General features: G+C 67.3%; 43 protein-coding genes. 20 read left to right on the forward strand and 23 right to left on the reverse strand.

Annotated elements, in window-relative coordinates; genetic code table 11:
• Positions 1-397: 397 nt before the first annotated feature.
• Together IEY31_RS16190 and IEY31_RS16195 are read left to right on the forward strand one after the other, a co-directional pair.
• A complete protein-coding gene (locus tag IEY31_RS16190) occupies positions 398-2,641 on the forward strand; it encodes a hypothetical protein (RefSeq protein WP_188973883.1) in 2,244 nt (747 codons plus the stop codon).
• 77 nt (positions 2,642-2,718) lie between these two features.
• The gene (locus IEY31_RS16195) at positions 2,719-3,075 is read left to right on the forward strand and encodes an antibiotic biosynthesis monooxygenase family protein (protein ID WP_188973885.1); all 357 of its coding nucleotides are present in this window, start codon (positions 2,719-2,721) and stop codon (positions 3,073-3,075) included.
• A 53-nt stretch (positions 3,076-3,128) separates the two neighbouring features.
• On the opposite strand, the gene rsgA is transcribed toward IEY31_RS16195, so the two are convergent.
• The 6 genes from rsgA to IEY31_RS16225 form a co-directional block, all read right to left on the reverse strand.
• Positions 3,129-4,142 (reverse strand): ribosome small subunit-dependent GTPase A, encoded by a 1,014-nt coding sequence (gene rsgA, locus IEY31_RS16200; RefSeq protein WP_188973887.1) that lies wholly within the window; start codon positions 4,140-4,142, stop codon positions 3,129-3,131.
• 248 nt (positions 4,143-4,390) lie between these two features.
• Positions 4,391-5,098, reverse strand: coding sequence for an ABC transporter ATP-binding protein (locus IEY31_RS16205; protein ID WP_188973889.1), 708 nt, complete (start codon positions 5,096-5,098; stop codon positions 4,391-4,393).
• A complete protein-coding gene (locus IEY31_RS16210) occupies positions 5,091-5,930 on the reverse strand; it encodes an ABC transporter ATP-binding protein (protein WP_188973891.1) in 840 nt (279 codons plus the stop codon). Before IEY31_RS16210 ends, IEY31_RS16205 begins: the two co-directional genes overlap by 8 nt.
• Entirely contained in the window at positions 5,917-6,900 is a 984-nt protein-coding gene (locus IEY31_RS16215; protein WP_188973893.1) for a branched-chain amino acid ABC transporter permease, read from the reverse strand. Before IEY31_RS16215 ends, IEY31_RS16210 begins: the two co-directional genes overlap by 14 nt.
• Entirely contained in the window at positions 6,897-7,757 is an 861-nt protein-coding gene (locus IEY31_RS16220; RefSeq protein ID WP_188973895.1) for a branched-chain amino acid ABC transporter permease, read from the reverse strand. The genes IEY31_RS16215 and IEY31_RS16220 overlap by 4 nt, the downstream gene beginning before the upstream one ends.
• Positions 7,758-8,046: 289 nt before the next feature.
• A complete protein-coding gene (locus tag IEY31_RS16225; RefSeq protein ID WP_188973897.1) occupies positions 8,047-9,186 on the reverse strand; it encodes an ABC transporter substrate-binding protein in 1,140 nt (379 codons plus the stop codon).
• 208 nt (positions 9,187-9,394) lie between these two features.
• On the opposite strand from IEY31_RS16225, the gene IEY31_RS16230 reads away from it, so the two are divergent.
• The 10 genes from IEY31_RS16230 (at position 9,395) to IEY31_RS16275 (ending at position 16,881) form a co-directional block, all read left to right on the forward strand.
• Positions 9,395-9,862, forward strand: coding sequence for an acyl-CoA thioesterase (locus tag IEY31_RS16230; RefSeq protein WP_188973899.1), 468 nt, complete (start codon positions 9,395-9,397; stop codon positions 9,860-9,862).
• A gap of 144 nt (positions 9,863-10,006) precedes the next feature.
• A complete protein-coding gene (locus IEY31_RS16235; RefSeq protein WP_188973902.1) occupies positions 10,007-10,816 on the forward strand; it encodes a response regulator transcription factor in 810 nt (269 codons plus the stop codon).
• Between the two features lie 277 nt (positions 10,817-11,093).
• On the forward strand, positions 11,094-12,347 hold the full coding sequence (locus tag IEY31_RS16240) for an argininosuccinate synthase (protein WP_188973904.1): 1,254 nt from the start codon (positions 11,094-11,096) through the stop codon (positions 12,345-12,347).
• Between the two features lie 2 nt (positions 12,348-12,349).
• Positions 12,350-12,826 (forward strand): GNAT family N-acetyltransferase, encoded by a 477-nt coding sequence (locus IEY31_RS16245; protein ID WP_229723720.1) that lies wholly within the window; start codon positions 12,350-12,352, stop codon positions 12,824-12,826.
• On the forward strand, positions 12,823-13,302 hold the full coding sequence (locus IEY31_RS16250; RefSeq protein WP_229723721.1) for a GNAT family N-acetyltransferase: 480 nt from the start codon (positions 12,823-12,825) through the stop codon (positions 13,300-13,302). The genes IEY31_RS16245 and IEY31_RS16250 overlap by 4 nt, the downstream gene beginning before the upstream one ends.
• Positions 13,299-14,708 (forward strand): argininosuccinate lyase, encoded by a 1,410-nt coding sequence (argH, locus tag IEY31_RS16255; protein WP_188973905.1) that lies wholly within the window; start codon positions 13,299-13,301, stop codon positions 14,706-14,708. Before IEY31_RS16250 ends, argH begins: the two co-directional genes overlap by 4 nt.
• A gap of 4 nt (positions 14,709-14,712) precedes the next feature.
• Complete coding sequence (locus IEY31_RS16260) at positions 14,713-15,237, forward strand: HIT family protein (protein WP_188973907.1); 525 nt, start codon at positions 14,713-14,715, stop codon at positions 15,235-15,237.
• A complete protein-coding gene (locus IEY31_RS16265) occupies positions 15,234-15,731 on the forward strand; it encodes a GNAT family N-acetyltransferase (protein ID WP_188973909.1) in 498 nt (165 codons plus the stop codon). Before IEY31_RS16260 ends, IEY31_RS16265 begins: the two co-directional genes overlap by 4 nt.
• A gap of 123 nt (positions 15,732-15,854) precedes the next feature.
• A complete protein-coding gene (locus tag IEY31_RS16270) occupies positions 15,855-16,325 on the forward strand; it encodes a GNAT family N-acetyltransferase (RefSeq protein WP_188973911.1) in 471 nt (156 codons plus the stop codon).
• 28 nt (positions 16,326-16,353) lie between these two features.
• A complete protein-coding gene (locus IEY31_RS16275) occupies positions 16,354-16,881 on the forward strand; it encodes an N-acetyltransferase (RefSeq protein ID WP_188973913.1) in 528 nt (175 codons plus the stop codon).
• Here IEY31_RS16275 and xseA read toward each other — a convergent pair.
• Together xseA and crcB are read right to left on the reverse strand one after the other, a co-directional pair.
• The gene (gene xseA, locus IEY31_RS16280; RefSeq protein ID WP_188973915.1) at positions 16,865-18,091 is read right to left on the reverse strand and encodes an exodeoxyribonuclease VII large subunit; all 1,227 of its coding nucleotides are present in this window, start codon (positions 18,089-18,091) and stop codon (positions 16,865-16,867) included. The genes IEY31_RS16275 and xseA overlap by 17 nt on opposite strands.
• Complete coding sequence (gene crcB, locus IEY31_RS16285) at positions 18,088-18,468, reverse strand: fluoride efflux transporter CrcB (RefSeq protein WP_188973918.1); 381 nt, start codon at positions 18,466-18,468, stop codon at positions 18,088-18,090. The genes xseA and crcB overlap by 4 nt, the downstream gene beginning before the upstream one ends.
• A gap of 65 nt (positions 18,469-18,533) precedes the next feature.
• Between crcB and IEY31_RS16290 the strand changes: the two genes are divergently transcribed.
• Complete coding sequence (locus IEY31_RS16290; RefSeq protein ID WP_188973920.1) at positions 18,534-19,451, forward strand: magnesium transporter CorA family protein; 918 nt, start codon at positions 18,534-18,536, stop codon at positions 19,449-19,451.
• A 66-nt stretch (positions 19,452-19,517) separates the two neighbouring features.
• Here IEY31_RS16290 and IEY31_RS16295 read toward each other — a convergent pair whose 3' ends face one another.
• The 3 genes from IEY31_RS16295 to IEY31_RS16305 form a co-directional block, all read right to left on the reverse strand.
• Entirely contained in the window at positions 19,518-20,150 is a 633-nt protein-coding gene (locus tag IEY31_RS16295; RefSeq protein WP_188973922.1) for a Crp/Fnr family transcriptional regulator, read from the reverse strand.
• A 187-nt stretch (positions 20,151-20,337) separates the two neighbouring features.
• A complete protein-coding gene (locus IEY31_RS16300; protein WP_188973924.1) occupies positions 20,338-21,258 on the reverse strand; it encodes a histone deacetylase family protein in 921 nt (306 codons plus the stop codon).
• A gap of 128 nt (positions 21,259-21,386) precedes the next feature.
• A complete protein-coding gene (locus IEY31_RS16305) occupies positions 21,387-22,298 on the reverse strand; it encodes a CBS domain-containing protein (protein ID WP_188973926.1) in 912 nt (303 codons plus the stop codon).
• A 107-nt stretch (positions 22,299-22,405) separates the two neighbouring features.
• Between IEY31_RS16305 and IEY31_RS16310 the strand changes: the two genes are divergently transcribed.
• A complete protein-coding gene (locus tag IEY31_RS16310; protein WP_188973928.1) occupies positions 22,406-22,972 on the forward strand; it encodes a chloramphenicol phosphotransferase CPT family protein in 567 nt (188 codons plus the stop codon).
• Positions 22,973-23,061: 89 nt separating this feature from the next.
• On the forward strand, positions 23,062-24,405 hold the full coding sequence (locus tag IEY31_RS16315; protein ID WP_229723722.1) for a S8 family peptidase: 1,344 nt from the start codon (positions 23,062-23,064) through the stop codon (positions 24,403-24,405).
• Positions 24,406-24,647: 242 nt separating this feature from the next.
• On the opposite strand, the gene IEY31_RS16320 is transcribed toward IEY31_RS16315, so the two are convergent.
• From IEY31_RS16320 to IEY31_RS16365, 10 genes are all read right to left on the reverse strand, one after another.
• A complete protein-coding gene (locus tag IEY31_RS16320; protein ID WP_188973932.1) occupies positions 24,648-24,914 on the reverse strand; it encodes a hypothetical protein in 267 nt (88 codons plus the stop codon).
• A gap of 123 nt (positions 24,915-25,037) precedes the next feature.
• Positions 25,038-26,147: an enolase C-terminal domain-like protein gene (locus IEY31_RS16325; protein ID WP_188973934.1), complete on the reverse strand. Its 1,110-nt coding sequence runs from the start codon at positions 26,145-26,147 to the stop codon at positions 25,038-25,040.
• A complete protein-coding gene (locus IEY31_RS16330; protein ID WP_373289189.1) occupies positions 26,144-26,923 on the reverse strand; it encodes an ATPase in 780 nt (259 codons plus the stop codon). The genes IEY31_RS16325 and IEY31_RS16330 overlap by 4 nt, the downstream gene beginning before the upstream one ends.
• 60 nt (positions 26,924-26,983) lie before the next feature.
• Positions 26,984-28,282 carry a VanW family protein gene (locus IEY31_RS16335; protein WP_229723723.1) on the reverse strand — a complete coding sequence of 433 codons (1,299 nt, stop codon included), beginning with the start codon at positions 28,280-28,282 and terminating at the stop codon, positions 26,984-26,986.
• A gap of 86 nt (positions 28,283-28,368) precedes the next feature.
• Entirely contained in the window at positions 28,369-28,848 is a 480-nt protein-coding gene (locus IEY31_RS16340) for a fasciclin domain-containing protein (RefSeq protein ID WP_188973935.1), read from the reverse strand.
• Between the two features lie 275 nt (positions 28,849-29,123).
• On the reverse strand, positions 29,124-30,377 hold the full coding sequence (locus tag IEY31_RS16345) for a glycerate kinase type-2 family protein (RefSeq protein WP_229723724.1): 1,254 nt from the start codon (positions 30,375-30,377) through the stop codon (positions 29,124-29,126).
• Between the two features lie 106 nt (positions 30,378-30,483).
• Complete coding sequence (locus IEY31_RS16350) at positions 30,484-31,371, reverse strand: 2-hydroxy-3-oxopropionate reductase (protein ID WP_188973937.1); 888 nt, start codon at positions 31,369-31,371, stop codon at positions 30,484-30,486.
• A 38-nt stretch (positions 31,372-31,409) separates the two neighbouring features.
• Positions 31,410-32,201 (reverse strand): hydroxypyruvate isomerase family protein, encoded by a 792-nt coding sequence (locus tag IEY31_RS16355; protein ID WP_188973939.1) that lies wholly within the window; start codon positions 32,199-32,201, stop codon positions 31,410-31,412.
• 98 nt (positions 32,202-32,299) lie between these two features.
• Positions 32,300-34,066 (reverse strand): glyoxylate carboligase, encoded by a 1,767-nt coding sequence (gene gcl / locus IEY31_RS16360; protein WP_229723725.1) that lies wholly within the window; start codon positions 34,064-34,066, stop codon positions 32,300-32,302.
• Positions 34,067-34,307: 241 nt separating this feature from the next.
• Positions 34,308-34,871, reverse strand: a complete 564-nt coding sequence (locus IEY31_RS16365) for a MarR family winged helix-turn-helix transcriptional regulator (RefSeq protein WP_188973943.1) — start codon at positions 34,869-34,871, stop codon at positions 34,308-34,310.
• 297 nt (positions 34,872-35,168) lie between these two features.
• On the opposite strand from IEY31_RS16365, the gene rpmH reads away from it, so the two are divergent.
• The 4 genes from rpmH (at position 35,169) to yidC (ending at position 37,827) form a co-directional block, all read left to right on the forward strand.
• Positions 35,169-35,312, forward strand: coding sequence for a 50S ribosomal protein L34 (rpmH, locus tag IEY31_RS16370; RefSeq protein WP_029479434.1), 144 nt, complete (start codon positions 35,169-35,171; stop codon positions 35,310-35,312).
• An 87-nt stretch (positions 35,313-35,399) separates the two neighbouring features.
• The gene (gene rnpA / locus IEY31_RS16375) at positions 35,400-35,831 is read left to right on the forward strand and encodes a ribonuclease P protein component (RefSeq protein WP_188973945.1); all 432 of its coding nucleotides are present in this window, start codon (positions 35,400-35,402) and stop codon (positions 35,829-35,831) included.
• On the forward strand, positions 35,828-36,157 hold the full coding sequence (gene yidD / locus IEY31_RS16380) for a membrane protein insertion efficiency factor YidD (RefSeq protein ID WP_188973947.1): 330 nt from the start codon (positions 35,828-35,830) through the stop codon (positions 36,155-36,157). The genes rnpA and yidD overlap by 4 nt, the downstream gene beginning before the upstream one ends.
• Positions 36,157-37,827, forward strand: a complete 1,671-nt coding sequence (yidC, locus tag IEY31_RS16385) for a membrane protein insertase YidC (RefSeq protein WP_188973950.1) — start codon at positions 36,157-36,159, stop codon at positions 37,825-37,827. The genes yidD and yidC overlap by 1 nt, the downstream gene beginning before the upstream one ends.
• Before the next feature lie 111 nt (positions 37,828-37,938).
• Here the strand turns inward: yidC and IEY31_RS16390 are convergent, their stop codons facing one another.
• Together IEY31_RS16390 and IEY31_RS16395 are read right to left on the reverse strand one after the other, a co-directional pair.
• Positions 37,939-38,883 (reverse strand): hypothetical protein, encoded by a 945-nt coding sequence (locus tag IEY31_RS16390; protein WP_188973952.1) that lies wholly within the window; start codon positions 38,881-38,883, stop codon positions 37,939-37,941.
• A 54-nt stretch (positions 38,884-38,937) separates the two neighbouring features.
• Positions 38,938-39,666 carry a phosphodiester glycosidase family protein gene (locus tag IEY31_RS16395; RefSeq protein ID WP_229723726.1) on the reverse strand — a complete coding sequence of 243 codons (729 nt, stop codon included), beginning with the start codon at positions 39,664-39,666 and terminating at the stop codon, positions 38,938-38,940.
• Positions 39,667-39,781: 115 nt separating this feature from the next.
• On the opposite strand from IEY31_RS16395, the gene IEY31_RS16400 reads away from it, so the two are divergent.
• Complete coding sequence (locus IEY31_RS16400) at positions 39,782-41,188, forward strand: NAD-dependent succinate-semialdehyde dehydrogenase (protein ID WP_188973954.1); 1,407 nt, start codon at positions 39,782-39,784, stop codon at positions 41,186-41,188.
• The last annotated feature ends 244 nt before the right edge of the window (positions 41,189-41,432 follow it).

Raw genomic sequence — 41,432 nt, forward strand, 5'->3', positions numbered from 1 at the left:
ACAGCCGGACCTCCTCACCCAGCACACCCTCTTCCACTGGTGGCCTCTATCAACCAACTAATCGGAGCCCGTATTAAACCCGAACTCCGCCCCAGGCCCGGTTTTCCTGGTCACTTCTGCTGTCGGTAACGTGGCCAGAGCCGAGCCGTTAATTTCGCGCCCCGAAGAATTTCACAAAGTGGTAGGATGAACAGCGCACCATTAAAGTTCTAACGTCCACGCACGTGCGGGAGAACCCCGCCGTTAAGCCGACTTATTAAGCAGATTTTGACAGCAGTAGGCACCGACTTGCTTGTCGGTATCAACGACGCGGCGCGGCCGGAGCCATCAGGATGCGAGTGTGGGTGAGTGACGCGGTGGGAAAGCTGTTCCAGCGTCAGACAGCCCTGGAGGGATGATGTTGACTTTGCACGTGTTGGGTCACGTCCATGTCAGTCGCGGGCCGCAATCTTTGCCGCTGTCCAGCAAGGCGGCCGCGCTGCTCACCTATCTGGCCCTTGAGGGGCGGCCGCACCACCGTGAGCATCTGGCCGGCCTACTGTGGGACACCTCCGATGCCCTGCGTAACCTGCGGGTGGAACTGGCCCGGCTTAAGGGCCGGGGCATTGACCCTTTTCCCGCGCGTCAGCCGATGCTGTCGCTAGGCTGCGCCACCGACCTGGACAGCTGGCTGGCCATCCCGCAGCCCACACAGGAACGTGACCTGCTGGGATGGCTCGCGCCACTGCGCGGCCCGGCACTGAGCGGTCTGGAGGACCTGGGCAGCTCAGCGTTCCGCGGCTGGGTGGACCAGCAGCGGCAGGCGATTCATGACCGCGTCGAGGAGCGGTTGCAGCTCACGTACTCGCGGCTGGAGGAGCAGGGGTTGTCGGCCAGTGCCGAACTGGTGCGTGCCCGCGCCGATCTGATGGGGCTGGCCCTCAGCGCCCGTCCAGCGTCCGCCCCCCCGGCGGCCCTGACCTTCCGGTGGCCGGCACAGGAAGAACAGTTGCGGCAGGTGCTGGCCCGGGCGGGGCGCAGCCCACAGCTGGTGCTGTTGCAGGGCCACAGCGAAACCCGGCGGGCCCTGCTGGAACGGATGGTTCAGAACACGTCCTGGTCAGCGGTGCAGCTGCGGGCCAGCACCCGGCAGCCGCTGTTGCTGGCGGCGCTGGCGCAGCACCTCTGGCAGTTCGTGCCGGTTGATCAGCGCGCGCAGACCCATCTCCCCCACGGCCAGAATCCCGAAACGGATCTGATTGAACTGGGACAGGTGATGGTGGCCCTGGGAAGGCCCCTGATGATCGCCCTGCACGACGTGGCCTATCCGGGCCAGTGGCCCGACTGGCTTGAGCCCATGCTGAGCTTCCTGTTGGACCTGCCGTTGCCGCTGGTGCTGGTGCTGAGTACCACCTGGCCAGCCCTGGCGTCCGGCCTGCGTCCAGCACTCAGTCAGCTGGTTGGACCGAGACTGCACACGGTGACGCTCCCTCCCCTGAGTGTGCATGACCTGATGCGCTCCCTGGAGGCCCAGGGATCAGCCGGGCTGGCCGGGACGCAACGTGCCCGCGCCACGCGCGTGGTGCAGTGTTCAGAGGGCCTTCCTGTATATGTCCGGGCGCTGCTGGGCGAGAAGGACACGCCCCTTCAACACGACGCCCGGGTGCCGCGGCAGGTCAGTGACTGGCTGTTGGCAGATCTGGCCGGCGTGTCCATACTGGAGCGCGAGCGGCTGGCCCGATTGGCACAGGTATACGGGCGTTTTGACGTGGTCCTGGCCAGCACCCTGCTGGGCGAGTGCGCCCCGGCAACCCTGGGTGTGGGCCTCCAAGCCGGTCTGCTGGCGCCGGCAGGCACGGCCGAGGACCTGACGCTGCCACACCTGGATTACCGCAGCAGCGACGCCGAGAACCACCTGATCTTTGCCAGCGACGTGGTTCGCAGTGCTCTGGCGGCCACCCTGCCGGCCACTGAACGCCACGCTCTGCGGGCCACGCTCGCGGCCGTGTTGGTGTCCAGCCAGCCTGCACTGGGCCTGGTCTACGCCACCCGCGCTGCGCTGCCAGAGTTGGTGCAAACGGCGCGACGCGCGCTGCCCCCCCGTTCAGCGGCCTGTGACCGGCGGGCCAGCGCGGCTCCCGCGACGCCCGCGGAGGAACCGCCTGGGCGTGCGCACCCCCGCCATGAGGTGCGCACGCCCAACGGCTACCGGGTGGGGCTGGACAGCTGTTTTCTGGAGGTAATGCGCCGGGGCCCGCCGGGCTCCCCCCCGCTGCTGACCCTGCGGCTGCCGGGGCACGGCACTGGCCGCTGGACGCTGACCGCGCGGGTGGATGTGGCCGACAGCGCCCCGCAGCACGCCGCGTTTCCGGTGCCGTTCGTGCTGGGGGTGCGCGCCGGGACGGGACCACGCGTGATCTACACCGTCGGCCCGGTGCTGGACCAACCTGCTGACAGCGATCATCAGCATTTCGGTGGGGTGGTGCCGCTGGGGCAGTGGTTTTCACTGAGCGGTCAGGGAGGCAGTGGCCCACTGGAACTCAGCGTCCGCGCCGGCGACATTGCCCTGACCGTGGGGGCGCTGCGCTGGGGAGAGCACAGTCTGCATGACCTGTGCCTGAATACCTTTCTGGGCACACCCGTCCATGGGAGCGGTGACTAATCGCCCCGGTGTGGGTGGGGTAGGCTTGCCCGGCTGGTGTCCCGTATCCCACGCCCTATTGCCCTGGAGGACTTCCCATGATCACCGTAATGAACCGCATCGCCGTCAGTCCCGAGTACGCCGGGCAGTTTGAAGAACGTTTCCGTGAGCGTGCCCGTCTGGTCGATGGAATGCCGGGGTTTGTCAGCAATCAGGTGCTGCGGCCGGTGAATCCCAGCGATCCCTACGTCGTGCTGACCCTGTGGGAGAGCCGCGCGGCCTTTGAAGCCTGGACCAGTTCCGACGCCTTCGTCCAGGGGCACGCCCGCTCCGGCTCGCTGCCGGCGGAGGCGTTCAGCGGCCCCAATAAGCTTGAGATCCACGAGGTCTTTCAGGACTCCAGCCGTCCCGATCTGACGCCCGAGCCGCGCGGGACCCAGTTCAGCCCACACTGACGGTGGCCTGGGCCGGGGGGCATGGTTGTGAGTGCTGTGCCGTGGGGGCCGTTCTAGCGCCGCCCCCGCCGGTTACCACGCTGGAACGCGGCCAGTCGCGCCGGTGACACCTCGCCGGCCTGCACGGCCGCCTGCACCGCACAGCCGGGTTCGGTGGTGTGGGTGCATTTGCGGAACCGGCACTGCGCGGCCAGCGCCTCAAGTTCCCCGAAATCGGCGGTGTCCGCGTCCCAGACGGTGATGTCGCGCAGGCCCGGATTGTCGATCAGCAGGCCGCCGCCGGGCACCAGATACAGCGTGCGGCTGGTTGTGGTGTGCCGGCCCTGCTGGTCACTCTCCCGCACCTCCCCGGTGGGCGCGGCGAGGCGGCCCAGCAGGGCATTGGTCAGCGTCGACTTGCCCACGCCGGACGACCCGATCAGCGCCAGCGTGACCCCCTCCTGCAGCAGGGCCCGCACCCCCTCCAGTCCCTCGCCACCCTCGGCATGGGTGACAAGAATCTCCAGGTCCGGTCCCAGGCCGCGCAGCCCCCCAACCCACCAGTCCGTGTCGGCGTGCAGGTCGGCCTTGTTCAGCACCAGAACCGGGCGCGCCCCGCTGTGCTGCACGGCCTGAACGTAGCGTTCCAGCCGCTCCAGATCAAAGTCCGCGTCGGGTGCCGTGACGATCAGGACAAGATCGACGTTGGCGGCGATGACCTGCTGGCGCACCGCCTGCGCCCGCCGGGTGTCCTCGGCCGCGCCCAGCGCACGGGCAAAAGTGGTGCGCCGGGGCAGCACGCCCAGCAGCCGGCCGGCTCCCTCCGGCACCGGTTCCAGCACGCACCAGTCGCCAATGGCGGGCGTGAGCGCTCCGGCGTGGCGCTGGCTGCCGGCCAGCCGCGCCTCCTGTTCCCCGTGAAGGCCGCGCACCTGAAACGTCTGGCGCTGGACCCCGACGACCCGCACCGGCGTCACCTGTTCACGTTCCCCGGCCGGCAATGCGGCGCGGAACCCCTGGTAGGCGTCCTCGAAATCGGGACCCCAGCCCAGCGCGTCTAACCCGGACGGCAAAATGGCCTCCAGCATTCGGCCCGTCCGGACGGCGGGCGCGGCACAGCACGGTTGTTGGTCAACATGTTCATCTCCACGGCAGAGGGGTGGGTGGGCACGCTGCCCTTCTGGCCCGCCCCTACCCACGCAGACTACCCGCCGGCGCGGGCAGGGGCGTGATGCGGGTGACGGTGGGGCCAGCCGGGGGAGGGCCAGCCAGTCAGAGGCAGCACAACAGGCACGTCCCACCAACGGGACGCGCCTGTTGCCGGGGACCCGGGCAGCTACACCCCCAGGTACGCGCTCCTGACCCGGTCATCTGTCATCAGTTCCTGCTGGGTGCCCTGCAGGGTCAGCACGCCGCTTTCCATCACGTAGCCCCGGTGCGCGATGTCCAGGGCGGCGTAGGCGTTCTGCTCGGCCAGCAGCACGCTGACCCCGGCCTCGTTGACGCGCCCGATGGCGGCGAAGACCTGCTCCACCACCATCGGCGCGAGGCCCAGGCTGGGTTCGTCCAGCAGCAGCAGTTCGGGGCGGGCCATCAATGAGCGGGCAATCGCCACCATCTGCTGCTGCCCGCCCGACAGACTGCCGGCAGGGGCGTGTCGCTTGCCCACCAGATCGGGAAACAGGGTGTAGACGCGCTCCAGCTCACGGGCGGTGCCCGCCGCGTCCTTGCGGTGGACAAACGCGCCCAGCCGTAGGTTCTTCTCCACACTCAGTTCGGGAAACAGCAGGCGGCCCTCGGGACACTGCGCGACGCCGTGCGCCACGTTGTGTTCGGGCTTGCCGCCGGTCAGGGACGTGGTCTTCCAGGTGGCCGTGCCGCCGCTGGGGCGCTGCAGGCCCGACAGGGTGCGGAACAGCGTGCTCTTGCCCGCGCCGTTTGCCCCCAGCAGCACCACGATCTCGCCGGGGTTGACGGTCAGGGAAATCGCGTGCAGGGCCGTGAAATGGCCGTAGTTAACGCTCAGATCGCGAACTTCAAGCATGGTTGGAATCCTTGGTCAACGGAACAGCCGCCGGGTCAGGGGCGTTCCCAGCAGTGCTCTGCCCCATCTGGCCGCCGTGGGCGTGGCTGCCCAGGTACGCCTCGATCACGGCAGGATCGCGGCTGACCTGGGCGGGCGGCCCCTCGGCGATCTTCTGGCCGTGGTGCATCACCAGAATCTCGTCGGCCAGGCCCATCACCAGGCTCATCTTGTGTTCCACCAGCGCCACGCTCAGGCCGCCCTTGACGAGGTCGCGGATCAGGGCCATCAGGTTGACGGTTTCCTCGGGGTTCATCCCGGCGGCGGGTTCATCCAGCAGCAGCAGTTTGGGGTCGCTGGACAGGGCCATCGCTATCCCGACGCGCTTCTGTCCCTCCTGCGTCAGCGCCCCGGCGGGCAGGTGCGCCTGTGCGGCCAGCCCCACCCGTTCCAGCGCGGCCATGCCTCCGGCGCGGCTTTCTGCCTCATCGCGGCGCTCGCGTCCGGTGCGCAGCAGGGCGTCCCACAGGCCAGCGCGGGTGCGGACGCGGTGGCCGATCATGGCGTTGTCCAGCACGCTCAGTTCCTTGTAGATGGTGGTGGTCTGGAAGGTGCGGGCAATGCCGCGCGCCACCACGTCGTGCGTGGGCAGGCGCGTGATGTTCTGGCCCAGAAAGTGAATGCTGCCGGTGGTCGGCTGATAGAAGCCCGAGATCAGGTTGAAAAACGTGCTCTTGCCCGCCCCGTTCGGCCCGATGATGGCGGTGATCTTGCCGGCCTCGATGCTGGCCGTTACGTCCTGCACGGCGTGGTTGCCGCCGAAGCGGATGCCCAGCCCCTTAACTTCCAGCATTCCGGGCCTCCTTCTTAGGCGTGGCCGGCACGCGCCGCGCCGTGAAGCGGCTCCACAGCCCCACCAGTCCCTGCGGCGCGAACATGACCAGCAGCACCAGCAGCGGTCCGAAGACGATGTACTGGTAATCCTGTAACCCCTTGAGGTTCTGCGCCAGGGTGTACATCAGCGCCGGTCCCAGCAGCGGCCCGGCCAGCGTGCCCAGGCCGCCCACCAGCAGGTACAGCAGGATGGTGAAGGTCTGGATTGGCCCGGTGGCCGCCGAACCCAGGAAGCCCAGGGACGTGGCGTACAGTCCGCCCGCGAAGCCCGCGATGGCGGTGGACAGCATCATGGCCCGCAGCTTGTGCGAGTACACGTCAATGCCCGCGCTGCGGGCCAGATCGTCGCCGCCGCGAATGGCGACCAGCGACCGCCCGAACACGCTGCCGCGCGCCCGCGCCACCGCGATCACGGTCAGGGCCAGACTGACCAGGGCCAGGTAGTAAAAGCCCCCGGACAGCTTGAGACCCACGCTGTTGGCCAGCGCCTCCAGTCCGGCAGGCGGCTGAATGCCGTTCAGGCCGTCATTGCCGCCGGTCAGCGCGTCCCACTTGTTGATCACCAGCATGATGATCACGCCCACGCCCAGCGTGAAGATGGCAAACGTATCGCCCTTGGTGCGGAAGGCCACCAGCCCCAGCAGCAACCCGGCCAGCGCCGTGATCACCACGGCCACCGGCCACGCCAGCCAGAAGCTCCAGCCCATCTTGAGCGTCAGGATGCCGACGGCGTACGCGCCGATGCCAAAAAAGCCCGCATGTGCCAGCGGCAACTGCCCGGTGTAGCCCAGCAGCACGTTCAGGCCGTAGGCCAGAATCGCGTAGATCATGATGTTCACGCCGATGTCCAGCACGTACCCCGATGGGCTGAACAGGGGCACCAGTGCGGCCAGAATGAAGACCGCGACCCACCACATCCAGGCTTTCATGTGCCCCTCTTGAACAGGCCCTGAGGCCGGATCGCCAGCACCAGCACCAGCATGGCGAACCCGATCACGTCGGCAAAGTCCAGGCTGATGTACGCGCCGCCGAAGGTCTCAGCGAACGACAGCAGGAACGCGCCCACGATGGCGCCCGGCACGCTGCCCATGCCGCCCAGGATGATGATGGCGAAGACCTTGAGGTTCATGACCTCGCCCATGCTGGGGCTGACCAGCAGCGTCGGGGCAATCAAGGCCGCCGCCGCCGCCGCCAGCAACCCGGAGATGGCAAAGGTCAGGGCGCCCACCCGGTTGGTGTTGATGCCCACCAGACGTGCGCCCTCGCGGTTCTGCGACATGGCCTCGATGGTAGCCCCGGTCAGGGTGCGCTTCAGGAAGTAGTTCAGGCCCACCACCACCACCACGCTCGCGGCGATGATGATCAGGCGCTGCCAGGTGATGATCACGCCTCCGATGTCGACGATGCCGTTGATGGGTGCGGGAATCTGCTTGAAGTCCGGCCCCCAGATCAGCTGCACGGCGGCCTCCAAGAAGAACAGCACGCCAATCGCCGCAATCATGGGGGACACGTGCGGCGCGTCCCTGAGCGGGTAAAAGATCACCCGTTCCATCAGGGCGGCCAGCAGCGCCACCCCGACGGCGGCCAGCAGCAGCGACGGCACGTAGCCGATGCCCAGCCCGGTCAGCGAGGCGTAGGTCAGGTACGCGCCCAGCATGTACAGCCCGCCGTGCGCGAAGTTGGGCACGCGCATCACGCCGTACACCAGCGTGAGGCCCAGCGCCACCAGGGCGTAGACCCCGCCCAGGGCCAGGGCATTGAAGAGTTGTTGCAGGAAAGTGATCAAGCGGGAATCCTCCAGAAGGCAGGGGTAAGGGACGGGGGGCTTCACGGAGAAGCAGCTCAAACGGTTGAGTGGAGGCCGGAAGCCAAGGACACGGAAGACTGGGGGGCCTGGACAGTGGCTGGAGGCTGGGGTGGGGGCGGCGGCGTTGCGGTGAGGGCCGCGCACTTCCAGGTCAGGCAACCGGCCCAGGGGGTCAGCTCAGGCAATCAAAACGCGCCCCGCATAAATGCGTCGGGGCGCGGGCAGCGGGGCGGCACTCGGGCAGAACCTGAGCGCCGCCCCACCCGCTTTACTTGAATACCTTGGTGACGCGCAGCTTGGTGTACTTGCCGTCCTTGACGCTGGCAATGATGAACTCGGCGTCGGCGTGGCCGTCGGGCGTGACGCCCAGCATCTTGTAGATGGTCTTGCTCTGGGGGAGTGCCTTGGCGGCGGCGTCCAGCTTGGCCTTGATCTTGATGGGGTCCTCGGTGGTCCCGGCCAGTTCCATGGCCTTGGCCAGCACGTTGACGCCCATGTAGTTCAGGGCCGCTTCACTGGTGGGAATCTTCTTGTAGGCGCGCTGGTACTGGGCCACGAAGACCTGGGTTCCAGCGAACTCCTTGGTGGGCAGCACGCCCACCGAGCCGTTCAGGTAGGAGACCGGAACGATCTGGTCCATCTGCTCGAACTTGGCCTGATCCATCACGATGAAGCCGCCCTTGAAGCCCTGCTCACGTGCGGCCTTGATCACCAGTGCGGTGGGCTGGCTGGGGCCGCCGACGAACAGCACGTCGGGTTTCTCGGACAGGGCCTTGGTCACGGCGGCGCTGTAGTCCACGGTGGTGCCGTAATCAACGCCGTTGTTGCTGCCCACGGTGCCGCCCTGCTTCTGCCACTCGCCGGTCACGGCCTCGCCCCACTGCTTGCCGTAGGCGCTGGTGGTGCCCACCATGCCCAGCTTCTTGCCGAACGCTTTCATCTGGGTGCTCACGAAGGGTTGCAGGTAGTTGTCGTAGCGCGGCGGCAGCATGAAGGTCAGCGGGTTCTTGGCTTCCAGAATCTTGGGTTCGCTGGAGTAGGCCACCAGCAGGAACGCAGGATCACGGGCGGTCATCGGCTGCACAGTCAGGATTCCCCCGGCGTGCGGCACAAAAATCACGTTAATGCCCTGTGAGGTCAGGCGCTTGACGTTGGTGGCCGTCTCGTTGGGCAGATAGCGGTCATCCAGGCTGACCAGCTTGAAGGTGACCTTCTCGCCGTTCACGGTCACGCCGCCCGCCTTGTTGATGTCGTTGATGCCCATCTCGATGCCACTCTGGACATCCTTGCCGTAGAAGGCCGCGCCGCCCGACAGGGGGCCGGAATAGCCGATGTTAACGACCTTATCGGCAAAGGCGGAACCGGCCAGGGTCAGAACGAGGGCAGGGAACAGAAGTCTGGTCTTCATGGGTGAACCTCCGAGATCCAGGCGCATGGGACGGAGTAGAACCGTTCCCGAACACGCTGAACGCAGTACAAGTTGTGCGTGCCGACATGCTGTCACGGGTGGGCGGGGGTGTCAAATGCCTTGCCCCCAATTGATGAAGTTCTCAGGCGAAAGGTCAGGCTGAACGCCGGGCCAAGGCGCCGTGAAGCAGCGACTAGACTTGCGGACAATGACTGATCCCGTCTCTGTTCCACCTGCCGCTCCGGTGGCCCCGGCCCCGCGCAGCCGCGCCCGCATGCTGGAACTGGTGTTTCCCAAGGACACCAATTATCTGGGCACGGCCTTTGGAGGCTGGGTGCTGTCCCTGATGGACAAGGCCGCCAGCGTCGCGGCAGTGCGCCACGGGGGGGGCAACGTGGTCACCGCCCGCATGGACGGCGTGGACTTCCGGGTGCCGATCCGGGTGGGGGACGCGGTAGCGCTGGATGCCCAGGTGGTGCGGGTGGGCCGCACCAGCATGACCGTGCGGGTGGACGTGTACCGCGAGACCATGAGCACCGGGGAGCAGGAACTGGCGACCACCGGCATGTTCGTCTTTGTGGCCGTGGGCGAAGACGGACGGCCCTATCCGGTGCCGCCGCTGCCGGCCGGGCAGACCACCGCCAGCGCCCAGCCTGACCCGGAGGCCCGCCCCTGAGCGTCACCCGGCACGGCCGGAAGAGGCCGGGCGTTTTGCGAGCACCCATATCTCCCATATCTTAAGAAAGCTTGTGAATTTCTCATCGTTTACATGATGCGCCGTAAGGCGGGCGACACAGCCGCCTGACTAAGCTCGGGATATATGACGGCTTCCTCTCATCACCCTGCGGTCCTGATCGTGGACGACAGCCCCGGCGTCTTGCTGTCCATGCACCGACTGCTCTCGCCCCATGTCAGCGTGAAGATGGCAAGCAGCGCCCACGCCGCGCTGGAAGTCCTGACCCCCGACACTGCGCTGGTCCTGAGTGACGTACGGATGCCGGGCATGGACGGCCTGGAACTGGCCCGGCTGCTGCGCGAGGACCACCCGGACCTGGCGGTGGTGCTGATGAGCGGCACGGTCGAGGACAGCCTGCGCCAGCAGGCCCGCGCGCTGGGCGTGCTGGACGTGATGCGCAAGCCCATCAACTCTGAACGGGTGCTGTCGTCGCTGTGCGGCTGGCTGAACGGCGAACCGGAGGAGACGGCCCCCGTTTCCCTGGGGGGTGCGGACCTGGACCTGCTGCCCAGTACCCCGGTCCTGCAGGCGCCAGAGCTGACGTTTCAGGCCGCGCAGGCCTGCGTGGCGGGCGTCAATCTGCTGCCCGGCGTGCTGTCGTCGTGCGTGTTTGGCGAACAGGGCGAGCTGATCACGGGCTCGGCACAGTTGCCCGCGCAGCTCGGGGCCTACCTGGGCTTCCTGTGCAGCACCTCGGCGTCGCTCAGCGCGCATCTGGGCGGTGCCCTCCCCATGCAGGCCGCGCAGATTGAGTTCGGGGACCGGGTGCTGGTGGTGTGCCCCTTCGGCACTGGCGTCATGACTGCCCTGGTCCACGACACCCCGGCGGCCAGCGGCGTCAAGTCCTGGATGCGGGCGCGGGCCATTGGCCTGAACCACCATCTTCTGCATTAAAAATCAGCTCCTGGGAGCGACTCTCCAGATGTGACAGGCGCGATTCCAGTGCCGTGTCCTGCGTGCTGCACGGCTGGGTGTCGGCGTCGCTTGACCCCCCCTCTGTGGGCCTGCTAGATTGTGTATAGCTATGCGAAAAAATCGCATAACAATACAAAAATGCCAACCCTGACTTCCCGACGCTGAAACCACCGCCTGACCCGATTTGTGGGGATGGGCGGCGCTGTCACGCACCGGGATTTTGCGTTGCTCACCCGTTCTAGGAGACAATCAGCCCATGACAGACCCCAACACCACCGACACTGGCAGCCGTGAAAAAATTGTCCTCGCCTACAGCGGGGGGCTGGACACCAGCATCATCCTCAAGTGGCTCCAGACCGAGCGCAACTACGACGTGGTGTGCTTCACCGCCGATCTGGGCCAGGGCGACGAGGTGGAAGAGGCTCGCGTCAAGGCGCTGAATACGGGTGCGGTGGCCGCCTACGCGCTGGACCTGCGCGAGGAATTCGTGCGCGACTACGTGTTCCCGATGTTCCGCTCCTCGGCGCTGTACGAGGGCTATTACCTGCTGGGCACCAGCATTGCCCGCCCGCTGATTGCCAAGAAGATGGTGGAAATCGCCGAGAAAGAAGGCGCGGTGGCCGTGTCCCACGGCGCGACAGGCAAGGGCAACGATCAGGTGCGCTTCGAGATGACCGCCTACGCCCTGAACCCCGATATTGTGACGGTGGCTCCGTGGCGTGACTGGGACTTCCAGGGCCGCGCCGATCTGGAAACTTTTGCCCATGAGCACGGCATTCCGGTTCCCACCACCAAGAAAGACCCCTGGAGCACCGACGCCAACATGCTGCACATCTCCTACGAGGGCGGCATTCTGGAAGACCCTTGGACCGAGCCGCCCGCGCACATGTTCAAGCTGACGGTTTCCCCTGAAGACGCCCCCAACGAGGCGCAGTACGTGGAAGTGGAGTTCGTGAACGGCGATCCGGTCAGCATTGACGGCCAGAAGCTCTCGCCCGCCGACCTGCTTCAGAGGGCCAACGAGATCGGCGGCCAGCACGGCATCGGGCGCATCGATCTGGTGGAGAACCGTTTCGTGGGCATGAAGTCGCGCGGCGTGTACGAGACCCCCGGCGGCACGCTGCTGTACCACGCCCGCCGCGCCGTGGAAAGCCTGACCCTGGACCGGGAAGTGCTGCACCAGCGCGACGCCCTGGGCGTCAAGTACGCCGAACTGGTCTATAACGGCTTCTGGTTTGCCCCCGAGCGCGAGGCGTTGCAGGTTTATATCGATCACGTCGCGCAGAGCGTGACCGGCACCGCCCGCCTGAAGCTGTACAAGGGCAACTGCGACGTGGTGGGCCGCAAGGCGCCGCAGAGCCTGTACGACAAGGATCTGGTGTCCTTCGAGGCCGGCGGCGACTACAACCAGCACGACGCTGGGGCCTTTATTAAGCTCAATGCCCTGCGAATGCGGGTGCAGGCGCGGGTTCAGGCCAGGGCCGGGCAGAAGGACACGGCGAAGGTCTGACGGTGACCCTGCCCCCCGGCCTCACCCTGCGCCCCGCCACCGTGGCCGACGCCCAGACCATCCAGGCCCAGCGTGACGCCATGTTCACCGACATGGGCAGTGATGTGGCGCGGGTGCGGGCGAGTTCGGCTCCCAGTTTGGCGTGGCTGCGCGGCGCGCTGACCGACGGCGCATATTCCGGCATCCTGATCGAGATGGACGGGAAAGTCGTGGCTGGGGCAGGTGTGTCCTGGCAGATGCTGCCGCCCAGTCCGCGCACCCTGCCCACGTTGCGGGCCTACATCCAGAATGTCTACGTGGCCCCAGAGCAGCGGGGACAGGGACTGGCCCGGCAGCTGATGGAGATTCTGCTGGCCGAGTGCCGGGCACGCGGGGTGGAGCAGGTCAGCCTGCACGCCTCGGACGCGGGAAGGCCCACCTACGTCAAGCTGGGTTTCGTTCCTACCAACGAGATGCGTCTGACGCTGGAACCGTCGTGATTCGTCCCGTCACCCGTGAGGACCTTCCCGCCTTTCACGCCGTGATGATGGCCGCTGGCATGGATTCCCGCTCAAGCTGGAACCGCACGACGCTGGAGGGGCTGGAGGCCTCGTTATTCGCCCCCGATTCAGGCGGCTTCGTCGCCATGAAGAGAGGAGAGGTCTGCGGCTGCGTCGGTTTTCGGCCGGATGGGTCAGACACGCTGACGCTGAATAAACTCGCCACCCTTCCCCACGCACGCGGCCAGGGCATCGGCGCGGTGCTGGTGCGGGCGGTAGAGGAACGGGCCGCCCAACGCGAATATGGGCGCGTGCTGCTGGCCGTCTCGCAATTCAATCTGGAAGTCGTTCCGTTTTACGAGCGGCTGGGGTACATGCAGAGCGATGAACTTTACACGTTCGCCAGTCCATGGAGTCCGGGGCCGGTGGTGCTGGTGAAAGCTGTTCAGACCTGTGTTCAAAAGGCTATGACATGACCGATACAAAAGCTAAGAAACTCTGGGGAGGCCGCTTCGCCGAGGCCACCGACAGCCTCGTGGAACTGTTCAACGCCTCCGTGTCGTTCGATCAGCGCCTGTACGAGCAGGACATTCGCGGTTCGCTGGCGCACGTTGCCATGCTGGGACAGGTGGACATCCTGACCGCCGGGGAAGTCACCCAGATCACAGACGGCCTGAACGCCGTACTGGACGAGATTCGCGCCGGAGACTTCGAGTGGCGGCTGGACCGCGAAGACGTACACATGAACATCGAGGCCGCGTTGCGTGACCGGATTGGCCCGGTGGCGGGCAAACTGCACACCGCCCGCAGCCGCAACGATCAGGTGGCGGTGGACTTCCGTCTGTTCACCAAGGAGGCGGCGCTGGATCTGGCCGCCCAGACGCGTGCCTTGCGTGCCGTGATGGTCTCGGAGGCCGAGCGGGCGCTAGAGGCGGGCATCATCCTGCCTGGCTACACCCACCTTCAGGTGGCGCAGCCCATCCTGCTGGCCCACTGGTTCATGGCCTACGCCGCCATGCTGGAGCGAGACGAGGGCCGGTTTCTGGACGCCGCTGCCCGCATGGACGAGTCGCCGCTGGGCAGCTCGGCGCTGGCCGGGACGCCGTGGCCGATTGACCGCCACACGGTGTCCACCGCGCTGGGGTTCGCCCGGCCCACTGCCAATTCGCTGGACGGCGTGGGCAGCCGGGACTTTGCGCTGGAGTTCCTGAGCGCCTGCGCGATTCTCTCGGCCCATCTCTCACGCCTGAGCGAAGAATTGATCTTGTACTCCACCTTTGAGTTCGGTTTCCTGACCCTGCCCGATTCGCACACCACCGGCAGCAGCATCATGCCGCAGAAGAAAAACCCCGATGTGTCCGAACTGGCACGCGGCAAGGCGGGGCGCGTGTTCGGCAACCTGATGGGCCTGCTGACAGTGGTCAAGGGCACGCCGCTGGCCTACAACAAGGACCTGCAGGAGGACAAGGAAGGTGTGTTCGACAGTTACGACACCCTGAGCATCGTGCTGCGCCTGTATGCCGACATGCTGCCGAAGTGCGAGTGGCACGCCAAAAAAACCCGTGAGGCAGCGGCGCGCGGCTACAGCACCGCCACCGACGTCGCCGATTTCCTGGCCCGGCAGGGCGTCCCCTTCCGCGAGGCACATGAGGTGGTGGGCGGGCTGGTCGGCGTGGCCTCGCGCAGTGGGCGGCAGTTGTGGGAGCTAACGGATGAGGAACTTCGGGCCGCCCACCCTCTACTGAACGCCGAGGTCGCGGCCTCGTTGACGGTGGAGGAAAGCGTTAAGAACCGCCTGAGCTACGGCGGCACCGCGCCCAAACGGGTGCGTGAGGCGGTGGTCGCGGCGAAGGCCAGGCTGGGCCTGGTCACGGAGGAGTAGGCGAATGGACGTGACGGTCAGGCTGGACGGAACACTTCTGCACAAGCGGCAGCAGGAGTGGGCGCACTGGCTGGCGAACCCCGTCGAGAACCCGCTGTCCACGCGGGCGGAGTTTGCAGGAGGGGAAATGGTGCTTGAGAACGAGTTGTGTGTGTACACCCAGGACTCGCGCTATTTCGAGGGATTGCCGTACTCCGGGCTGATCGTCACCAAACGCCCCTGTGAAACCGTCTTTGACCTCACGCTTGCTGAGGCGGCGGCTGTCCACACCCTGCTGGCCGAGGTCCGCACGCATCTGGATTCCACCGTCAAGCCTGACGGCTACACGGTGGGCTGGAACGTCTTCCCGGCGGGCGGGGCGCACATCCCACACGTCCACCTGCACGTTATTCCACGCTGGAACACCGACGCCTCGGCGGGAGCGGGCCTGCGCTATTTCCTGAAGGCGGCGGCGCAGGCAGCCGAACGACGACGGGAGCCGGACACCGCCCCTGCCCCTGCCCCCCTTTCCACCGAGGTCCAGTCATGAATTCCAATACCCCTTCCACCCTGTCCGAAATGCACGTCAAGCTGCGTCAGGCCTCCCCACAGGACTTTCCCACGGTCCTCGCGCTGCTCCAGGGCTGCGGCCTGCACACCCAGAGCGCCACGCCTGAGGGCAGCACCTACTGGATCGCGGACCTGAACGGCGTGCCGGGCGGCTGCATCGGCCTGGAACACGGCGACGGAATGTCGCTGATCCGCTCAACGGCCGTTTTGCCCTCGGCCCGCTCGCAGGGGCTGGGGCGCGCCCTGGTGAATTCGGCCCTGACGCACGCCAGCCTGCGCGGGGACCGGGCCGTGTACCTGTTCAGCCAGGAGGCCGGGGACTACTGGACGCGCTTCGGCTTCGTTCCGGTGGGCGTGGACGAGATCAGCGCCGCGCTGCCCGACACGCCGCAGGTCAGGAGCGGCGTCCTGAAAGGCTGGATTCACGGTGAGCAGGCCTGGAAGCGTGAGTTGAACCGGGGCACGGAGAAATGACCCCCGGACGCCGTCTGCGGGCGCGGGGCGTGCGCTATTCTTCCGACGTTCTCAATTCAAGCGTACCGGGATTGCCCGGTGAATTTCGTGTTTTTCCCATTCTCTTTTCCGGAGGAATATCCCATGACCGATCAGAACGTTCAGATCAGGCTGGCCCAGGCCAGCGACAAGGACACCGTGGTCCGCGTGTTTCACGATGCAGGGCTGGACACCGACGAGGCCATGGCGCCGGGCACCACCTACTGGGTGATGGAGCGCGGGGGCCAGCCGGTCGGCGCGATTGGCCTGGAACACGGCGACGGGGCCTCGCTGCTGCGCGGCGCGGCGGTGTTGCCGGAGGCGCGGGGCGGCGGCCTGGGGCGGCGGCTGATCATGAGCGCCATCGAGTACGCCCAGGGCCGTGGGGACCGCGCGGTGTACATGTTCAGCAAGGGCGGCGACTGGAACACCTTCGGCTTCACCCAGGTGCCGATGGCGCTGGTCATGGGCGACGTGCCGGACGCCCCTCAGGTCAAGGCCTACCGCTCGGGCGGCGAGCGACCCGGCGAGACCACCTGGATGCGCGATCTGACAGCGGGAGCAGGCAAGGCGTAAGCGGGCAGGCAGAGCTGGGGGGGTGTGCATGACCCTTTCTCTCGATTCCATCGCCATTCCCGACATCCACGCCCAGGCTCCCCTGAGCGGGCGTAAGGCCAGGCTGTCAGATATTGAGGCGATTCACGAACTGATCGGTTACTGGGCGGCGCGCGGGCAGATGCTGGTGCGTTCACGCGCCCTGCTGGCCGAGACCATCCGCGACTTTCACCTGATCTTCGCCGCCGAGCACGAGGGCCACTCCGGCGGGCTGGCGGGGGTGTGCGGGCTGCACATGCTGGCCCCCGATCTGGCCGAGGTGCGCGGGCTGGCCATTCATCCCAACATGCAGGGGCGCGGGCTGGGCAAGCAACTGGTGGCGGCCTGCGAGCAGGAGGCGCGCGAGATCGCCCTGCCCGCCCTGTTCGCGTGGACGTACCAGCAGGTCTTCTTCGAGAAGTGCGGCTTTGCGCGCATCGACAAGACCAACCTGCATCCCAAGGTCTGGAGTGAGTGCCAGCGCTGCGCGTTCTTCGAGAACTGCAATGAGATCGCGATGCTCAGGGTGCTGACGTAGCCGGAGCGGCCTGGACCACGGCCACCGCCTGCCCGTCCTGCCATTCCAGGGTCAGCCGCTGCCCCGCCGCCACGCCTGCGGCGCGGGTGACCGGCTGGCCGTCCTCGTTCCGCACCAGCGCGTAGCCGCGGGCCAGCGTGCGCTCGGGGGTCAGGCCCAGCGCCTGGCGCATCAGGGCGTCCACGTCGGCGCGGGCCGTTTCGCTCTGGCGGTTGGCGGCGCCCAGGATGCGGTCACGTGCCCACAGCGCGGCGGCGTCGGCCTCCACCAGCAGGGCGGCGGCGGCGGCGCGGATGCTGCGGGCGTCCTCCTGGGCCTGGGCGGCGGCCCCGGCCACCGTGCGGACAATCAGGGCCGCCGCCTTGCTGGGCGTGTCGGTGCGAATATTCGCCACCTCGTCGGGCAGGGTGTCGTCGCGGGCGTGGCCCAGTCCGGTGACCACCGGGGCGGGAAAGGTGGCCAGCGCGCGGGCGAGGGCCAGATCGTTGAGCCACGCCAGGTCGGTCACGGCCCCGCCGCCCCGGATCACCACCAGTGCGTCCAGCGGGGTTTCCTCGTGCAGCGCCCGCGCCTGCGCCACCGCCCGCGCCAAGCTGCCCGACGCCTCGCGCCCCTGAAAAGTGGCTTCCAGATATGTGAAGTGAATCACCCTGGCGGCCTCCAGCGGGTCCGTCTCGCGGCGGAAGTCACCCAGGCCCGCCGCACCTGCAGGCGAGATCACGGCCACCCGCGCAAAATCGGCAGGGGTGGGCAGCAGGCGGTTCAGTCCGTAGACCCCCTCCTGCACCAGCGTCTGCCGCAGCGCGTCCAGCCGCAGCGCCGCGTCGCCCAGCGTGTATTCTGGCGACACGTCCAATACGTTCAGCGAGAAGCCGTACTGCGGGTGAAACTCCGGCTGGCAGAACAGCAGCACCTTCAAGCCTGCCGTCAGCGTGCCGCCGGTGGCCTGCCGGAATTTGCCCTCCAGAGAGAAGCGTTCGCGGGCCCACACGGTGGCGCGGCACTTGGCGACTTCCCCGCCCTCGCCCAGCTGCACTAGGTCCAGGTACAGGTGACGGCGGTCCGTGACGCTGGCCAGTTCGGCGCGCACCCACACCGCCCCCGGCACCCCCCGCGCGATCACCTGCCCGATGTACGCCAGCACCTCTGAGAGTTCCAGAAACTGCTCGGGCGGACGCGTCGGCTCCGCCTTCTTGCGTTTGCGGGTCACAGTCTCGCCCCCAGCAGCCTGCCGAAGATGGCCGCCGTCAGCCCCAGGCCCACGCTGCCCAGCGCGTACAGCAGCGCCTGGGCGGCCTGGCCGCGCAGCAACAGCGCGTCCAGTTCGGCGCTGAAGGTGGAGAAGGTGGTGAAGGCCCCCAGCAGCCCGGTGCCGAAGGCCACCCGCACCCCCTCCGGCACTGCGCCGCGCCCGGCCAGCGCCAGCGTCAGGCCCAGCAGAAACGAGCCCAGCACATTAATCATGAACACGCTGTAGGGAAAGCCCGTGCGTGCCACCAGCGGGGCCAGGGCCAGCACTGCCCCCTGGCGGCAGGCCGCGCCCACCGCGCCTCCCAGCATCAACGAGAACCACAGCGCGGGCGTCATGCCGGACAGGATAGAGCGTGGACGGGGGGACGCCTTGTCCACCTCTGCCGCGTAGCATCAGCCGCATGATCCGCGCCAAGTATCTCGCCACCGGGGAGGCCTTCGAGTGGGCCGGGCAGACCCAGGGCGTCTGGGTGGACGCCCAGGACGTGTCTCCTGACGAATTGCAGCGCCTGCAGGCCGCCTTCCCCCTAAACACCTTCGCGCTGGAGGACGTGATGGAGCACGGCCACTGGAGCCGCGCCGAGCAGTACCCCGAACACGCCTTTATCACCGTGCGCTCCTTCGCACACCCGGCCGAGGAGGACGAGTTCACCGAGCGGGTCAGCATCTTCGGTTTTCCAGATGCGGCGCTGACCCTGAGCACCAGCGGCACGGCGGCGCTGCGCAGCGTGTGGGCGCTGGTGGGACGTGAGAACGTCAACTCGCCTGCCGAGGTGGTGTACGAGCTGCTGGACCACACCGCCGACACCTTCTTCACGCTGGCCGACGCACTGGAAACGCGTACCGACGCGCTGGAGGAACGGGTCTTCCGCGATCTGCGCGACAACCCGGTGCCCGACATCTTCGAGGTCAAACACCTGCTGTCGCAGGGTCGCCGCCTGGCCAGCGACGCCCGCGAGGCCGCCGCCACCCTGGGCCGCCACGCCAGTGACACCCCGGCCGATCTGGTGCGCTACCGCGATGCCCAGGACAGCTTTAACCGCGCCAGCAGCCGTCTGGACGGGCTGCGCGACTTCCTGACCAGCCTGCTGGATCTGCACCTGAACCTGCAAAACCAGCGCATGAACGAGGTGATGCGGACCTTAACCGCCGTCAGCGTGATTTTCCTGCCGCTGACCTTTCTGGCGGGGGTCTGGGGCATGAACTTCCGGGCCATGCCGGAACTGCAATGGCCGCTGGGCTACGCGCTGGCCTGGGGCAGTTTCCTGCTGATTGGCGGACTGCTGGCGCTTTACTTCAAGCGGCGCGGCTGGTGGTAAACGCAGGGCACTGAAAAACCCTCTGCCCAGGGGGGAAGAGGGGTAAAAAGGCGCGGGTGGGAGCGCTCAGCCGTGGTATCCGCTCAGGCCCTTGAGGCGCGCCTCGTCGATCAGGGTCAGGCAGCGGTAGGCGGGCAGCAGCAGGCCGTCGTCGCGCATCTCGCCGATCAGCTTGCTCACGCTCTCGCGGGTGGCGCCGGTGCCCTCGGCAATCAGTTCGTGGGTGGCGCGGACGTAACGGGCACCGTCGGCGTGCTGGCCGCCCAGGGTGCTGTCAGCGAGGTTCAACAGGTAACGGGCGATGCGTTCGCGCAGGTCACCGTCCTGAATGTGCACGCCGTCGGTCATCATGCGCTGCAACTGGGCGCTCAGGCTGCGGGTCAGGTCCCACAGCTCGGCGGCCGACAGGTGCTCGGGGTGAATCGGGGTCAGGGCAGCGTCGGTCAGGGCCACCACCTGATGGGCACGCGACAGGCCATGCAGCGTTTCCTCGCCGAAGATGTCGCCGGGATGGATATGGCGCACGGTCAGGTTGCGTCCCTGGGGGGTCAGGCGCACGGCGCGCATCAGGCCGCTTTCCAGACGGTACAGGCTGGGCGAGCTGTCACCGGCGTAGTACAGCGTCTGCCCGCGCCGGACCTGCCGTGAGGAGAGGTCGGCGTGGATGGCGGGGCTGACGGTGGGGGTTACGTAGGTCATGGGCGCTCCTGTAGGCACAAGGGGCATTTCAGAGAAAAGTTTCGCTCACCGGAGTCGAACCCGTGCGCCGAACCCGACGCCTCTTCTGAACAGCCTTTCGTACCAGGAGTGTACAAGGATTGAATAACCTTTGAACGTTCAGGCGCCACAGTGTGAAGACTGGGCCAATCCTTGCAATGTCTGATGGCTAGCGCAGCACCTCCAGGCCGTCCAGAACCACGCTGGCGTGGGCCTCGGTCGTCAGGGCATGGTCCTGGTTATAGCCGCCGGCCAGCATGGTGACCACGGGAATGTCCGCCGTTCTGGCCCAGGCCAGCACTGTGCGGTTGCGTTCGCGCACGCCGTCCAGGCTCAGGGCAAAGCGCCCGAAGCGGTCCCCGGCCAGCACGTCCGCGCCCGCCAGATACAGCAGCAGGTCGGGGCGGAAGGCCTCCAGGGCGGGCAGGGCCTGCTGCCGCAGGACGGCCAGATATTCGCGGTCGGTCACGCCGTCGCCCAGGCCCAGGTCCAGCGAACTGGCCTCCTTGCGAAACGGATAGTTGCGCTCGCCGTGGACGCTGAGGGTAAAGGCCCGCGGCTCCGGCCCCAGCATGGCCGCCGTGCCGTTGCCCTGATGCACGTCCAGATCAATCACGGCCACCCGCGTGGCCAGGCCCGTATCCAGCGCCACCCGCGTCAGCAGCGCGGCGTCATTGAGCAGGCAAAACCCCTCGGCGCGGTCCGCGAACGAGTGGTGCGTGCCGCCTGCCAGATTTGCGCCCCAGCCGGTCCGCACGGCGTCATGCAGCGCCGCCAGCGAGCCGCCCGCCGCCCGGCGCGAACGCTCCACCATTTCCGGGGACCACGGCAGGCCCAGCGCACGTTCCTCGGCCCGCTGCACGTCGCCCAGCCGCCAGCGCCGCAGCCACAGCGGGTCATGTACCCGCGCCGCGTCGGCCCAGGTCAGGGCAGGCGGCCCCAGCACAGGCAGATGCGGGCGCAGCAGGTCGCGTACCCCGGCGTACTTGTAGTACGGAAAGCGGTGGCCTTCCGGCAGCGGAAAGTGGAAATCGGCAGGCGAGTACGCCCGGAAGGGATGGGCGAAAGTCGGCGGGGCGGGGGTGGGCATTGCTCCCAGTCTGGGACAGACGGCGACAGGGAACCGGGGGGCGGGTTACGGGATGAGGCGGCCAGGGACGCCTGCCCGGACCGCACCCTCCGTTCCCCACCTTTATTTCCTGTCCCGCCTTTCCTGTTCTAACCCTGCTGTTGCTGGCCCAGCACGGTCCTGAGCACGTCGCTGATGGTGACCAGCCCCAGCAGGTGGCCGTCGTCATCCACCACCGGCAGGCCGTGAACGTCCAGCGCCAGCATCTGGCTCAGGGCGTCGCGCATGGGAGTGCCGCCGCGCAGGTGCCCGGTGGGCGGACGCATCAGGTCACGGGCCTGCTTGCCTTCCAGAAAGAACTGGTTGCCCAGCACCGTATCGCCGTGGACGGCGGCGGCCCGGTCCAGCGCCTCGGCCAGATCGGTCTCGTGCAGCAGGCCCACCAGCACGGGGCCGTCAAGCACCGGCAGGACCCGCAGGCGTGAGACGCGCAGCTTGGCCGCCGCCTCGTGCGCCGGGGCAGCGGCGGGGGTGGAAACCACGCTCACCGTCATGTGCTGTTCCACCGAGCCCCAGCGCAGCCGCGCAGTTCTGGCCTCGGCGCGCAGCACGTCGGTCAGGGTCAGCATCCCCAGCAGCGCGCCGCTGTCGTCCACCACCGGCAGCCCGCCGATGTGCCGTTCCAGCATGGTGTGGATGGCCGTGGCCAGCGGTGTCTGGGGCGTGACCGTATGGACCGGCTGGCGCATGACCTCGCGCACCCGCATCCGCCCCACGCGCCCGGCAAAGGCCCAGGGGGTCAGGCCCTCCTTCAGTGGCGGCAGGTGGCGCCGGATCTCGCCGTCGGTCAGGATACCGATCACCCGGTTCTGACGCCCGGTGCCCTCCTGCACCACCGGCAGCCGCTTGACTTTCAGTTCCTGCATGGCGACCACGGCGTCGGCCAGCGTGGCGTGAGCGCCGATGCTCACGGCCCGGCGGTGCATGGCGTCGGCCACCGTTAAGAGTTCGGGCGATGGGGACGGGGTGGATGCGGTCTGGGTCGCAGTCTGATCGGACATGGAGCAACACCTCCTGGTGGGCCTGGGGCGTGGACGGGGTTCTAGGCTCGGGCCAGCTTCTTCCAGGCGCATTACGGCGGCATTACCGCCTGTGGAAGACTGGGGCCATGCCCCCGCCGCCCGGCCAGATCATCCTGATCAACGGTGCCTCCAGCGCCGGAAAGACCACGCTGTGCCGCGCCCTGCGCGACGCGCTGCCCGACACCACCGCGGGGCCGTTCCTGCATTTCTCGCTGGACTTCTTCATGTTCGACGCGGACGTGCTGCCGCGCACGCCTGGGGGCCGGGTGCGCGACTGGGGGCGCATCCGGCCGCAGGTCTTCGACGGCTACTACCGCTGCCTGCCCGCGTTGCTGTCGGCGGGCAACAATCTGGTGGTGGACCTGATCATCGAGACGGGGGCGCAGCGCGACCGTCTGCGCGAGCTGCTGGCCCCGCACGACGTGTATCTGGTGGGCCTGCGCTGTCCGGTCTGGGAACTGGAGCGGCGGGAGGCGGCGCGTGGAGACCGTCGCGCCGGCGACGCCCACCGCGACGCGCAGACGGTGCATACCTTCATGCCCTATGACCTTGAACTTGACTGCACGGACGCCCCGCCGCACAACGTGGCGCGGGTGGTGTCCGGCTGGACGGCGCGGCCCGCCGGGGCAGTGTGGGGTCGGGGGGCGGAGTAGGGACTGCCCCTCTGGCTCCCACCCCATGCGTCTCAGCCTGTGGGCCTGTAGTCTGGGCCATGCCACGTCGTGTGCTGTTGCCTGCCCTGTTGTTGTCTGCGCTTCTGACCGCCTGTCTGGGCCAGCCGCCGGCCCCGAATCCGGAACCGGGCGGGCCGCCGTCCCCCGCAGTGTGCCGCCCCCTAATTGCCGCCTCGCTGGGCACGGCCCCCCAGCACTGGCCGCAAGTCAGGGCCGATTGGAGCGCCGCGCGGGTCACGGGCCAGGTGCTGATCCTGACGGACAGTATGGCTGGGCCGCTGCAGACCCAGGCCCTCAGTGCTCTGGGAGGCGTGCAGGCGCAGGCGATCTCTCCGGGGGTGCGCCTGGCCCGGACTCCGGCGGGCGAGAGCGATCAGGCCTTCGCGGGTCGCCTGGAGGCCGCAGGGTTGCGGACCCAGCCCAACTACGTTTACCGGGCACTGGCCGTGCCCAATGATCTGGCGTTTCCAGGCAACGCGGGCCTGGAGATCAAGGCAGGTGCAGGCACGGTCAAGGTCTTTCAGACCTACCTGACACGCATCAGGGTGCCGGAGGCCTGGGACGAGCTGAAGGCCGCTGGAAAAACGCCGCTGGGGGCCACCACCGCTGTCCTGGACTCGGCGGCGGACCGCAGCCACCCCGAATTGCAGGGCCGCGTGAGCGAGGCTGCGTCGTGTCTGGTCCCGAACCCGGATGGGGAGGAAATCACGGCCGGCGAACACGGCACCGAGGTTACCGGCCTGATCGGCGCGAACACCAACAATGGCCAGGGCATTGCTGGCGTGGCCTGGAGCGGCCCCCTGCTGAGCATCGCGGTGCTGGACAGCTCCGGCTCCGGCAGCACGGCGGACCTGGCCGCAGGGTTGAATTACGCCGTTCAGCGAGGGGCAAAGGTCATTAACATCAGCGTGGGCACCCCCAATCTTCAGGGAGACGCGGTGCTGGACGCGGCGCTCACAAACGCCACGAAGTCGGCGGTGGTGGTTGTCGCGGCGGGCAACTCGCCGAACGAGGGCGTGTATTACCCGGCCAGCCACCCGGACGTAATTGCGGTGGGGGCGGTGGGCAGCCGGGACGGAGAGCTGGCCTGTTACAGCGCCCGCCCCGACGCCGGGCACCCCCGCAAGCTGGATATCGTCGCGCCGGGCGGTGCTGGTTATAAACACAACACATGTCCAGGAGCCAAGCCTAATGAGGATATACCCGTTCTGGCCTCCGGCGGAAAGTACTCGCTGAGTGTAGGCACCAGTTTCGCAGCCCCGATGGTCAGCGGCGTCGTGGCCCTGATGCGCGGCGCAAACCCTGGCCTGAGCGCGGCGCAGACCCGTGCCCTGCTGCTGGGCAGCGTCAACCGCACGGCCGGATTGCCCCTGCTGGACGCGGCTGCTGCCGTGCGTGCCGCGCTGCGTTAGAGCATTTGTCCGAATGGAAGTGTCAGAAAAAGAGACTTCTGACGCTGCCATTTTCTGCTCCGCAGCTTTGCAAGTCCCAAATCCCCAACTAAATTTTCTCACTCCTTCGGTCAAAAGTGGACAGCTCTTTTGACACATACTTCAGACGCCAGGGCCAGGGCAGGAAAAATGGCGGCCCCGGTTGCGGGCCGCCACTTGCCTTGATCAATATTCTCTTCTCGGACTGCCCTGTGCACCCGCCCCTACTGGTGGGTGTTGCCCGGCAACAGCGCGGGCGCCTGCAGGTGGCGCACCAGCAGGATAAACACCACGGCGGCGTGCATCACCAGCAGGCCGAACAGCGCCTCCTCGGGCGCGGTGGAGTAGCCGTAGGCCCCCACCAGTTGAAACAGGGTCATGACCAGCAGGGCGCGTGGACGGCGCTCGGGAAAACGCACGTACAGGTAGAGGCCGCCGCAGATGCTGAACAGCAGGGGCAGAATGAGGGTATTGATCAATCCTTGATCCATGCCTCATTATCGGGGCCATCCTCTGACATGACTGTCACCTGCATAGAAGTCTTGCAGGACGGCAAAAAGTGGCTAAAGTCACCAAACGGATGGACGGGAATCACTGGGCGAGCCGAAGCAGGTCTACAGGCGGTAACGCGCCAGCTTCTGCGGGTCCAGTGCATGGTCGCGCAGGCTGCTCACGTCCAGCCACCCGTCCTCGAAGGTGACGGGCCGGTTCAGCAGGTCGCCCTGCAACTTCAGCACGAAACTCAGCTCGCAGGGCTCGGTCACCCCGGCGTGGGTGGACAGCAGGGCGGCGTGCAGGGTGCCCAGCCCGGTGCTGGCCTGCGAGCCCACCATGCCGCGCTTGCCGTGCCGGGCAGCCTCGCCCAGCATCCACGCGCCGTCGGTAAAGCCGTTGCGGGCAGTCTTGACGTTCAGTACGTCGAAGGTGTCGAAGTCCAGTTCCCGCGCCAGATCGGCGGGGGTAAAGCAGCTGTCGTCGGCCACGATGGGCAGCGGCGTGTGGGCGTGCAGTTCGGCCCGCGCCCGCAACCCGCGCACCGGCAGCGGCTCTTCCACATACAGCAGTCCGGCCTCCCGCATGGCGCTCAGGGCGGCGGGGGCGGTTTCCGGCGTCAGGGTCTCGTTGCTGTCGGCGTACAGCAGCACGTCCGCGCCAAAGGTGCAGCGCAGGTCGGCAATCACGGCCAGATCGCGGGCGTGGTCCCGGCCCACCTTGACCTTCAGGCAGCGCACACCTGCCGCCACCACACGTTCGGCCTCGGCCAGCATGTCGGCGGGCGTGCCCAGCCCCAGGATGAAGCTGACGCGCACGCGCGGGTTTGGTCCCAGCAGCGTGTCAAACAGGGTCAGGCCTGCGGCGCGGGCACGGGCGTCGTGCAGCGCCATGTCCAGCGCCCCGCGCGCGGTGTGGTTGTTCGCCACGCTGTTGCGCGCCCGGTTCAGGGCCGCCTCGTCGGCGATGTCCAGTCCCGTCAGGGCGGGGGAGAGGTGGGCCAGCACGGCCACCACGCTGGCGGGCGTCTCGCCGTAGATGGTGGGGCGCGGCGTGGCCTCGGCCTGCCCCACCGTGCCGTCCGACAGGCTCACGCGCACCAGCACATGCTCGGCGGCGCTGATAGAGGAATGGGCCCCCCAGGCCAGAGCGGAGGTCAGCGGCAGCCGGTATGGAATGGCCTCAATCTTCTGAACGGTGACGCCGCTGCGGGACACTTCAGGGGGGTTCATGCCCATGCCTGCACGGCCCGTGCCACCTGGGCCGGGCTCAGGGCCACGGTGTCCAGAACCAGCGCCCGCTGCGGTGGCAGGGTCCGCAAGAACTCCTCGGCGGCGGCGGGATCGTACTGGCGGCGCTCGCTCAGCACGATGCGGACCTTTGCCAGCACTCCGGCGGCGGGGCAGTCCGGCCCTTCCAGCGCAGCCAGCTCGTCCAGCTCCCCATCAGTGAAGACGGCGGCCACACCGGGCAGCGCCGCCAGCCCGGCCCGCAGGTGACTGGCTGCCCCCGTGTCTGCCGCCACCTGATCGAAGCCGTCCGCGCGTCCCAGCAGGCGGCGCACGCGCACGGCGTCAGGGGCACCCAGCGCCACGAAGCGCCACGCCGGGAAGTGCCGGGCGGCGTGGCGTACCTCGTCCAGTCCGCGCAGGCCGTCAAACAGCGGGGCCGTTCCCCAGTGGCGGGTGTCGGCCAGCAGCGAGCCCAGCGCCTGCGCCATACCGCCTGGGTGGGCGGCGCGGTACTGCGCGGTCAGGGCGAAGCGTTCCTCGCGGTCGGTCACGGCGCGGCCCGCCAGGGGCCATAGCATCACGGCGTCGGTCACCTCGCGGCGGTTGGGCAGCACTCGCTGACCCGTCAGCTGTTGCAGGGCCGCCAAGGCGGTGCTCTTGCCCACCCCGGTCACGCCCACCAGCACCGTCAGCGGCAGCCCGCCCAGCGCCTGTTCATCTGCGCTGGGCGACGTGTGGTCAAGACGAAGGTGGGGCAACGGCAGGCGGGCGCTCACAGGGTTCAGGCTACACGGCCCGGAGGCCGGGCGTCCGCCAGAGGTCCAGCCCACCTCGCCTTACCGAAGGCGCTCATCTCCCGGCGCGACCGCAAACACCCCGCCCCACGCCTTGTAACGACTGACAAACTCTTCTTCGGTGCGTGTGCCGTCCGCAAACGCGACGGTGCGCGTGACCACGGCCCGCATTCCGGCGGCGGGCATGTCCACGCGCCGCGCCGCACCCTTCTCTAGTGCCCGGTCCACCATAAAGGTGGGATCGGGCGCGGGCCTGCGGGCACTGATGGAGGGTTCAGACAGGCGGACCTTGCGGCCGTCGTCCGCTCCAAACACGCTGACGGTCAGCGTCTCGGCCTTCAGGTCCCAGGCGGCCTGCACCAGCAGCGGCGCGGCGGTGTCGTTCTTCCAGCGCAGATCCTTGCTGGGGGCGTAGACAGCGGCGTCCAGGCCTGGTTCCTCGTAATAGCCCACCAGATACGAGTGTTCGTGCCGCTCGGTGATGGGTAAGCCGGCGTTGAAGGCGGCCCGGAACACGGTGGTGCTGACCTGACAGATGCCGCCGCCGTCCTCGGTGGACAGGGTGTCGCCCGTGACCACGTAGCCCGGCTGAAACCCTGTGGCCGCATTGATTGGCCCGATCAGGGCGTTGAAGCTGAAGGTTCCGCCCGGCGCCACCCACGCGCCCTGTATCCTCTGCGCCCCGGTGCGGATGTTGTGCACCCGGAAGTCGGGGCTGCCCGCAAAACTGGACTGGCCGCTGGCCAGGTGCCCCAGCCCCTTCCCGGCGGCCCAGCGCACGCTGCGGGCCGGGGCTTCCAGCGCGACGTTCAGGACGCTGCGCGTCTGGCCCTTCCGGATGGCCCCCAGCAGCGCTGCCTCGCTGGCCTGCCGCTGCACCTTCCAGCCGGTGCGGGCCTCACCGATCCAGTCCGCGCCCACCTGCCGAAAGCGGATGTCGCGGGGCTGTCTGGCCTCAATTCCGGCGTACACACGGTCCAGCGCAGGCCGGATGGTCTCCAGCGAGCCGCTCTCGCGGATCTGCGTGGTCTGTTTGGGCCGCAGGGACAGGCTGGCCGACAGGTTCAGCAGCGGACGCTGCACCTCTCCATCTACCAGACGCGGCTCCGGCACCGTCCAGCGCAGCTCCATCGTCTGCGGGCGCTCAGGATCAGGCGCCGGGGCGGGGGGAGCTGGTGTTACAGGGGTGGGGGTGATCACAGGAGGGGATGGAGAGGCAGAGGCGGCGAGGACAGGACTCGCCTGCGCCTGCGTTGCGGCCTCGGCGGGGCCACAGCCGGCCAGCACCGCGCCCAGCCCGGCGAGGCCCGAGGAGATCAAGAGCACTTTGAATGCGGTCATAAAATGCGTTCCCTTTTCTGGCGTGCGAAAGGTGAAAGGGGAGAGGCCCGCAAGCCGCTCCCCCTTTCCGTCTGAGCGGGTTCCGCTCAGGGCATCAGGACAGTGTCGATCACGTGGATCACGCCGTTGCTGGCCATAACGTCGGCCTTGGTCACCGTGGCGTCGTTGATCATGACCATGCCGCCGCTGGTGGATACGTTGATGTCCGCGCCGTTCACGGTGGTGCCGCTCGACATTCCCATGACCTGCGAGGCCGTGACCTTACCGGCGACAACGTGGTATAGCAGCACGGCCTTCAGCTTGGCGGGGTCATTCAGCAGCGCGTTCAGGTCGGCCTGAGGGATCTTGGCGAACGCGGCATTGGTGGGTGCAAAAACCGTGAACGGGCCGGGGCTGCTCAGGGTTTCGACCAGTCCGGCAGCCTTCACGGCGGCCAGCAGGGTGCTGAAGTTGGGATCATTCGACACGATGCCAGCAATGGTGTTGCTGGCAGGCATGGAACTGCCGCCGCCGGCAACGGCAGCGCCAGTCAACAGCAGAGTGGTCATCAGAAGCATTTTTTTCATGGTGGTCCTCCAGAAAAGAGAGCGGCTTATCATGCGAAACAGGCGTGGTCTTCTCAGAGTTTGGGCGATGCGGCAGATATATCCCGGTGAAGCAAGGATCCTACCCGCACCCACAACCTCTTTGACGCCCGTATCGTAACTGCCCATTCGGCAAGACCCGCGTACGGCGCAATACAGTATGTGATCAGGTTAAATTCTGGATTGAACTGTACGTTAAACCACCGAACTTCATTGATGCGGTTCGGGAGCTCCTGGGTTGACGCTAATTGTGGGGTTCAGTCTTCTGTGAACCCGACTGCGATCAACCGCAGGTCGTTCAGGTTGTGCCCACTGGGACCAGTGACCAGAGTGTCGCCCAGCGCGGCGAAGAACGACCCGGAATCGTTGCGCTCCAGAAAGTCGCGTGCCTCCAGGCCCGCCGCCCGTGCCCGCGCGCGGCTGCCGGGGGTCAAGAACGCTCCGGCTGCCGGGCTGGAGCCGTCCACGCCATCCGAGCCCGCCGACAGGGCGTGCAGGCCATCCTCGCCCAGCGCCAGCAAGAGCGCCAGCGCAAATTCCAGGTTGCGTCCGCCCACGCCATCGCCGCGCAGGGTCACGGTGGCCTCACCGCCGGAAAGCAGCACCACGGGGGGCTTGACTGGATCGCCATACTTCTCAACGCTGCGGACCAGCGCCGCGTGCGCCCGCGCCAGTTCGCGGGCCTCGCCCTCGAAACTGTCTGAGAGGATGACGGCCCGGACACCCTGACCCTGGATGTACGCCTGCGCGGCCTCCAGAAGATGCCGGTTGGAGCCGATGATGGTGTTGGTGACGTGTGGCAGGCGGTCCGGCGTTTCGGGAACCTTGCCGTCCACGCCTGCCTGAAAGTGCTGGCGGGTTGCCGGGGCCGCAATGCTGTAACGGTCCAGCACCGCCAGCGCCTCCGCAAAAGTCGTGGCATCCGGCACCGTGGGGCCGCTGGCGATCACGGATGGATCGTCGCCCACCACGTCGGAGATCAGCAGCGCCGTGACCTGCGCGCGCGTGGCCGCCGCCAGCCGCCCGCCCTTGCTGCGCGACAGGTGCCTGCGCACGGTGTTGATCTCGCCGATGTCGGCCCCGGCCCGCAACAGCTCCCGCGTCAAGGCCTGCTTTTGCTCCAGCGTCACGCCGTCCGGGGCGGCCATCAGGGCGCTGCCGCCGCCGGACACCAGCACCAATGCCTGTTGATCCTCTCTCAAGGCTCCCAGCCGCTCCAACGCCGCTTCCGCCGCCGTCACGCTGGAGGCGTCGGGCACCGGATGGCTGGAGAGCATCAGCGTGGCCGAGCCGGGTAGCTCCAGATTCTCAGTGCCGCGGGGCGCGATCACCAGGGTTTCCACACCGGGGTACGCCGCCAGGGCCGCCCGTGCCATCGGCAGCGCCGCCTTGCCGAACGCCAGGATGAAATCGGGCCTCTCGCCCTTCAGGTGTGGGGCCAGCAGGCGGGCCGGACCCGCGGCCTCCAGCGCGGCGCGGTACGCCTGTTCCAGCAGTGAGCGGATGTTCATGGCAGGGGTTCCTTTTGGTTCTAATTGGTTCTGAAGGGAAAGGAACAGCGGAACGCAGGACGCGAAAAGGCGCTGGCTGCGTCCCGCTGGGGGTGTGGGGACTGGCTTATTCGGTGCCGCTCATCTCGGCGTAGAACTTCGCCATGCCCGAGTGGTCCAGATCGCCGTCGCCCTGCGCGATCATGGCATCCATGATGTTGGCGGCCACGCCGGTGGCGAACAGTGGCACGCCCGCCTCGTGGCCCATTTCCAGCGCCAGGCGCAGATCCTTGCGGTGCAGGTTGATGCGGAAGCCCGGCTTGAAGTTGCCGTCCAGAATGCGCTGCCCGTGCAGGTCCAGGATGCGGCTCTGGGCAAAACCGCCCAGCAGCGCCTCGCGCACCTTTGCCGGGTCCACGCCGGACTTCTTTGCCAGCGTCAGGGCCTCGGAGACCGCCTGGATGGTCAGGCCCACCACGATCTGGTTGGCGATCTTGGTGACCTGTCCCGCGCCGGGACCGCCGATGTGGACGATGTTCTTGCCCACAGCCTCGAACACGGGTCTGGCACGGTTAAACGACTCCTCGCTGCCGCCCACCATGATGCTCAGGGTGGCACCTTCCGCACCCACCTGTCCGCCGGACACTGGGGCATCCAGCACGTCTGCACCTTGGGCCGACAGTTCCTGCTGGACCTTGCGCGAGGTGTTGGGCGAGATGCTGCTCATGTCGATGAACAGCGCGCCCTGCTTGATGCCGTGGGTGACGCCGTTCTCGCCCAGCGCCACCTCTTCCACCTGCGGCGAATCAGGGAGCATGGTGATGATGATGTCGCTCTGCTCGGCGACTTCTTTAGCGCTGTGGGCCGCCTTCGCCCCGGCCCCCACCAGCTCGTCCATCACCTCGGGCGTGCGGTTGTGAACGATGACGGAGAATCCAGCCTTCACCAGATTCAGCGCCATGGGTTTGCCCATGATGCCCAGACCGATAAAGCCGATGGTTTCTTTGTGTGCCATGTGGTGGCCTCCTTTCAGGTTAAGTCGGGGGACGAAGTTCAGGCGTTCTGTAATGTTTTGAGCCAGCCCAGCGTGTCTTCCGTTCGCCCTTCGGGGATGTATTCCAGGCCCACGTACCCCCCGTACCCCAGGCGGTCCAGCTCGGCCATCAGGAAGGGGTAGTTGATTTCCCCGGTTCCTGGCTGGTGGCGGCCCGGCACATCGGCCAGCTGGATGTGGGCGATGCGGTCCAGGTGCTCGCGTACGGTTTCGGTCAGGCGGCCTTCCACACGCTGCATGTGGTAGAAGTCGTACTGCAATTTCACGTTGTCGCGCCCGACTTCGTCGATCAGATCGAGGGTGTTCTGCGTGCCGTACAGGTAGAAGCCTGGCACGTCGTAGGGGTTCAGCGGCTCGACGATCAGCGTCAGGCCCGCGTCGCCCAGCTTGTCGGCGGCGTACTGGAGGTTGCCCACCACTGTCTTGCGCGTGGTGGCCTCGTCGCCCTCGGCCTTCCCGACGAGGACGTTGATCAGCCTTGGCCCTTCGGCACCTTTGTAAAGAACGTCCGCATAGGTCAGCGCCTGCTCGACGCCCGCGCGGAACTCGTCCTGACGGCCCGGCTGAACGGCAATGCCACGGTCTCCGCCGGGCCAGTCTCCGGCAGCTAGGTTGAACAGTGCCTGACGCTGCCCGTTGCGGTCCAGCCGGTCCCGCAACTCGGCGGCGTCGTAGGGGTACGGGAACATGTACTCGATGAACCGGAACCCGGCCCGGCCCGCCGCGTCGAAGCGGTCGAGGAAGTCGTGTTCCTGAAACAACATGGTGAGGTTGGCAGCGTACTTGAGCATGGCGTCTCCTTTGCGCGGTCCGCGTGGGGCAAAAGTCAGAAGGTCCAGGGGCAACGCGTTCGTCACGACGCTTCGGTGCCTGGGCCTTCAGACCGGGGTCAGTCCAGCATCGCAACCGCGGTCGGCGCGTCCTCGCGGGCGTCGGCCAGGTCCTCGAACTCCACCACGTTGTCCAGCTCGGTGCCCATGCTGATGTTGGTGACGCGCTCCAGAATGACTTCCAGCACGACCGGCACCTGGAACTTCTGGGCCAGCGCCCTGGCCTCTTCCAGCCCCTCCTTGATCTTGTCGGGGTGGGTGACGCGGATGGCGCGGCAGCCCAGGCCCTCGGCCACGGCCACGTGGTCCACGCCGTAGCCGTCCAGCTCGGGGGCGTTGATGTTGTCGAAGGCCAGCTGCACCTGATAGTCCATCTCGAAGCCGCGCTGCGACTGGCGGATGAGGCCCAGGTAGCTGTTGTTGACCAGCACGTGCACGTAGGGCAGCTTGAACTGTGCGCCCACGGCCAGTTCCTCGATCATGAACTGGAAGTCGTAGTCGCCGCTCAGGGCCACCACGGTCTTGCTGCGGTCGGCGGCCACCACGCCCAGCGCGGCGGGCATCGTCCAGCCCAGCGGCCCGGCCTGTCCGGCGTTGATCCACTGGCGCGGCCCGTACACGTGCAGGAACTGCGCGGCGGCGATCTGTGACAGACCGATGGTGCTGACATACACGGTGTCGCGCCCGAAGGACTTGAGCATTTCCTCGTACACGCGCTGCGGCTTGATCGGCACGTTGTCGTAGTGGGTCTTGCGCAGCATGGTGCGCCTGCGTTCGCGGCACGCTGAAGCCCACTCCCCGTAGTCGGGCAGCTTGCCTGCCTGCCGCAGCTCGCGCGCCACTTCCACCATCAGCCGCAGGGCCGCGCCCGCGTCGGACACGATGCCGTAGTCGGGGCCGAACACCCGCCCGATCTGGGTGGGTTCGATGTCGATGTGGACAAACTTGCGCCCCTCGGTGTACTTCTCGATGCTTCCGGTGTGACGGTTGGCCCAGCGGTTGCCGATGCCGTACACAAAGTCCGAGGCCAGCAGCGTGGCGTTACCGTACATCTGCGAGGTCTGCAACCCCGCCATCCCGGCCATCAGCGGGTGGTCATCGGGAATAGCACCCCAGCCCATCAGCGTGGGTATCACCGGAATGCCGGTCAGTTCAGCGAAGGCCACCAGATCGTCGCTGGCGTCCGCGTTGATGATCCCGCCGCCGGCCACCAGCAACGGGCGCTCGGAGGCGAACAGCATCTCCAGCGACTTCTCGATCTGGGCGCGGCTGGCACTGGGCTTGTAGGCGGCCAGCGGTTCATAGGTGTCGATATCGAACTCGAGCTCGCCCATCTGCACGTCGAAGGGCAGGTCAATGTGCACGGGGCCGGGGCGGCCCGAACGCATGATGTGGAAGGCCTGCTGGAACACGTAGGGCACCAGGGCGGGCTCGCGCACGGTCACGGCCCACTTGGTCACCGGCTTGGCAATGCTCTCGATATCCACCGCCTGGAAGTCCTCCTTGTACAGGCGGGCGCGGGGGGCCTGACCCGTGATGCACAGAATCGGCACCGAGTCGGCGATGGCCGCGTACAGGCCGGTGATCATGTCGGTGCCGGCAGGGCCGGAGGTGCCGATGCACACGCCGATGTTGCCGGCCCGGGCGCGGGTATATCCGTCGGCCATGTGCGAGGCCCCCTCCACATGCCGCGCCAGGATGTGTTCAATCCCGCCCAGCTTCTTCATGGCCGCGTACAGCGGATTGATCGCCGCGCCGGGAACGCCGAAGGCAATGTCCACGCCCTCTTTCTTCAGGACTTCCACCGCCGCTTCAATTGCCCTCATCTTCGCCATACGCCTTGCCTCCTGTGAGCCTGTTGACCCAGCGTAAAACTTAGACGTCTATTTGTCAATGTATGATAACAATTTTTATAGAATGGAAATAAGAAGGCATTGGAGATGCGCGGCCCATCCTGACAGCGGTGCACCAGGTCATGGGTACGGCTAGGCGAACAGCCAGAGGAGACGTAGGCGCCGGAGATAAAAAACGCGGAGATGTGGCGGTGGTCCAGACTCCGGCGTGTACTCAGGTCTGCCGGTTCACCGCGCCCGCTTCCAGATGCCCCACGATCTTCATGGCAATGCGGGTCAGGGCGTCCACTTCCTCTGCGGTCAGCACGCTCAGGGCCTGCTGCTCACGCTCAATGTGCTGGGGCAACAGCCGTTCCACCAGTGCGCGGCCCTGTGGACTCAGGCGCACCAGCGCCGAGCGCCGGTCGGTGGCGCTCACCACGCGCTCCACCAAGCCCTTGTCCAGCAGGCGGGTCACCCGGTTGGTCATGGACGGCCCGGAGATGGCGGTCAGGTCGCTCAGCTCGGTGTGCGTCAGGCCCTGCGCCGGCGCGGAACGCAGCAAGGTCAGCAGCAGATCCCAGTTGGAGGAGTTGATGCCTTCTTCGCTGTAGGTCTGCTCTACATGCCGCGCAAAGGCGCTGCCCAGGCGGTCCAGCAGCAGTCCCGTCAGCATGGGGGAGGCATCCAGCTCAGGCCGGAGACGCCGCCAGTCCTGCTCAATGCGGCTAAGCAGGGTGGCCGTGTTTCCGGTCACGGGCTGGGCCAGAGCCCTCTCGTCGGTGGCCGCCTGGGTCATGCGGCATAGGTCCGGGAACGGGGCGCGAGATGAATGTTCATACCGTGAAAATTGTAACCGCTGGGCTGGCGGCGCGGGGGCCGAGGCACAGGGGTCTGTTCAGCCCTGTGTGGGTTCAGAGACTGGCGGGAGGTAAGCGGTCTGCCGCCCCGCCTCTTTTCCCCCCTGCGGCGGCGTGCTACACTTCTCCAGTTTGCCCTCGGAACTGGGGGCGGGATTTGCTGCGTTTGCCGGGCAACCCACACAGAACTGGCCGCCCACAACAGACCGGGTGGGCCGCCTGGAAGGAGAACGACCATGAAGCGTACTTATCAACCCAACGTCCGCAAGCGGGCCAAGACCCACGGCTTCCGCGCCCGCATGAAGACCAAGGCCGGCCGCAACATCATCGCGCGCCGCCGTGCCAAGGGCCGCCGCCAGCTGACCGTCGCCGACGAGTAAGGCCGTCGGAAGCGGGACCTTATCGTCCATCCTGAACAGCCCAGCGCCACGCAGGCACGGCCCCGCCGTCCGGTGGCGCTGGATTCTTTGCGTGGCGACCGCGAATTCCGCAAGGTCCGCAACCACGGCGTGGCGGTGCGCGATCCGCTGTTCACGCTGCGCCTGACCGAATACCGTCCGCGTTACGGCGAGCCGTGGCAGCCGCGCGCCATCATGGGCATTGTGGTGTCCAAGAAGACCCTGAAGCGCGCCGTGGACCGCAACCGTGTCCGCCGCCGCGTGCGCGAGGCCCTGCGAACCCTGCCGGGCGGCCTGCCGCCGTGCCGCGCCATCCTGCTGCCCAATCCGGGCGTGCTGGGAGTGCCGTTCGCCGAGTTGCAGGCCGCGCTGGCCCGCGCCATTGCCAGGGCACCCAGTCAGGGCAAGCGCGGCGGCAAGGCGGGGAACGCGGCCCGGCCCGGCCGCGTATCAGAGCGCGTGACGCCTGCGCCCGCCCATCCCCCCAAGGACCGCCCATGAGCCTCGCCTCACGCGGGCTGGTCAGGGTGGTGCGCTACTACCAGCGCACGCTGTCGCCGCGCAAGCCGGTGCCCACCTGCCGCTTTACCCCCACCTGCTCGGAGTACGCCGCGCAGGCCATTGAGCGTCACGGCGCGGTCAGGGGGGGCTGGCTGGCGACGTGGCGGGTGCTGCGCTGCAATCCGCTGGTGCCGGGCGGCTACGATCCGGTGCCGGACCACTTTCCGGGTCCTCCCCCGCTGGAGACCAGCCCCCCACCCCCGGCCTCGTCACCGCCGCCTGACCCCCAGACAAGCCCTTCCCCCAAAAAGAGACACGCATCCTGATGAAACCCAGACTGTTACTTCCTCTAATCGCTGCCGCGGGCGCCCTGCTGCTCACGGGCTGCGGACAGACCGGGCCGCTGCCGGTGTTCGGCAAGGCCATCACCCCTGACTGGATCAAGGCCGATTTTGACGGCCAGCCGGGCGATGAGTTTGTCGCCACCAGCAACCTGCAGGACGTGGTGTTCAACGCGCGCGGCGAGGTTGTCGGCTGGTTCGTCAAGAGCTACGCGGGCACGCCGTACATCAAGCGCAATGCCGACGGCAGCGCCAACCTCAGCGGCCTGAAGAACCAGGCCAGTCTCGTCAACATGGTAGGGGACCGCAAGGCGCTGGCGCTGGCCGGCGGCGGCCTCGACCCGGCGCAGCCTGCCGAGACCACCGAGCCGCAGCTGACCACCAACCTTCCGGCCAACGAGCAGACCGCCGTGTTCCGCTACACCCAGAACGGGGTGGACGTGACCAAGACGGTCACGCTGCACCCGCGCAACTTCAAGATCGACGTGAAGACCGAGGTGGCGGGTGGCCCGGCCAACGTGGACATGCTGTTCCCTGGTCTGGGCAAGGCCGACAACCCGCGCGTGCAGGCCTACGCCCGAAACGGTGCGGAACCGGCCTCGGTGCAGGGCAGCGGCACGCTGACCGTCGAGAACATCCAGTACGCCGCGTTGCAGGAGACCGGCTCAGGTCCCTTTGGTCCGGGCCAGCTGGCCCACGCGCTGATCGTGCAGCCACAGGGCGACACCACGGCGAGTGCCACCCTGACCGGCGGTGAACAGGGGCTGATCACTGCCCGCGTGCCCGCCGTGAGCAACCTGGAAGTCTACGGCGGCAAGAACGAACTGATTCACCTGTACCAGAGCGGCTACACCGCGCTGCCAGGGTTGTTCGCCCCGAACCTGTTCGGCAAGATCAGCCTGTTCATCGTCAAGATCATGGAGTCCATCTACAAGGTGGTGGGCAACTGGGGCCTGGTGCTGATGCTGCTGACCGTGCTGCTGCGGGCGATCATGTGGCCGCTGATGCAGGCGCAGGGCCGCACCACCGCGCGCATGCAGGTGATGCAGCCCAAGATCAAGGAGATTCAGGACAAGTACAAGGACCGCAAGGACCGCGACTCGCAGGTGGCCATGCAGGCCGAGATGCAGCGGCTGTACAAGGACTACAACTTCAATCCGGCCGGCTGCCTGTCCACCTTTGTGCCCTTCCCGGTGCTGATCGCGCTGTGGTCCACCATCCGCAACTTCGAGTTCGACAGCGGCTTCCTGTGGCTGCCGGACCTCGCGATTCCGGACCCCTTCTATATCCTGGCGCTGCTGTACCTGATCGTGAACATCGGTCAGCTGTACGTCATGACCCGCAAGAACCCGCAGATGTTCCGGCAGCAGGCGTTCATCTACCTGATTTTCCTGTACTTCGCCCTGACCTTCCCGGCAGGCGTGACCATCTACATCATCCTGTCGACCCTGATCGGCATCATCCAGCAGGTCATCATCAACAAGCAGGTGGAGGCCGAGACCGCCACCATCGGCCAGCGGGTGCAGAAGACCACGGTCGCGGCCGGCGCAGGAGGTGGGGAAGCCAAGACGGTAATTACCAAGTCGGCCCCCAACATGCCCGGCGCCACCAAGCCCCGCAAGCCGCCCAAGACCCTGGACGCGCCCAAGGACTGATCGGCCCAGCCGGTCAACAGAACAGCCAGGCAACAGAAAGCCGCCCCGCCGTGAAGGTGGGGCGGCTCTTTTGCTCTTCGGAAGGTCGGTGAGAGGTGTGCGTCTACGCGGCTACCGCGCCAGCCGGCCCCACGCCCCCAGGGTTAGCAGGGCGTCCACGGTCAGGGCGCTGTGCCATCCGGCCTCGGCGGCGGGCCAGTCTGCGGGAAACTGCCCGAACCACGTCCAGCTCGGCTTCCACGAGCCGTCCTCCGCCTGGGCTGCAATCAGGTGCAGCAGGGCGGCGCTCAGCGGTTCTTCCAGCGCGTGCGCCAGCGGATGGTCCGGTGTGGGGGCCACCATCAGCGGGTTCAGGCCGTGTTCGGCGAAGGCGTCGGGGGCGGCCTGTACCCGTCCCGGCAGCACGTCAGCCAGGTACTCCAGGACGGGCCGGCGGTGATCGTCCGGGATGTGCAGGCTTCCGGCAAACACCGCCGCTGCCGCGTGTCCGTTCACGTCGTCCTTCTCCAGCCCCGCCAGCACGGCGTCCCGCGTTTCCAGCGTCAGCTGGGCCAGCAGGCCGCCCGGCAGCGTCTCGGGCCAGTGCCACAACTGCCCCACGATCTCGGCGCGCGGGTTGACCCGGAAGCCGTCAAAGGTGCGGGCCAGCTCGCCCCCCGTGCTCTGGTTCCACCACGGCGCGTGCGGGTGTGCCTCAGCCTGCGGGGGCAGGAAAGGCCACACGCTGCCGTCCAGAGTGGTGTGCAACTGGGCATGCAGCCAGTCCACGGCGTCCCGGAGCAGCGGTTCGTCGGCCGGCACGTCCAGCTCACGCAGCACCCGCAGGGCCATCATGGTGGCCAGCACGCTGCTCTCGGGGGCGCGGCAGTCCGGCTCCAGCGCCTGCCCGAACCCGCCGTCCCCGTTCTGGTAGGCGCGCAGTTCGCCCAGCACCCCGGCGGCCGCCGCACCTTCAAACGCGTGCCGGAACCGCGCTGCGTCCAGGGGCCTGCCCTGTCGTTCCAGAAAAGCGCGGGCGCGGGCGAAGGCCTCCGGCGTCAGATTGGTTGTGGGCATAAGGGAGCGTAGCACCGGCCCTGAGGGCGGGGCCGGGCGGTCAGGGCTGAGGGTTCAGCGGCTGACGGTCCAGATGCCCGCGAAATCCGCCAGCTGGGTGTTGTTCTCTGGCGTCGCGTAGGCGCTGATGCTGCCGTCCAGATACAGCGCGTCGGGGCATTTCAGGCGGTCCCGGAAGAACACCGCAAAGGCGTAGAAATTGACGGGTCCGGCGCTGACCGCAAAGCGGACCCGCCCGTCCGAACACACGCCCACGCCGCTGCGGACCTTGAAGGAAGGGCTTCCCCTATTAAATGCTGGATGTACCTGCCCGCCGGCCAGCAGCAGCGGCCCCGACTGCGTGGCGAAGGTGGGCTGAGGGGCCAGCCGGCGATAGGCCTGGGTTTCGGTCACACCCGCCTGTCTGCCCCGGACCCAGAACACCCCGTTGGGCAGCAGCGCGAAATTGCCGCCCGAGCGGGCATTGTTGACCGGCACCAGCGTCCTGCCGCCCTCGACATGCAGCCCCAGCGGACGCAGGCCCGGCGCGTAGATGCCGCTGTTGGTGGCGAACAGCATGTCGCGCCCCAGCTTGTTCAGGCGGCCCTGCACCTGGGCGAAGCTGGCATAGGGCTGGGCGGTGGTGGGATTGAGCCAGTGCAGTTCCAGCCGATCTCTGGTCAGGTCAACCTCGGCGACGGTGTACAGCATGCCCGCTGACACCACCTTGTTCACTTGGAAGGCCTGGGAGGCGGGGCTGCACGACATCAGCAGCGCGGTAAGGAGGAAACGGACGGCGATCATCGCAAGGCATGATGCCGCCCAGCGGGGCTGAGAAAAGAGGGCGGCTTTCCGCTTCAGCCCGCCGCACTGTGGGGCCGTGGCAAATGGGGGTCTGGCGCCGCCTTACCATGTCCGCATGACCCCCTCCGAGAGTGCAAGGCCCGTTCAGTCCACCTTTGACCTGCGCAGCCCGTCAAGCGGTGAGGTGATCGCCCAGCTTCCCGATCACGGTGCGGACGAGGCCCGCGCCGCCGCCGACCGCTCGGTGGCCGCTTTCGCGACGTGGCGGCGCACCACCGCCTACGCCCGCGCCTCATTGCTGCGCTCGTTCTTCGACCTGATGCGGCGCGACGAGCAGGAGATCGCCACCCTGATTGCCCGAGAGATGGGCAAGCCGGTGACCGAGGCGCTGGGCGAGGTGCGGTACGCGGCGTCCTTTATCGAGTGGTACGCCGAGGAAGCCAAGCGTGTGTTTGGCGACATCGTACCCAGTCAGGTACCGGGCAAGCGGCTGCTGGTCACGCAGGAACCGGTGGGGCCGGTGTACGCGGTGACCCCCTGGAATTTCCCGGCGGCGATGGCGACCCGCAAGGTGGCTCCGGCGTTGGCAGCCGGCTGCACGGTGATTCTCAAGCCGGCCGAGCAGTCCCCGCTGACCGCCCTGAAGATGCGTGACCTGTGGACCGAGGCAGGTGGCCCGGTCGACACCTTCCAGGTGATCACGGCCAGCGATCCCATTGTCATCACGAAGGTCATGATGGACGACGCCCGCATCCGCAAGGTGACCTTTACCGGCAGTACCGAGGTGGGCCGACTGCTGGCGGCCCAGGCGGCCCCCACCCTCAAGCGCGTGTCGCTGGAACTGGGCGGTCACGCCCCATATCTGATCTTCGCCGACGCTGATCTGGACCAGGCCGTCCTGGACGTGGTGGCCTGCAAGTTCCGCAACGCGGGGCAGACCTGCGTGTGCACCAACCGCATCTATGTGCAGCGCGAGATTCTGCAGGAGTTCACGGTTCGCCTGACCCGGGCTGTGGAGGCGCTGAAGGTGGGCGATCCCCTGGACCCGGCCACCCAGATTGGTCCACTGGTGGATGCACAGGGCCTGGAGAAGGTGCAGCGGCATGTGGACGACGCCCTGGCCCAGGGGGCGCGGGCCAGCACCGGCGGCGAGGCTGGGGACGGTCTGTACTTTCAGCCCACGGTCCTGACGGGCGTCACGCCCGACATGCTGGTGATGCAAGAGGAGACCTTTGGCCCGGTGGCCCCGCTGCTGGCCTTCGACACCGAGGAAGAAGCGGTGCAGGCGGCCAACGACACCGAGTTCGGCCTGGCTGCGTACCTGTGGACCACTGACCTCAACCGTGCCTTCCGCGTCAGCGAGCAACTGGAATACGGAATCATTGGCTTGAACGATCCGGTGCCCAGCACCGCGCAGGCCCCATTCGGCGGCGTCAAGCAGAGTGGTTATGGACGCGAGGGCGGGCCCTGGGGCATCCAGGAGTACCTGAGCACCAAGTACCTGAGCATGACGGTCCGCTGATTTCGGTGGTGTGGGGCAGGAGTGGGGCGGCGTGAATCTTTCGCGCGGCCCCTTCTCTTTACCTGGGCCATGACGACCCTCAAGAAAAAAGCCGTCAACAACGCCCTTTTTGGTTTGACGCTGTCTGCGCTGGGGCTGTTTCGCACGCGCAAACTGCAAGGGGGGTTGACAGTTTCGCGAATGCCCTGTATCTTTTCTGAGCCTCGAGAGAGGCGGGCAGCATGACAAGTGAAGCGTGAAAGAG

The sequence above is a fragment of the Deinococcus aerolatus genome (genome assembly GCF_014647055.1).
GTDB lineage: Bacteria > Deinococcota > Deinococci > Deinococcales > Deinococcaceae > Deinococcus > Deinococcus aerolatus.

Bases quoted from the DNA above. Each gene is read 5' to 3' on its own strand.
- IEY31_RS16190 (WP_188973883.1), top strand. From the start codon at position 398: ATGTTGACTTTGCACGTGTTGGGTCACGTCCATGTCAGTCGCGGGCCG.
- IEY31_RS16195 (WP_188973885.1), top strand. From the start codon at position 2,719: ATGATCACCGTAATGAACCGCATCGCCGTCAGTCCCGAGTACGCCGGG.
- rsgA (WP_188973887.1), bottom strand. From the start codon at position 4,142: ATGCTGGAGGCCATTTTGCCGTCCGGGTTAGACGCGCTGGGCTGGGGT.
- IEY31_RS16205 (WP_188973889.1), bottom strand. From the start codon at position 5,098: ATGCTTGAAGTTCGCGATCTGAGCGTTAACTACGGCCATTTCACGGCC.
- IEY31_RS16210 (WP_188973891.1), bottom strand. From the start codon at position 5,930: ATGCTGGAAGTTAAGGGGCTGGGCATCCGCTTCGGCGGCAACCACGCC.
- IEY31_RS16215 (WP_188973893.1), bottom strand. From the start codon at position 6,900: ATGAAAGCCTGGATGTGGTGGGTCGCGGTCTTCATTCTGGCCGCACTG.
- IEY31_RS16225 (WP_188973897.1), bottom strand. From the start codon at position 9,186: ATGAAGACCAGACTTCTGTTCCCTGCCCTCGTTCTGACCCTGGCCGGT.
- IEY31_RS16230 (WP_188973899.1), top strand. From the start codon at position 9,395: ATGACTGATCCCGTCTCTGTTCCACCTGCCGCTCCGGTGGCCCCGGCC.
- IEY31_RS16235 (WP_188973902.1), top strand. From the start codon at position 10,007: ATGACGGCTTCCTCTCATCACCCTGCGGTCCTGATCGTGGACGACAGC.
- IEY31_RS16240 (WP_188973904.1), top strand. From the start codon at position 11,094: ATGACAGACCCCAACACCACCGACACTGGCAGCCGTGAAAAAATTGTC.
- argH (WP_188973905.1), top strand. From the start codon at position 13,299: ATGACCGATACAAAAGCTAAGAAACTCTGGGGAGGCCGCTTCGCCGAG.
- IEY31_RS16260 (WP_188973907.1), top strand. From the start codon at position 14,713: ATGGACGTGACGGTCAGGCTGGACGGAACACTTCTGCACAAGCGGCAG.
- IEY31_RS16265 (WP_188973909.1), top strand. From the start codon at position 15,234: ATGAATTCCAATACCCCTTCCACCCTGTCCGAAATGCACGTCAAGCTG.
- IEY31_RS16270 (WP_188973911.1), top strand. From the start codon at position 15,855: ATGACCGATCAGAACGTTCAGATCAGGCTGGCCCAGGCCAGCGACAAG.
- IEY31_RS16275 (WP_188973913.1), top strand. From the start codon at position 16,354: ATGACCCTTTCTCTCGATTCCATCGCCATTCCCGACATCCACGCCCAG.
- crcB (WP_188973918.1), bottom strand. From the start codon at position 18,468: ATGACGCCCGCGCTGTGGTTCTCGTTGATGCTGGGAGGCGCGGTGGGC.
- IEY31_RS16290 (WP_188973920.1), top strand. From the start codon at position 18,534: ATGATCCGCGCCAAGTATCTCGCCACCGGGGAGGCCTTCGAGTGGGCC.
- IEY31_RS16295 (WP_188973922.1), bottom strand. From the start codon at position 20,150: ATGACCTACGTAACCCCCACCGTCAGCCCCGCCATCCACGCCGACCTC.
- IEY31_RS16300 (WP_188973924.1), bottom strand. From the start codon at position 21,258: ATGCCCACCCCCGCCCCGCCGACTTTCGCCCATCCCTTCCGGGCGTAC.
- IEY31_RS16305 (WP_188973926.1), bottom strand. From the start codon at position 22,298: ATGTCCGATCAGACTGCGACCCAGACCGCATCCACCCCGTCCCCATCG.
- IEY31_RS16310 (WP_188973928.1), top strand. From the start codon at position 22,406: ATGCCCCCGCCGCCCGGCCAGATCATCCTGATCAACGGTGCCTCCAGC.
- IEY31_RS16320 (WP_188973932.1), bottom strand. From the start codon at position 24,914: ATGGATCAAGGATTGATCAATACCCTCATTCTGCCCCTGCTGTTCAGC.
- IEY31_RS16325 (WP_188973934.1), bottom strand. From the start codon at position 26,147: ATGAACCCCCCTGAAGTGTCCCGCAGCGGCGTCACCGTTCAGAAGATT.
- IEY31_RS16335 (WP_229723723.1), bottom strand. From the start codon at position 28,282: ATGACCGCATTCAAAGTGCTCTTGATCTCCTCGGGCCTCGCCGGGCTG.
- IEY31_RS16340 (WP_188973935.1), bottom strand. From the start codon at position 28,848: ATGAAAAAAATGCTTCTGATGACCACTCTGCTGTTGACTGGCGCTGCC.
- IEY31_RS16345 (WP_229723724.1), bottom strand. From the start codon at position 30,377: ATGAACATCCGCTCACTGCTGGAACAGGCGTACCGCGCCGCGCTGGAG.
- IEY31_RS16350 (WP_188973937.1), bottom strand. From the start codon at position 31,371: ATGGCACACAAAGAAACCATCGGCTTTATCGGTCTGGGCATCATGGGC.
- IEY31_RS16355 (WP_188973939.1), bottom strand. From the start codon at position 32,201: ATGCTCAAGTACGCTGCCAACCTCACCATGTTGTTTCAGGAACACGAC.
- gcl (WP_229723725.1), bottom strand. From the start codon at position 34,066: ATGAGGGCAATTGAAGCGGCGGTGGAAGTCCTGAAGAAAGAGGGCGTG.
- IEY31_RS16365 (WP_188973943.1), bottom strand. From the start codon at position 34,871: ATGACCCAGGCGGCCACCGACGAGAGGGCTCTGGCCCAGCCCGTGACC.
- rpmH (WP_029479434.1), top strand. From the start codon at position 35,169: ATGAAGCGTACTTATCAACCCAACGTCCGCAAGCGGGCCAAGACCCAC.
- yidD (WP_188973947.1), top strand. From the start codon at position 35,828: ATGAGCCTCGCCTCACGCGGGCTGGTCAGGGTGGTGCGCTACTACCAG.
- yidC (WP_188973950.1), top strand. From the start codon at position 36,157: ATGAAACCCAGACTGTTACTTCCTCTAATCGCTGCCGCGGGCGCCCTG.
- IEY31_RS16390 (WP_188973952.1), bottom strand. From the start codon at position 38,883: ATGCCCACAACCAATCTGACGCCGGAGGCCTTCGCCCGCGCCCGCGCT.
- IEY31_RS16395 (WP_229723726.1), bottom strand. From the start codon at position 39,666: ATGATCGCCGTCCGTTTCCTCCTTACCGCGCTGCTGATGTCGTGCAGC.
- IEY31_RS16400 (WP_188973954.1), top strand. From the start codon at position 39,782: ATGACCCCCTCCGAGAGTGCAAGGCCCGTTCAGTCCACCTTTGACCTG.